The sequence below is a fragment of the Myroides sp. NP-2 genome (genome assembly GCF_014145665.1).
Taxonomy (GTDB): domain Bacteria; phylum Bacteroidota; class Bacteroidia; order Flavobacteriales; family Flavobacteriaceae; genus Flavobacterium.
The window spans coordinates 57,672-115,342 of the sequence record NZ_JACHTD010000005.1; the positions used below are offsets into that span (position 1 = coordinate 57,672).

A 57,671-nucleotide genomic window follows, 5' to 3' on the forward strand; every position below is an offset into this window, starting at 1 on the left:
AAGCTCGACTTGTTTAAAATTAAAACGTTGAATATTGGGCTTATCGGAAATCTAGTAACGCGTTTTGGTATCGGTGGTATGCCGCTGATGATTCCTCTGCTCTTGCAACTTGGCTTTGGCTACTCTGCTTTTTACGCAGGGTTAATGATGATTCCTCAAGCTTTATCTAACTTGATATCGAGGAATTTTGTCGTGCCCATTGTCAAGCGCTTTGGCTACAAAAAGACGTTGGTATTCAACACCATTGCCACGGGAATCCTCATCAGCCTATTTTTCTTTGTCAATGAACATACGCCTTTTTTCATTATCATCCTCTTGATGATCTGCAACGGAGCCTTTAATGCGGTACAATTCACCTCTATGAATACCATCTCCTTGGCAGATCTAGATCACACTACCTCTAGTGATGCCAATAGCTTACTTTCTGTAACACAGCAATTAGCCATCAGTTTGGGTATTTCCATCTCAGCTATGTTCTTGCAACTCTTCCGAAATAGTGCTCTTGATACCCCTGAGCATCCAACAGCCGTATTCAATTATACGTTTTTGGTCATGGGCGCATTAACGATCTTATCGAGTGTTGTATTTATGAAACTCAATAAAAATGACGGGGCAAGTTTATCGGGACCCCAAGAATGAACTGGGTCAAAAAATAAACCTCAAGCCAAGGGCTTGAGGTTTCAGCAAATTAATATAAAACAACATAACTAATTAGTTATAAGGATTGCATCAGAAGCATAGAAGGCGCGTGATTTAACCAGATACTTCTCGTTTCAACCAACTTCTTCCAACTGTCTAAAGTGATGAGCATCAAATCAAATTCTTCAATAAATTCCTTAGATACCACCTTACTGCTTACAATGCGAATATGATTGGGCTTGTATTGTTCAATTAGCCTTATGTTTTCTTTAAATTCAGTGTGGTTCTCCAACTCCCCTGTAGCATCTAAAATGGACACTTGCACTTCATTATTGCGAATCATTTTTTGTGCATAGGACAACAATTTTAAATCTCCTTTGCTAAAAATAGGCAAGAATACGTGATCCATTTTTTCAAAATCTTTGTTGATTAAGATTCCCAATGGCACTTTAGTTCGGTTCATGATCTGTTGCGTACGGGCGTTAAACCACGAATTTTCAAACAATTTCTCCCGTCCTGTTACCTTGTTCAACAACACATCGGGATTTATTATTCGCGTGGTAAACCCCAAAATATTTCCGAGTACTGAACCGCGGTATATCGAATATCCCATTTCAATCAACAGTAAATCACAGGTTTCTTGATGTACCAGGTTTACCACATCACTTTCAATGTCGTTGGACACTTTGTAATACGTTTGTACTTCTTGGTCCATTTCGGTGGACTGCTCTTGTACCGCCTCAAAGATGTCTTCCTCGTAATCTTGGGTATTAAACGAGTTGAGTTCCTCACTATCAATCATATGCATCGCAGTAATACGTGTATCTGCACTAGATTTTCCCGTGAAGGCATTGGCTAGCTTCATCAATGGCGCCAAACTCAACTTATTTTCAAAGAACAAAAACACTTGGTATTTTCCTATCACCACGCCTTTGTGTTGAGGCTCATCGCCTAATGGTCCAAACACTTTGGCAATTAGATCCAAAAGAGGACCTGTCATAAAGGTGGTTGCTAGTGCCATAATGACCATCATAGCAAATACTTCGCCAGTCATTACGCCTAAGTCAAACCCTATATTTAGCACAATCAGCTCCATTAAACCACGGGTATTCATCAAGGCGCCAATGGTCAAACTATCCCGCCAATTTATGCCGACAAACTTTGCCGTGATCGCGCTACCGACAAACTTTCCTACAGTGGCAACTAAAATGATTAAACCAGTAATTTTCCACAAATACGGTTCGTTGAGCAATCCAATCTCTGTGCGCAATCCTGTATAGACGAAGAATAAGGGCAAGAATAGTACAACAGCAACATCTTCTACTTTTTCGATAAATATGGTTCTAAATTTCATATTATCAGGCATGATGGCTCCCGTCATAAAAGCACCGAATAAAGCGTGAATCCCAATTACTTCTGTACAATAAGCAGAAATAATTAAAGTCAGCAAAAAGATAGCTACGGTTCCCTTGGTCAGTATTTTACTACTTCCTTGATATTTTGCAATGCGCGCCAAGAAAGGACGAACGAGCTTAAGCATCACAATTACGTATATAATAGCCAGTCCGATGATATAAAGTGAACTTACAAAACTACCTGCTTGTACAATCGCAATGACAGCGGCCAAAATACACCAAGCAGTAATATCATCTGCTGCAGCACAGGTAATAACAATCGTGCCTATTTTGGTCTTTTGTAGGCCTCGTTCTTGTACAATACGCGCCAGTACGGGAAAGGCGGTAATACTCATGGAGATACCTAGAAATAAGCCAAAGGAGAGAAAGTCTATACCGTCAGGAGCAAAAGATTCGAAAATGTAGTAGGCTAAAGCCATTCCCAAGGCAAAGGGGATGACAATACTTGCGTGACTAATTAAAACTGCATCATGCGCTTTGTTTTTGAGTATTTTGAGGTCTAGTTCCATTCCGATGACAAACATGAAGAGAATTAAACCGATCTGGCTTAAAAAGCTCAAATTACCCAACGACTGAACGGGGAACATCACCTCGGAAAACTCCGGAAAATACGTTCCTACTAGAGAGGGTCCTAAGGCAATACCAGCGATAATTTCACCAATCACAGCTGGTTGTCCAATTTTTTTACAAATCCATCCAAAAATACGCGCCACCAATACAATGGTCACAATTTGTGCTAAAAGTAAGGCTAACGGGCTTTCAAGGTTGTGAACTAAGGTTTTTATAAAGTTTTCCCAGGCTGTACTTTCGGAAACAATCGCTTTTGTACCTACTTCTAATTTTGATCCTTGGGTGACAACCCAATAAATTAGTGCCGTACATCCACCGATAATAGCGACATAAAGGAGGGAATTCCTATATTTTGACATAATGGTTGAGGTTTATTATTTCGAAGACAAAAGTCTACATAGTATAAACATCAAACCTCTCTACTGGGTTGAAAACAAGCTTTCTTGTAATGAAACGCTAAATTCTTGTAATGAAATTAAATCTTGTCCAAGAAATCGGTCTTAAAGGTCACCCCTAAGGTGAGTTCGAGCGGTTTTCCTTGCTCGGTTAAAAGCTGGGTGGTAATGAGATCATGCCCAAAGAAACGCACAATTTTAAGGGCAATAATTTCGCGTTTATTAATGCGACAAAACTTGGCTGCGGGTAAAACTTCCACCAGTTTATCCAGGGATATATTCTTTGCAATTAGCTGTTGATCTCCCTCGAGAAAGATCTCCTTATCACGTCCATCACTTTCACAGGTCTTGATATAAAGAATATCCTCAAATTGCAAGATAGCCTTACCCTTGTTAGAATTAATCGTTAAAGACGCATTGAATTCCACAGGTTTCAACTGACGCATAGCCTTTTGTACTGCACGCTGTAGACGCTCCTTCTTAATGGGCTTGGCGATATAGTCAATGGCGTCTACCTCAAAGGCTTCCAAGGCATATTCCTTATAAGCAGTGACAAAAATCACCCCTTTATTGGTCAATAGTTGAGCCACACTTAACCCGTCCATCCCCGGCATATTAATATCGAGAATAGCCACATCAAAATCTAAAGTAGGAGCTTCTTCTACAAAAGAAACAGGATCATCAAACACTTTAACAACCTCTATCTCAGCAATTTGCTCACATAGCATCTTTAAGTATTTCAGTCCTAATAACTCATCATCTAAGAGTATACATTTTAGTTTTGAATTCATTCAAATTAATTTTTAGATGCATAGAATGCACTTGGTCATCTTCTGATTTTTCTAATTTATAGTATGGACCATATATCAAATGTAGGCGTTCGCGCAAGGCGGAAAGTCCATACCCTCCTTTTTCTTTTCGCAGTGATCCTTTGGAGGATTTCTTATTGGAAACCACTAAATCAAACTGCCCTTTTTTTAATTTAAACAAAATGGAAATAAAAGCATCATTTCCTGTTAAATCTGCGTGTTTAAATGCGTTTTCAATAAGTTCGACACAAATTAATGGGGCAACTAAATCTTCGGTATACAGCACTTCTACTTCGCCTATATTTGAGCGAACATCCAAACGAAACAACGGATTGAGCTTAATCTTGTTGATGTCAATCAAACGCATTGCAAATTCGTGCTCTTCTTTGAGTGTAACGAGTTTGCGCTGGCTATCGTATAAGATATAATCCAAAACTCCCGCCATCTTATCCAGGGCGTAATACGTTTGATAAGCATGGGATTGAATGGAATTTAAAATGTTCTTAAACAAGTGTGGATCCAATCTCGATTCCAAATTTTCTAATTGTAAATACCTCAATTTGGTGTCAAATAATTCTTTTTCCTTCTCAAAAGCAACGCGTTGTTTGTTGTAATTGAGTAAAAAATACAACAGAATGCCAATCACGGCTAACAGGAGAACAATGATGAATAGATACAAATATTCCATAACCTTGTTTTAGTAGAGCTTTCGGTTTTTAGGTGCTTTCAGCTTTGGCCTTCCTTCACAGTTGGTAGGTTTACCTACACTTTGATTGAACAAAAGGAGAATCAACAGGTGGCTATCCCTTTCGTTTAACAACAAACAAATGTACGGCTTTATTGGTAAATTACGCTCTTATCTCAGGAGTAAAAAAGGATCAATGCTATAGTAGAGAACAGGATGATAAACAAGAACCGTACAGCTATATCAGGACGAGACAAAGTATCAGACCAGATTTCTAAGTAGTGAGTCCATAGTGAGTCCATAATGCGTCCATAGTGTGTCTATTAAAACAAGGCTTTTTAATAGATACACTATGGACGCAGCATACATGGACTACGCTGTTATATAAAAGAAAACGAAGAGCAAGGTTAGGGCAACCTCCTTGATTACAACCCGTGAACAGGCTTTTATACCAAACAAAGAGGGTGCCCTTTTGGGACACCCTCTTTTTCGGAAGTACACTGTTGTACTTTATACGTATATTGGTTTAAAAATCAATTTTAGCGATCTTAAACTCGTCTCCTCTTTTAATTAGTTTGAATTTTTCAACTGTAGTCTTTTTTTCGTATTGAACGTCATATTCAAATTCAAATTCTTTAATTTTTTCTTTTTTGTTCTCCTCCGTCATATCTCCTTCTTTAAAAACAGCTTTTACTATGTGTCCTAGCTCGCCTTCACGTTGTTTCAACTTTGTAAAAAACGCTTCTTCTGTTGTCGTTTTAAAGAAATCCTCATCTAAATATTGCTTCAAATCATCATACTTTTCTTCTCCTAAATTATAATAGTACCATCCTATTAATGTCTTTCCTGCATTCTCATCCCCCAAAGCCCTACTGTTTTTTGTTTCTTTACAACTAACAAATAAGAAAATGCTACAAATAATCACAATTAAGTTTCTCATAAAATATGGTTTATAGTTAATCAATCCTTTTTCACTTCTTCCTCATCTAAAGAAAGCACTTTAAAGTTAAGAAAAATTTATGATTTTAACAAAATAAAAAACACTATTTATTAGAAACTTTTCTTCTGAAAGTAATAGGTGTATACCCAAGTTAAGGTAAAGGTTGGAATAATATCTATTCCTGGAGCAAGTTCCTCAATAAAATTGACGATAGCCCCTACTTTTCCGATTTTTCCTGGGTACATTTTCGCTAGAATAAAAGCGGAGATGGGCGCCCAAATCAGGTCCGTAAATTCACCTATTCCCGGCAACAAATAACTCGCCATTCCAAGGAGGTCAAGGAATAAACCTGTAATAAGTTGTCTTCTTTTGATTTGACTAGCGCGCACTTGTTCTTCTTGGGTCATGTAGTGTATTATTTGAGTTTGGCTGAGTACTTCTGTTCAAATTTATCAACCTTTGGTTTTACAACCAGCTGGCAATACGGATTCTCTGTCCCTTTGCGTTCAAAGTAATTCTTGTGGTAATCTTCGGCAACGTAAAAGGTTGAAGCAGGACTCACGCGGGTCACAATCGGTTGATCAAATACTTTTTCGTCCCTCAAAATTCCAATATACTCCTCTGCTGCTTGCTTTTGGGCCTCATCGAGGTAGAAAATCTCACTTCTGTATTGCGTACCTACATCCTCCCCTTGTCGGTTTAATGTGGTCGGATTATGTGTCGCAAAAAAGATCTCCAACAATTCTGTATAACTTACTTCATTGTCATTATAGGTAATTTCTATCGCCTCAGCATGTCCAGTCTCCCCCGTACACACTTGCTCATAGGTTGGGTTTTCATTTTTGCCGCCAATATATCCAGGTAATACTGCTGTGACGCCTTTTAAACGCTTAAATACGGCTTCTGTACACCAGAAACAACCGCCAGCTACTATTGCTTTTTTCATCTACTTTTTACTTTTATCTCATACATTTCAGAAGTCTAAGTTATCAATTATAGCGGGAAATCTAGGTAGATTTAAAATATTTTTCTCTTTTTAATTTTTAATTGAACAAAACATTGTTAATTTGTAGCCGATCAAAAACAACAGTATGATACGAGCGACGAATATTAGAAAATCTTATGACCAACTAGAGGTTTTAAAGGGTGTTGATCTTCACATCAAAGAAAGAGAAATCATTTCGATTGTCGGCGCTTCCGGTGCTGGAAAAACAACGCTACTTCAAATCTTAGGGACATTGGATAAACCTACTATTCAGCCCAATAGCTCGCTCTTTATCCATGATACAGATGTGTTGAAATTAAACGATAAGGAAATTTCTAAATTTAGAAACCTCAACCTGGGATTTATCTTTCAATTTCACCAATTGCTTCCAGAATTTAACGCCTTAGAAAACGTGTGTATTCCTGCCTATATCGCAGGGAAAGACAGAAAAGAAACGGAAGAAGAGGCTAAAAAATTATTGGACTATTTGGGCGTGTCTCCACGTGCTCATCACTACCCATCCGAACTCTCGGGTGGAGAACAACAACGCGTCGCCGTGGCCCGAGCGTTGATCAACAAACCCAAAGTGATTTTTGCTGATGAACCTTCTGGAAATTTAGATACCAAAACAGCCGAAAACCTACACAATCTCTTCTTTCAACTCAGGGATGAGTTTAATCAAACTTTTGTAATCGTGACCCACAACGAGGAATTAGCTGATATGGCTGACCGCAAATTGGTCATGACTGATGGGGTAATCAACCCGTAAGACGCTATATTAGCCGTCTTTTTTCAACAGCTTGTATTTTCTTTATGTATTCCGCCGCTTTTAGCCTGACGGAGTCTGTGGTGTTTATTTTGGCTACAGTAGTATTTGATCACTTCATTCTGCAAACTATAGTTATTCCTGCCAATAATTCCCTAGCTTTGTCTTTATGAATCAAACAGAGCTCAAAGAATTTTTAGACGAAAAGGTAGTGTTGTACAACAATCCCTCTTTTATTGTGGATGATCCTGTACAAATTCCTCATTTATACACCCAAAAAGAAGATATCGAGATTGCTGGTTTCTTAAGTGCAACCATCGCTTGGGGCAATCGCAAGATGATCATCAAAAATGCGCATAAAATGATGGAACTCATGGGCAATTCTCCCTATGATTTCGTCATGAATCACAATGAAGATCATTTAGACGCTTTAGAAGGCTTTGTACACCGCACTTTTAACAGTACGGATTTCGTTACTTTTATCCAGGCTTTGCAACACATTTACCTCAACCACGGAGGCTTAGAAGCTGTATTTAGTGATTCGTCTTTCCCCCTACAAGAGCGTATCTCGAAGTTTAAAACGATATTCTTTGAAATTCAACACCAATCGCGTACCCAAAAACACCTTTCAGATCCGTTAAAAGGTTCAGCTGCAAAGCGAATAAATATGTACTTGAGGTGGATGGTACGCCAAGACAATGCAGGTGTTGATTTTGGGTTATGGAAAGGCATATCTCCTAGTGAGTTATCTTGTCCACTCGATGTACATTCAGGCAATATGGCGCGTAAACTAGGGATCCTAAAACGCACCCAAAACGATGCCAAAGCACTTTTAGAATTGGATACCGCTTTGCGTGAATTGGATCCTATTGATCCCGTGAAATACGATTTTGCGCTGTTTGGATTGGGGGCGATTGAGAAATTTTAAAAGGGTGATGGGAAATCGTAGCGTAGCGTAGATTCATCGAACACCAAAACAAAATATAAACTAGGTGAGATACACCGAAGCGTAGCGTAGGTTCATCGAACACCAAAACAAAATATAAACTAGGTGAGATACACCGCATAGATTTTGTTGCTCTTTGCTCGTCGCTCGTTGTAAAGCACAATTATCTTACAAATGAAGAGATTTAACAAATCGTAACGAAGTGAAAATCGTAACGAAGTGAAAATCGTAGCGTAGCGTAGATTCATCGAACACCAAAAAAAAATATAAGCTCGGTGAGATATATTCATCGAACACCAAAACAAAATATAAACTAGGTGAGATAAATGAATTTCTCCAAGCGAGTTATTCTATTATGCACTACTATAAAAGCGGTTTAAACTGTTTATTGTATTCAAAATATTTTTATTTCATTAATGCTACAAAAAAACATCTATGATTAGTATTTTTCATATATTTATAGTATGATATATAAAATATTAACCACCCTGATATTACTTATTCATTCATGTAATTATGCTCAAAATTACGACTTATCGAGCTTTGTTAAGCCAGGAAGTCCCCTATATATCGGTAATTATGCAAAAAATAGTAGAACCCATATCTCTTACCAAGGATCTTTAAAAGGAGAAATGTTTTATAACGACCAACTAATTAAACTTGATTCTTTTTATATTCGAAACAATATCCTTAGTGATAAAATAACCAATATAGAATATAGCTTGCGCAGTGCTAAATTAAAGCAATTATCATTTTCTAATACAGAAGGTCATAAACTAAAACTTTTTAGAATATTTCCTAAAAAAGAGAGTATGTATAGAGAATTATGGCATGATGACAATATTATTATTTATGATAATTACTTAGTTTTCGATACCTCTATAATTGATAAATATAATATAGTAGTTTATTATAAAGGGAAATATTATAATATACCTAAAAATAAAAAAAGAAGACAAAGAGTAATTGAAAATACATTTAATGATTTTGATGTAAAAAGCACCATCGAAAATTGGTGTTTAAAAAATATGTAGTAGTATTTTTCGTCTTGAAAATTCTATACAAATGTTTATCTTAAATAGGAGTTGCCTCAAAAACGATAACTCCTATTTTTATATCAACTAATTCCTTATCCTATTTTTGATAATCACTTCCTCTATTTCTTGTATGGTGAAATTCAATCAAATAAAAAAATGTAACAACAATTTACCATCTTTTTTATACAGTTCTATATGTACCTGAGGTGGATGGTGAGAAACGACAATGCTGGTGTTGATTTCGGATTATGGAAAGGCGTATCTCCTAGTGAACTCTCTTGTCCATTAGATGTACATTCAGGTAATATGGCGCGTAAACTGGGCATTTTAAAACGCACACAAAACGATGCCAAAGCACTTTTGGAATTGGATACGGCTTTGCGTGAATTGGATCCTGTTGATCCCGTGAAATACGATTTTGCGCTGTTTGGATTGGGGGCGATTGAGAAGTTTTGATTTTTTAGTTAAGGGAAATGGGTTATGAAGTTATGGGTTTGGGGGAACTTTCTAAATAAAACAATCTAACAAAAAAAAAACTTCTTAATACACCAACTGCACCCAACCCGAAAGCGTTTCTCCCTTAGTCGTTACAATCTGATAAAAATACGTTCCACTAGGCAATAGTGTAGTACTCGAATTTGTTTGTCCAAACCACTCATTCTGGTAGTTTTTCTTCTCATATACTTTCATCCCGTAGCGATTGAAAATCTGAAGAGAAACTCCTCCAAAATGGCTGATATCAAAGGTGTCATTTAATCCATCACCCTGAGGGGAAATACCTTTAGGAATTAAGCAAAGGTTTCTATTGTCAATTTCTATCGTATTTGTGATGATACAACCTGAAGTATTGGTCATGCATACCGTTACTTTATTTTGATTCTCATACAATAGATTCGCATATTTCGACAACTGAATCGTTGGAGACGATTCTTCAATTGCTATATCATTTATTTGCCATTGAAATTGGTTCGTCAAGTCAGGATTTACTACTTCTACATAAAGTTCATTTTTAGCACAATAAGAATTTAGTACTGGAATATCCTCCTGTTTAACTTCTACGGTAACTGAAGCTGGTACAGCACAATCATGCCCTACTGGGGTAAAGGTATACGTCGTTGTTTGCTGGTTGTCAATAGCAGGCGTCCACACACCACTAATACCATTGTTAGACTCTTCTGGTAAAACCAACGCACTTCCTTCACAGATAAAAGAAGGAAGGGTAAACTCAGGTGTTAGTATATCGACTACTTCTATCGTAATAGAAGTTTCTAACGCACAAGAACCAGTTTCAGGTGTAAAGGTATAGGTTGTTGTCTTTTTGTTATTTATTTCAGGTGACCAAGTACCTGCTATTCCATTTTCTGAAATACGTGGTAAAGTGATGGTTGTTCCGTTACATACTGTTGTTTCTAGATTAAAAATAGGCTCTATATGAGGTTCTATTATCTCAACGGTTAAGGTTACAGGGTTAACATCAGGATTATCAGGTGTAAAAGTATACGTAGTGGTTTCTTGGTTATTAACTGCAGGCGACCAACGACCTGTATGACCATTTTCTGATTGTTCTGGTAAAATAAAAGTACTTCCCTTGCAAAACGGTCCAAATATTTCAAAAGTAGGAGGAGAAATATTTTCTATTGAAACATCATCAATAAAATAATAGGCGAATAAACCACCGCCTAAAGGATTAAAAACTTCAATCAGAGTTTCTGAACCAGAGAAAAAATTACCAATTATAAAATACTTTAAATCCGAAATTTGAGGAGTAAATTCTAATTCAATCAAATGCCAGTTTTCCTTGTCTGTAATTACCTGTGTATAATTTGCATCTGTATCACCTCTAGAAATACTTTCACTTCTTTCACTATATGATTCACTAAAGAATTTTATACCAATATTATTGGATGCTATTTCAGATAAATCTGCTAATAAAACATAAAACCTTACTCTATATGTATTACCTTCAACCAAAGACGCACTTAACTGACCTTCAATACTTTCTGTTGCGGGAAAAATATCAGGATCACCTATCATATAAGACGAAAAACCAGTCATAGCATTACCCGTTCTAGGCATTTGATACCTATTAGTTAAAACTGAATAATTGGGGTTTGAATTGCAGTATTCTGGTAAACTTGTATGAAAAATATCAGATGTTGGATTTGGGCATTTCCAAAAATTAATAGCACTTTCAAACTCTTGAGAAGAAGAATAAGTATCACAACTTAATGCTTCCTCATTCACATCTTCAAAACTAGGGTTCAATACTAAATTTTGCTGCCCATACAAAGTATGGATATAAAAACTAAAGAAAACGACGACGCAAGAAAAATATCTCATAGGTTCCTGGTTTAATAGATAAGCTATAAATATATGTTAATTTTAACAAAAAATAAAATCTGTTTTATAATATTCTTTCTAGCTCTTTGTTCGTTGCTCTTTGTTCGTTGCTCTTTGTTCGTTGCTCTTTGTTCGTTGCTCGTTGTTCGTTGCTCGTTGCTCGTTGCTCGTTGCTCGTTGCTCGTTGCTCGTTGCTCGTTGCTCGTTGCTCGTTGCTCGTTGTTCGTTGTTCGTTGTAAAGCATAATTATCTTACAAATGAAGAAAATAAACAAACCGTGCGAACCGCGCAAAAAACAAATCGTAGCGTAGCGTAGATTCATCGAACACCAAAACCAATATAAACTAGGTGAGATAAACCGCGCGAACCGCGCAAAAAACAAATCGTAACGAAGTGAAAATCGTAACGAAGTGTAGATTCATCGAACACCAAAACAAAATATAAACGAGGTGAGATAAACCGCACAAATTTCTTTGCTCGTCGCTCGTTGCTCGTTGTTCGTTGTAAAGCACAATTATCTTACAAATGAAGAGATTTAACAAACCGCACAAAAAACAAATCGTAACGAAGTGTAGATTCATCGAACACCAAAACAAAATATAAACTAGGTGAGATACACCGCACAGATTTTGTTGCTCTTTGTTCGTTGCTCTTTGTTCGTTGCTCGTTGTAAAGCACAATTATCTTACAAATGAAGAGATTTAACAAATCGTAACGAAGTGTAGATTCATCGAACACCAAAACAAAATATAAACTAGGTGAGATAAACCGCGCAAATCGTAGCGTAGCGTAGATTCATCGAACACCAAAACCAATATAAACTAGGTGAGATAAACCGCGCGAACCGCGCAAAAAACAAATCGTAGCGTAGCGAAAATCGTAACGAAGTGAAAATCGTAACGAAGTGTAGATTCATCGAACACCAAAAAAAAATATAAAATAGGTGAGATATATTCATCGAACACCAAAACAAATATAAACGAGGTGAGATAAACCGCACAAATTTCTTTGCTCGTCGCTCGTCGCTCGTTGTTCGTTGTTCGTTGTTCGTTGTAAAGCACAATTATCTTACAAATGAAGAGATTTAACAAACCGCACAAAAAACAAACCGTGCGAATAACAAAGCGCGACCTACTCAAAGTAAGTCGCGCTTTGTTTTTTATCTCCATTCATAACACGGTTAATCATACCCTATCGTTTGATAGTCTAAAGGAATTTTACCAAAGTAAATTGCCTTAACGATTCCGTCCGACACTCCTATTTTTGGCACGTAGATTTGTTTCGCTCCACTGGACTTCATGGCGAAGGCATAGATGCGCAGGGCGGGGATAATCACATCTGCGCGATCTGGATTCAATCCCAGTAGTGCAATGCGCTCGTCATAGGTCATTTCGGAAAGTCGCGTTAACTGCTGATTTAGGTACATATAGCTCAAGGGCTTGTCTTGGCTCTTACCCGACATTTTAAAGGCTTTATTGATGTTCCCTCCAGATCCGATAACAATCAAGTCGTTCAAGTCTTTGGTTTCTTGTTTTACCCAGGATTGGATGTCGTTCCACACACTTTTTGACACCATATCGTTTAACAGTCGAACGGTTCCATTGCGGAAGGATTTGGACGCCGTGGGTTCTCCTTCTTTAAAGATGGTAAACTCCGAACTCCCCCCTCCTACGTCGACAAACATCACATTTTTCGTTTGGTTGATGTAGTTTTTTAGATCCGTTGAGGCGATGATCATCGCTTCTTTTTCTCCGTCTATGATATTAATTTTAATTTTAGATGCTGCAAAAACGGCTTCAGCCACTTCTTGTCCATTGTCTGCTTCGCGCATTGCACTGGTAGCACACGCCATAAAACGTTCGACTTTGTTCACGCGCATTAACAAATAAAAGGCTTGCATCGCTTCAATCATCCTCTGTTTGGAGGCCACACTGATCTCGCCTTCTGTAAAGACATCTTGCCCCAAGCGGATGGGAACGCGAATCAATGAACTCTTATTAAAAACAGGATCTTTACCCTTAGCCTCCACTATATTCATAATCAACAAACGCATGGCGTTGGACCCAATATCTATGGCCGCATATTTCTTTATCTTTAACATATTATCCTTTAAGTTTGTTCATGTAATAACGATACATCTCTCGTTGTGATTGGAAGTCCGCTTCTCCTTTTCGCTCACGGTACTTATTAGTTAGATCGCCAGATTGTATACGCGTTTTCACATTGCCCTTCCACCCTATCTCAAAGGTTTCGATCAATTCTTTTTTAATGTTTTCATCGTAAATAGGACAAGTTACTTCCACGCGTTCATCTAAATTACGCGTCATAAAATCTGCAGATGAAATATACACTTCGGGATTGTTGTTGTTGCCAAAAATATAAATACGCGAATGCTCTAAAAAGCGATCCACTACGCTAATTGCCTCAATATTTTCACTCATTCCAGGAATACCGGGAACTAAACAGCAAATACCGCGAATAATCAGCTGTATTTTTACCCCAACATTACTGGCTTCGTATAAGCGATCTACCATCCTCAAATCGGATAGGCTATTCATTTTCAAACGGATTGATGCAGGTAGCCCATTTTTGGCATTTCGAATCTCGCGATCTATTAATTTATTGAATCCCGATCGGGTGTAGTGGGGCGATACCAAAAGGTGTTTGTATTTGTGTACGCGGTAATTCACCTGTAGAAACTCAAATACTTTTGACACATCTTTTAGGATTTGATTGTGGGAGGTCAACAAGGTTACATCGGTGTATATTTTCGCTGAGCTTTCGTTAAAGTTTCCAGTGGAAACGAATCCGTAGCGTTTAATCTTTTTGTTTTCCAGGCGTTCAATCACGCATATTTTACTGTGTACTTTAAGTCCTTTTACTCCAAAAATAAGCTGAACGCCTTCGGATTGCATTAATTCGGAATAGTAAATATTACTCGCCTCGTCAAAACGCGCTTGCAGCTCAATTTGCGCGATTACCTTTTTCCCATTTTTAACTGCATTGATCAGCGAGCTAATAATTTGGGAGTTTTTCGCTAAGCGATATAGGGTAATCTTAATCGACAACACTTGTGGGTCTAAAGCAGCTTCGCGCAATAAACGCACCAGGTAAGAGAATGATTGGTAGGGTGTATAGATGAGGTAATCTCGTTTTTGAAGCTGTTGAATAATACTGTCTTCCATATCTAAGCCTACCACTGCTGCAGGAACTTGCTTGGGATAAGTCAAATCCAATCGCCCCAAAGTAGGAAAACTCATATAATCGCGTCGATTGTGGTAACGCCCCCCTGGGATGATGCTGTCGTTCATCTCAATCTCCACATTTTCCAATAGATAGTCCAATAAATCTTGATCCATCTCTTGGTCGTAGACAAAGCGAACAATCTCCCCTTCTTTACGGTCTCTTACGCCACTAGATATTTTTTCAACAAAAGATTTGTGCAAATCGGTATCTACCCCTAATTCAGCATCACGGGTAATCTTAATCATAAAGGCTTTCTCGGCTTTATAATCGAAAATACTAAAAATTGACGCTAAGTTATCGCGTATAATATCGTCGATCATGATGATGTATTTTTTATCATCATCTGAAGGTAGTTCGACAAATCGATTGACAATATTGGGAATTTCGATAATGGCGTATCGCGTTCCCTTTTCCCGTTTATTTGCTTTACTTCTTTTGCTGCGCAATTCCTCGTCCACCTCTAGTTTAACGGCCAAATACCCATGTGTGTCGCGCAACAGTGGGAAAGGTGCCAAATCACTGAGGATAACCGTCACTAAATCGTGGGAAAGTGTATGTAAAAAATAATCTTTGACAAAGGCTTTTTGCTTGTCATTGATTGTTTTTTCGTTGAGGATAAATATTTTTTCCGCTTCCAGTTGTTTTTCTATTTCAGCTAGAATGCGCAAACTTTCGCTTTGCAACACAATCACGCGGTTGGTGATTTGCGTCAGCAAGTCTTTCACTACTACTCCACTTCCCAAGCGGCGGTTGCTTTGACCAGTTAACACCATACGGCGAATTGTAGCATAGCGCACTCTGAAAAACTCATCTAAATTATTGGAAAAAATACCAATAAAACGGAGGCGTTCGAGTAAGGGAACAGTTACGTCTCCTGCTTCTTGTAGAACTCTTTCATTAAAAGCTAACCAGCTTTTCTCACGATCAACGTAAAAATATTTAGGTGTTACAGTAGTTGTATTCATTATTTATTTTAAATCTCTTGGAAAAACTTTACTAATTACAGTTCCGTTCTTAATCGCTTTCCAATCCTCTTGGGGGAAGTCCATGACAACTACGCCTGAGGTCGGTACATTATCAATCGAAACCATACCAAATTTATTAACAAAATCTGTGATAGCATCATTATGACCAAAAATAATCAGTGTATTGTGTGTATTTTCACATTTTTTTATCGTTCGCGCCAATTTCTTGACATCGAAAGTATAAATATCTTCTTTTTCAATGACATAAGCGGGGTTGATATCTAGGTTTTGACAAAAAATTGCAGCGGTTTGTTGGGCGCGTTTTGCAGTACTAGTCCAAACGATAAAACGATCAGGCAAAAGGGAGCTGATCGCATGGGAAACCAAAAGAGCATCTTGAACCCCTCTATCTTTAGAGATGGGTCTATTTTTATCTTCTGTAATCGTATCCCAACACGACTTAGCATGTCTAATTAAAATAAGCGTTTTCATAACTAATTATTTTTTTTACTATTTTAATTAACAAAATAGTGATTATTTTATTTTATTTTTTCATAGTTATTATTAAATCTAAGAAAAAAAATTAGAAAAAAATATATTTTAAGCTATAAAATAAAAACTTTACTTTTGAAGCTTACACTTTAAGCTAATACAATGAAAAAATTCTCTATTGAATTCAAATGGGCAGCTGTGGCAACCTTAGCAGCATTGATTTGGATGTTTATAGGAAAGTCAATGGGATTTCACACAGAAAAGGTGCGTTATGAAGTGCTTCTTGAAATGCTATTTAGTTTTTTACTCTTCATTTTTTACTGGTTGGGCATTCGCCAAAAAAAGAAAGAGTATTACAACAATGTCATCCAATGGCAACAAGCCTTTCTTACGGGATTGGTTATGTGCGTGATGATTACGCTTTTCTTCCCTATCGTTCAGTTCATTACTTTCAATCAAGTGAGTCCACATTTTATGGAGACACTAGCACAAGCGCTGATCAACGAGGCGAATATGGCACCAGAGGAAGCCTATCAAAATGCTTCTTTTGACTTATTTTTAAGAAATGGAGTGATGAATAATCTCTCATTTGGTATTATCTTTACTACTATTATTTCTTACTTTTTAAAAACAAAGAATTACGACCAAGTAAAAGCCGCAGCACACAAGCCAGAGATGGTTAAAGTGAAAAAGCAAAAGGGCAAAACAAAACGAAAATAATTCTAATACAAACACAACTATGGATATCCGAAACATACCACAAATAAAAAATACGGCGGCTGATAATTTCTTTTTATTAGCGGGACCATGTGCCATTGAGAGTGAAGAAATGGCGATGCGCATTGCGGAACACATCATCAAAGTAACGGATAAATTGCAGATTCCCTATGTATTCAAAGGGTCTTTCAAAAAAGCAAATCGTTCGAGAATTGACAGTTTTACGGGGATTGGCGATGAAAAAGCGCTAAAAATACTCGCCAAAGTAGGAAAAGAATTTGGTGTGCCAACTGTAACAGACATTCACGAATCGTCGGATGCTGCTCTAGCAGCGGAATATGTAGACATTTTACAAATCCCCGCATTTTTAGTTCGCCAGACGGATTTAGTGGTGGCAGCAGCCCAAACAGGTAAGGTGGTTAACTTGAAGAAAGGCCAATTCATGAGCCCTGAAAGTATGAAACACGCGGTACAAAAAGTATTGGACTGTCAAAATGAAAATGTTATGGTTACCGATCGAGGCACTATGTTTGGTTACCAAGATATGATTGTTGACTACCGCGGTATTCCAACGATGAAGCAGTTTGCCTCAACGGTTTTAGACATTACGCATTCCCTACAACAACCCAACCAATCAAGTGGGGTTACAGGAGGGCGTCCTGACTTAATCGAAACGGTAGCCAAAGCAGGTATTGCCGTTGGTGTTGATGGAATTTTCTTAGAGACACACTTCAATCCAGCTGAAGCAAAAAGTGATGGGGCGAATATGTTGCACTTAGATCACTTTGAAAATTTAATGACAAAATTAGTAGCTATTAGACAAACGGTTCGCCAGTTCTAAAGTTTATCATATGAAAAGAGGATGCCCCAAGCATCCTCTTTTTATTTGGTATTAGGTTATTTCGTTTTCTTTGGCATAGGCAAGTATGCGCGTATTCTTTATGGGATTCGCGGTCATAGGTGTACCCCAGGCCGTTTTGATACAAGTAACCGATGGTATTCCAAGCATTTGCATAGTCTTGTTGTACTGCTTGTTCCAAGTAATACCGTTGCTTTGTATGTTGTTGACACTGTGCTATAGATTGAAACAAATAGATTTACTCCACGATTTTAACATCTAAGGCAATCTAAGACACGGATTGCCGAGGGATCGGTTGACGCTTCATGCTCTGCTAAAAAAGACATTAACTATTCAACCATTAGTCTGAAAATGCATCAACAATACAAATAAGCAGCTTCTACACAATAGGATACACATATAAAACACTTTACATTTACTACTCCTAACTTCAAGTTTTATCCAAAAAAATATGGCCCGTGTGGTAGGTGGTGGTATTGGAAACAACCACAACGCTACTTGAAGCGTAGGACACCTAAACCTGGCGGGCTTTTTTAATTCTAAATTCAAGTATTATGAACCCCAAAAACTCACACCAATTCCTTACAACTTCCAATCTTCCATATCCCTATGAGTCAACTAATAGTCCTTGCAGTGAAGTAGACCAACACAATTTAGCACTTCTCGCCGCTCTTTATGAGGTAAACGCCGATTTTGCTTCTTATGCCAAAAGCATAAATGAACTTTTTTACTACTACGTACAGCATTGTTCTTCTCAAGGTGATGACTTTTTTTTAACGCCCACAGATGTACACAGCGTATTGGATGTAGTCAATCTACTTCAACAACTGAAAGAGCCAGTTCCTCAAGTGTTACATGAAGAATAACACTCCAATCTCTTACATGTAAAAAAAGGATAAGGGAGAACATTTTTCTCCCTTATCCTCTTTTTATTTGGTATTAAATTATTTCATTTTCTTTGGCATAAGCAAGTATGCGCGTATACTTTATAGGATCTTTATACTGAGGATGCTCGTTATAATAGTATAAGAGGCGCTCTACGGCATAAAAATAGCTGGAGTGTTCCAATGCTTGCTCATAGTGCTGAATGGCTTTCTCTTCGCTTAATTTTACGCCATAGCCATAATCGTATAAAATACCGTAATAAATGTGAATATAAGGTTCTGTTCTATTGCGCTTCAAATACCGTAACACTTGTTCAAATTCTCTTCTTTGGTAGTGAATTTCCACCAAGTTTTGAGCATAAGCACCATAGTAGTGTTCTGCTGCACTATAGTAGGATACGGCCTTGTCAAAATCTTGCGCTACATCTTGTCCGTAGAAGTACAGATCACCGAGATTCATATTTGCCCAAATACAACCTAAGGCCACGGCTTTTTCATAAGCCGCTAACATCGCCTCGCGGTCATAGGTGTACCCCAGGCCATTTTGATACAAGTAACCGATGGTATTCCACGCATTTGCATAGTCTTGTTGTGCTGCCTGTTCCAAGTAATATACCCCTTGATCCACATCCGTCCACAGCTGCTGATCCTCTGTTAAGAGTAATCCCAACTCATACTGCATACGCGCATCGCCACGTTTTGCACCCAGGGTAAAATACTTCATCGCCTCCGACCAATCTGCCTGATCTCGTGCATCGCATCCTCTTTTGTATAGGGTGTCTACATCGAAATACGCTTCATAGTCATCGCCCATACGCTGGATCCAAGCTTGGTAAAAGGCAATAAAAACACTCAAATCTTTTCCCCTTAGGTTATAGCGCTGCTCATATAATTGCCCCATTTGTTCGTCGGAAACGGCTATGCAATTCCAATTGTCATCCACATAGTACAGCTGGTTTTGTGCAAATAGACATATTTGTTGGGTATAGCGATCAATAGGTGCTGAAATATGGGTGTAGCATTCACTTAAAAACCCCGTTTCATAGTTGTAATAGCGCATGCCTTGTTTTTCGATTACTTGAACAAAAGGATGATTCAGGTGTTCGATTTTGACAAAGGCATTGGATCGTTCTATCAACCATAAATCCTGTGCGGCATGGTATAAACCACAGCTTTGTTCGCTGTGAACAACATAGGTATCTGGGCTATAATTGCACAGGTATTTTGCGTGAATCTTACTGATTGAAAGGTCGTGCAAGCGTTGCTGATGCTCTTGGCAATCCCATAGCATCCATTGCTTATTAACTTTATAGGCAAACGTGTTGTAGTTGGTAAAATTCAAAAGCTGATCCACCTCTTCTACGACAACCTTCCCCTTCGGATCAAGGATACTTATTTTCTTTTGGTACTTATTGGGTTTAACCCAAAAATATCCCCTAGACAATTCTTCTAAGGCCTCTTCTGGGTATTCGCCTATCCATTGCCCATCAAGTGTATAGTATTTTCGCTTGGCGGTATGTTGCTGTGCAGTATAGAATTTATGCGGATAATCCAACACAAAAGGAAAGGCACTTGGTTCGCTTATGATGTATTTTCCCGTATAGTCCATCAATTGGTACTGTCCTTGTTGGAGGACATTGTAAAAACCGCTAAACACTTGTTCTATTTCATCGTATGCTGGCGGTATTCCCCACTGCAGGGTATCGAGATTGATTAAGCCCATTTTATCGGCGATACAGGCAATTCCCACTGTGGTTTGGTGGATGCTATACGCATCAAAGGCATCGTCATAAATCAACGGAAAGAGTAATTCACCTTGTTCATTGATATAAGAAAACTTCCCTCCTTGCTCCACCACGGCTAAGTTGACTTCGCTAAAATCGTATATAGCATCGTATATAGCGGGAAGCAATACAGTACCATCAGTTGCTTTAAGTCCCCACTTTTCAGCTTCTTCAAAGCGAATTGTGCGGGTTGGTCTGCGGATGTCTTCTTCCCAATACCCCAAGCCATACTTCACCCAATCCTGTTGGAGTGCTTCCAAAAAAGAGGTGTAACCAGAAGATTGAATGAACTCGTCGAGCAAGTGGATATCGCCTTGTTCGATCGCTTGCTGGTACAACAGCCATTTTTCATGGATTTCTGCCATCCACTCTTTGGCTTGCTCTTTGGGCGACTCTTCATTCATCGTGTACACATCACTAGCATCCAAATAAAACGTATCATAGGGCAATTCGTAGAGAAATTCAAACATTTGTGTGACCGCTGTTGTAAAATCGGCGACCTCTTCCAGTTGATAGGTTTCCGTCAATAGATCGTAGAAATCACTCAGTCGAAGGAGTCCCTCCTCTTTATCAAAATAGAGGGCTTCGCCCTTTGCCCGTGGATTGGCAGATAGCAAAGGAAGGAGTAGATCTGGAATAACATAATTCCACTCTCCGAGATAGCCCTCAAACATGTGTTGAGTCTGACTGTCTAGGTTGTAGAGGTAAATGCGATGTGCCATACTTTATTTTATCCAAAAATAAAACGATGAAGAGTCAAAAAAAATAATTTTTATATAAATCACTAAAAATAGCTAGTGACGAATATCACTGTGGGTGTGCAGTCGCTTATTTGAGCTTGATTTCTTTGATTAAGGCATTCATGGGAATCGCCTTCACTTCTTTATCTTGTAACAAGAAGATATATTCAGTTGTTTTACCGATTAAAATTCCGCGAATTTGAGCGTTATCCGCATAGGTAATTCCAATGTTTGGTGCAAGTAGGATGTTTTTTTTGTAGTATTTAGCATAGATATCCGCCGCTAAAAATAGGTACAAAACAAAGAGAAGCACTCCCAACGTGTATTTTTGTCCAGCATACCATTTATGCTGATTGACATTGAACACGAACTTCGAATAAGAAGTAGGGTATTTTTTTTGCCAAAATAAATCAATTTGATAAACTAAAAGAGTGATGAACAAGGTTCCTAAGGTAAATAATGCAATTGTAAAATCGCCAAAAGGCGCGATTAAGAAATCGAACAAACCTGCAAAATCAAAGATATTGATATCAAAGAGGATAAATTTCTTGTAATTAAACAGCATACCTATAGCAACTGCTACTAAATAAGCGATCGTTAAAAGCGTTTGCATATTTTTGCATAAACGCTTGACAACTGAATTGGAAGTTAGGTTATTCATGCGATAGGGTTCCGAAATAAACGGGTTAAAGTTGCACTCTGTTCCAGCGCTAAAATACACAAAAAAACCTAGGCTTTAAATAGAAGTAAAATACACATAAAAAAAAACGAGCAAGTACTACTTTCGCATACCCACTCGTTTTTATCTTTATTTGAAATTAACAATAACTTTTACTTATTCTTTTACTGCGTTTTCAACCTCATCAATCATCATTTTGATTGATTTTAATCCACCTCCTGATAAGTACCATGTTTCTGGATTTAAGAAGATGATTTTATCGTTTTTGTAGGCATTTGTTTGTTGAACTAAAGCATTGGCAAATTCCTCTTTGCTCATAGTTGCTCTTTTAATTGCAGCACCTCTATCGATAACGAAGATGTAATCAGGGTTTAATTCTTTGATCAACTCATTAGAAATCACTTGTCCGTGTGTAGCAGCTTCGATTTTCTCGTCTGCTGGTTTTAATCCGAATACGTCGTGAATAATTCCGAATCGCGATCCTTTTCCGTAAGAACTCATACGTCCTTCATTGGTTAAGATAATCAATCCTTTTTTGTCAGATTTTTCTGTGATAGCCTTAATTTTAGCAATACGTGCATCAATGTCTTTCAACTCTGCTTCTACTTGCTCTTCTTTGCCGAATAATTGACCAATAATACGTTGATTTTTCTTGAATGAATTCAGGTAGTCTTTAGCGTCTACATCTAGGTTAATCGTCGGTGCGATTTTTGTAAATTCGTCATACATAGCTGCTGTACGTCCAGCAATGATAATCAACTCCGTATCAGCGGCATTCACTTTTTCTGCATTAGGTTCTTTGATTCCTCCTACATTTTCATAGGCTCCATCACTATATTTTGCTAAATAAGCAGGTAAGTTTGCCCCAGGAACTCCTTTTACGGGAATGCCCAACTCGTCAAATGTATCCAACATACCATAGCTCAAAACTACGGGGTTCTTCGGATTTACCTTTACTTCAGACGTCCCTGATAAGTGATCTACTGTCACTACTGCTGTAGATTCTGACGCTGAACTTTTTTCTTCATTTTTTGTCTCTTTACAAGAAACAAACAAAAAAACAGATGCTGCAAGGCAGCTTACCATAAATTTACTCATAACGATGGTTTTTATAATTATTTAAAATAGACACAAACCTTGTGGTCTCCGTTATCGATAATTTTCATATCGATATCGAAAACATCTTTCATTTTCTCCTCTGTTATAACTTCGTTTGTTGGCCCGAAATAGAGGATTTGATGATTTTTCACTGCGGCGATATAATCGGCATAGGCTGCCGCATAGTTGATATCGTGCACGACAATGACAATTGTTTTTTGGAATTTATCCGCTAATTCGCGTAGGGTTTTCATAATTTCGACAGAGTGTTTCATGTCCAAATTATTCAAGGGTTCATCCAACAAAATGTACTCCGTATCCTGTGCTAGAACCATAGCGAGAAAGGCGCGTTGACGTTGGCCGCCACTCAACTCATCAATAAACTGATCTTCAATGTCTTTCAAGCCCATAAAGGCAATGCTTTCCTCAATTTTTTGATGATCTTCTTTTTTGAGTCTACCCTTAGAGTGGGGAAAGCGCCCAAAAGAGACTAATTCCTTAATAATCAAACGAATATTAGGGCTATTACTTTGTTTTAAGATCGCCAATCGCTTGGCAAAATCTTCATTGGTATAGCTTAATACTTCTTTGTTCAGCAGGTTTATTTCTCCCTTATCTCGAGAAACTAAACGGCTGATAATCGATAGCAATGTACTTTTACCCGTACCATTTCCCCCAATAAAACAAGAGATCTTACCCTTGGGAAAACTCACACACACCTGATTTAAAATCAGTTTCTCTCCATATGATTTTGATACTTGATTAACTTGAATCATACTTTATTACTTTTTAACAGCAAATAAATAAAATACACCCCTCCTACGGAGTTGATGATAATACTTACTGTTGTTGTCAGATTAAACAAATGTTCTACCAAATATTGCGCTCCAATAACTGTTACTGATGTCAACAAACAACAGGTCAACACAACTAAGGCATGGTTGTTTTTCTTCACCAATTCGTAGGTTAAATTGGCTACTAACAAGCCTAAAAAGGTAATAGGACCTACCAATGCGGTGGAAACAGCGACCATAATTGAAATAAAAATCAGGTTGGCACGCACTACTTTGTGGTAGTTTACTCCTAAGCTAATGGCGTGATCTCTTCCGAGACTAATAACATCTAGCTGCTTGAAATAGCGAATACCAAAGAGCATAGTTGCGATGAGGATCACAGCAGATAAGCCCAAAATATTTAAATTAATACGTTCAAAAGAGGCAAACATGGCGTTTTGAATGATACTAAATTCATTGGGATCAATGAGTAACATGATAAAAGAAGAGGCACTCTTAAACAACGTACCAATTAATAGACCTACTAGCAACAAAGTATATAGTCCTTTACTTTCTCTTTTAAACACGGCAAAGTACATCACAAGGGCGAATAACATCATCAGCCCTACAGACAGAACAAAATTCCATTCAGACCCCAAAACTTTAAAGGTTCGATCGCCATACCAAAAGACAATAAGCGATTGCAATAGCAAATAGAAGGAATCAAATCCCATAATGGAAGGAGTGAGAATCCTATTTGCTGTAATGGTTTGGAAAATCACAGAGGAATAGCCTATACCAAAGGAGACCAAGAGCATAGCCAACACCTTATAGCCGCGTCTTGGCAACACGTAGTCTAACTTTGTTCCTGTAAACGTAAACATATAAATGGCGATGCAGAACAGCAAAGCGATAAGTAGCATGGTAACTAATTTATTCTTAGGCATGTTTTGTCTTTTTTAGGATTAGATATAAGAACACAACACCCCCAACAATACTCACGGTTAGTCCGATTGGCACTTCGTAAGGAGCAATTAAGGAACGGCTGATCAAATCGCAAACCAACAAAAAGATAGCACCAACCAAAGCAGTATAGCTAATTGTTTTGCGCAGGTTATCCCCAAAAATCAAACTGACAATATTGGGTACTATTAAACCTAAAAAGGGAATTACCCCAGCTGTTAAGACCACGACAGTTGATGTAATCGAAACAAAAACCAAACCTAAGTACATGATTCGCTTGGGGTTTAGTCCTAAACTAGTCGCAGCATCCTCCCCTAGTCCAACAATCGTAAACTTATTAGCATAGAGGTAACACAGAATCACCACTAACACCCCCAGGTATAAAATTTCGTAATTCCCTTTTAAGATGGAGGAGAAATCTCCCATCAGCCAACCGTCCATGTTCTGTACGAGGTTGTAGCGAAAGGCAAAAAACGTTGCTATAGCGCTGAGTATATTTCCAAAGACAATTCCAATGAGTGGAATAAAGATTACATTTTGCACTTTTATTTTACTGGCTAAGCGCAAAAAAACAATACTCGCCAACAAGGCAATGGTAAAAGATAGCAGCGTCTTAACTACAATCCCTCCATTGGGGAAGAGAATCATACTAAAGAGAATTCCCATTTTACAAGCATCGAGCGTTCCCATAGTCGTGGGAGACACAAATTTATTCAGGGAGATTTGCTGAACAATCAATCCCGAAATACTCATGCCCACTCCTGCGATGAGTACGGCAATAGTACGTGGTATGCGACTGACAACAATAACAAGTAATTCATCTTGCGACAATCGATGTAAATCGAGAATCGAAATATCTTTTACTCCAACGAAAATGGATAAAAAAATGAGCACTAGCAGTATAAGAACTAAGGTAATTCTTATCATAAAAACCGTTATTTTTATTTAGAACAATATCAAATAAGGACAAATATATAAAACTAGTGGCAGTAGAAAAAAATAATTTCGCTTTTCTACCATGAAAAACAGCAGTTTAGATTTTCATATATTCAACAGGTTCACGAATAAATCAGAAACCCTTAACTATTCTGACTAAATACATCGAAAACCGAAACACCCCCCTTGGTTTGCAACGAATCTCGTAAATTACATAAAATTGACTTTTTGCCAAAAGAGGCTTGTTATGCACTTTTTGATATTTATGTACAGCCTAAAAGGGAGGATAAGAATAAAACAGTACTTACCTTCAAACTGAATTATACCTATGCACCCTCAAGAGCTATGCTAAAATACAGCCTCCTAGTTCCATTACACCTCCAGTGTAAGGCATAGAGCCTATTTATTTACTAAAAAATACGTCAAATTCTAAAATTTCAAATAACATAGGTTTTTATTTTTGTTAAATTATCTTTACAATCATCTCGTGTTTTGGTTTACTTTTACGGCTGATAAAAAAATCAACGATGACACATTCACTTAAACTAGCGGGATTAGCAAGCTTATTTTTATTTTTGGGCAGTTGTAGCTCAGATGACAGTACCCCTACTCCGCCCCAAGGAGACAACAATCAATATTTTATTTCAAAAATTGATTATGTCGTCTATGACACGACTACAATCTCCAATGGAAGTAGTACAACAACTGAAAGTAGTCCTGTTTTTGATCGAACAGTACATTTTTTCTATGACAAAACTTATCAATTGGATTCTATAACAAGAGATTCTAAGTATTTTAGTAACGGTATTTTTGTGGCTAACTTTCATCATGTGTACACGCATAAACTCGATGCGTTAAATCGCCTAGAACGCTTAGATATTGAATCAAAACAACAAGCAGGAAAGACAACCTATACCTTCACTTACGAACAGGACCTCCTCATGCGTTTTTCTATTTTAAGGGGCAGTGAGATAGCGTTAACCTACAACAGTAAAAAACAGTTTACTCAAGGTAAAGTTCTCTTAGCAACAGATCAACCAAATAGTATTGAACCGCATACCATTCAGTATGCCTATGGCCATAACAATCAGCTAACACAGTTACTCTATCAAAAAGATAGAGCCAATTTCACCTATGATGAAAGTAAGAATCCATTTGGTCATCTTCCATTTGACTTTACGACGTTGTTATTTGATCCTTTGACTTATATTCCTTTGACCTATTCGTTTGAAAATAATATAACAACGATGAGATTCACTGGGTCTTCTCTCGCTAATTACAGCATTGAATACAGCTATAACAAAGGGAATTACCCTGAAAAAGCAACGGTTTACAAAGGGGCCAAAACAAAGGCAAATCGCTATATGGTCATTGATTACAACTATCATATTGTTCCTAAGAACTAAAAAATACAAAGCCGCGCGATCTAGACTATAGTAATAGCAATAAAAAAAGTAGATAGCGAAATAATACATTTTAGTTTTAAAATAAACAAGCCCAATCTAGTATAGATTGGGTTTTGTCGTTTACATCTAAACTTTATCTCGATTATTCCTAAACCCGTATCATTTGGGAAATAAAAATGTCAGTTGTAATTCATCTAGAATTAATTAAAAATATAACATATTAATAAATTTTTAATTAATATATAAATAATTTTAACTATAATTAAAATTATTTATCTTTGTACTTTTAATATTTTTATTTATGAATAAAGCAGTCAAAACTATTGCAGTAGCGAGTTTTTTTTTCGCCTTTGTTGGATGTAGTTCCGATGATAATAGCAAAACCCCAGAAGGTCCAAGCTTTGAAGATAAACAGCTAATTTCTCATGTGAAATCCACTTATTATTGGACAGATGAAGAATACTACGAAGATGGCACTACCCAAGTCATTAGTGGAAAGGATTACCAAATTGATTTTAATTTTTCTTATGATGACCATCTTGCCCTATCTGCCTTAACTTATAAAGTGACCTACTACAAAGGTGATGAGATACTAAAAGTAACAGATGGTGAATTTAGTTTTAAACTAAACGCAGAAAATCAACTGCAAACCCTAGAAATCACAGGTGATCCAATGTATGCAGGCACTTATCTTTTCACTTATGCAAATGATATATTGACTAAGCTCGAGTTTAAGGATAACGATCAAAATTTTACACAAAATTTTACATACAATGCTGAAAATCAATTTATAAAATCCGATATACAAGCATTTAATCTAAATTTAGATTACACCTATAATGCTCAAAAACAAATAAGTAAAATTCAAAGCAATAGAAATGAATTGCCAGAGCAAATTGAATATGACACACAAAACAATCCATTCAAAGACTTACCTTTTGATTTAACAAGTGTACTCTTTGAAGGAATCAACTATATTCCATTGACTTATACATTTCCAAATAATATCAAAGGGTTTAAAACGCCTTATTTTGATACGTATCAACTAGAATATAAATATGATGAAAACAATAATCCACTCAAAGCTACGGTCTATTATATAAGCGATAACCAGCCAAAAGAATTGGATTATGAAATAGACTATAGCTATATTACTAAAAAAGTAGAGATAGTGAAATAATACATTTTAGTTTTAAAATAAACAAGCCCAATCTAGTATAGATTGGGTTTTGTCGTTTACATCTAAACTTTATCTCGATTATCCCTAAACCCTTTCCTTTTTTTTCCTTTATCTTTGTATAAATTGATGCGAAAAGATATGCTAAAAAGATGGTTGAGTTACCTTACTCCTATTCCCGTGCGAAAAGTTCGTTCGAAAATCAATACGAAGTTAGAAGTAACTTGGCTTAAAGGGCAGCTGGTGTTGGATACCAAAAACACCAATTACTCCTATGGGCAATTAGAACAAGTGTTTAAGAAAGGCTTCAAATTCATTGGTTATCAAAAGATCAAGGGGATGAATCGCGTGCTGAACCTCGGTTTAGGTGCTGGTAGTACCGTCCATTTATTGCGTGATGAGATTAATTTTAAGGGAACAATTACTAGTATTGAACTCGATGAAGCCATTTTATTCGTGGCAAAAAAGTATTTTAATCTCGATCGTTACAAGGAGAAGCACCACATTATTCAACGCGATGCTTTTGAATATGTGTTATCGTGTAAAGAGGCATTCGATTTGATCGTCATTGATATTTTTCAAGACAGTCATATGCCTTCTTTTCTGTTTGAACACTATTTTGTTCATCACTTGCAACAGCTGTTAACAGTTAATGGTTTTATTATTTTTAATACTATTGTACTTTCTGCCGAAGATGAAGAGCGAAACGAAAAGTACAAGCAACTCTTTGACCCCCTTCAATTTTCAGTTCGATCCATGCCTTCGAGTATAGTACACAATAGCATGATCACCATCAAGCGAATTGCTTAATACTACAGCATAAAAAAACCAACGGAAGTCCGTTGGTTTTTTATTTTCTACTGTTTTTATTTTAATAATTGATTTGCAACCAACCTGTTTGTTGAACGCCGTGAGAGATCACAATATAATAATACGTTCCTGAAGGAAGGGTTTGACCTGATTTATCTTTGCCGATAAATTGATCTTTATATCCTTGACCATGGGAATAGACTTCCACGCCATGGCGATTGAAAATCTGAATTTTTGACACCCCATACTTCGAGAGGTCTAAAGCGTCGTTAATACCATCGCCATTAGGGGAGAATCCCTTGGGCAAGGGACAGGCTTCATAGGTGATTGAAAAACTACTTTCATCTGTACAATACACCGCTTCTGACCCTCTTTTTGCATAGATATACACCGTCATCGGCAATAGAATTTCTAGACCTTCATGCAATTCAACTCCACCTCCATGGGGTTGGGTATAGTATTTATTTCCGGCAGACAAAGGAGGAAGTACAAAGTTTTCACAGGAGATCACCACATCATCCAACACGTCTGCCTGAATAGGCTCGTGCACCTCCACGGTAAAACTGCTTTGGTTGTCACAATGCTGTTCTCCTTTTTTGTAGATATACAGGGTAGATGTCCCATAAATGGCAAAGCGATCTCCCCCCTGGTAGGTTTCTCCTTGTCCATTGGGTTGCGTAAAGTAGCCCTCCCCTTCTTTGAGAGCTGGTAAGGTATAGCTTGTACAAACCTCAACATCTTTTAATTGCGTCACTTCTATTAAAGGTAAACGCACCACTAAGAAACTACTAACACGCGAACATCCTGTTGTTTTATTCACCACTTCTACATAAATGCGACGAGTGGATAAAATATCAATTTCATCGTCTAGAAGGTCCATTAAATCCTCATCTCCGTAGTAATGCACGGCATATTGTTCGCTTGCTTGGGCACCTAAATTGGCTAAAATTATTTGTCTAGGTTCGGCAATATCGACGGCAATAGGACGATTGGCATTTTCGTTAGTGCTGCAAACATATTGATCGGCTAATGGGGGAATTTCAAATTCTTCTTTTAAGAAATTAAACACGCGCTCAACGGTAAATTCTTCTCCGTCACATGTTTGGTACCTTGCCTTTGCCGTATAATTTACAGATGCAGAAATCTCTACGTCAATTTCTTCCTCAGACGAAAAGAAAACCCCGTCTTTATACCATTTAAAATCAACCGTTGATTGCCCGTTAGGAACAAAGCGCCAAGCTTCATTCGAGGCATTCCAGTTTCCTGTATTTCTATTTACACCTCCATCTTCTCCGGGGTAATGTGCTTTTGTTCCGTCTTCGTTTTGGATGCCAATTAATCCATTACTTTGGTTGTGATTAGAACCAAAATCTCGTGCAACGGGTCGATTTTTCACGTGAACTTCAATGATATTTGTTCCTTCGTATAAGACGATTTGAGAGGTTTGGGTGGAGCCTTCCACATCGTGTGGATTGTGGTGTACGCCAAACAAGCCCAAGTGATAGATGTTAAACACCAAAGCACGACAGGGAAATGTACCTAAAACCTGGTAATTCACGGCATAATCCTCGGGGGAATAATTGGGATCTAAATCCTGCATTACACCAAAAATGGCATTGACAAAAGGAGGCTCATTGGTTCTCGCTTGATAAGGGATGGCTTGAGAAAAGCTCCAAGGGCTATGTGTTTCAGGCGAATAACGTCCACCTTCTACCTCTCCCGCAACACTAAAGGTAATCGCTCCATTGGTTGTGATTAACACTTTGTCGTATCGGTTGCCAAAGAAACAAAAATCAAAGCCTAAATTAATGGTATTAGACCAATAATCATCTCGTGTGAGGTCAATCATATCCCCTCCGTAGAAAGGAAAAGGAGGATTGTAGTCGATGGCCTCTACTTTATACGTATCCGTTGTTTTAATATCAAAATAACGCGCTTCGAGTTTTCGCTGTACAGGACCTGGTTCACAGATGCTATAGTTATTGGTTTCAGAAGGAGGTATTCCCTCTATTCCCCCTTGTAAGTCCGCACACATATCAGGTACAAAATAGGAGTATTTTGTCGGTCCGATCCAAATAGTTTTGGTTTCCCCATTTTCATCCGAACAAATGGTGCGCACATAGTAAACAAAATACTGACCTGAAGTCACATTTTCCAATAAAAGCGTAGGCTCGCCCTCCACTACAATTCCCGTTGCATCAGCTGCGGGTTCGGGGGCTCCTTGAGCGGTAACAAACACTTCCCATTTGTTTTCCCCTCTTTGAGCTTCCCAAGACAGGCGTATATTAGAAGTATAGCGAATTAATTCCGCTTGGGGTTTGATTGGACTCAAACATGTAGAAACGCTCACATTGAAATTGTCGATGGCTGCAGGGGGTTGTTCTCCTAAAGCTCCATTGTTGACCCACTCAAAAACAAGGCGAATCACTTCTCCTTGGTGGGCACTAACATTTAGAACTGCTGTTGCCCTATTCCATTGATTTGATCCAGCATAAAACGGTTTACCAACTACGATATGTTCATCGGATAACGTTAGAGGAGTCCTTCCATCTGGGTGAGTTGTAAGGGGTACTTTCAACAGTCTAAAGTAATCTTTTGGATTATTTCTTGTAATCTCTCCCATGGATTTCCAATCGTATTCGATGGTCAATTCATCGGCATCATCAGGAATTAATATATCGCGATAAGCATGAGAAACCGAGGCCTGACCAACATCGTAGCTATTTTGTACTCCCCTATCATACGAGATGTACATTGATTGGTTACTTTGAAAACCTGTAGCTCGCCCCATTTCCCATTTATTTTTGGACGCAATCGTAGTGGTCCATTTATTATCGCCTTGAAAATCATCCAACAAAGGTAATTCTCCAGGAATCTGGGCAGTTACAAAATCAGCTACATCCGACCAAAAACCGTGTTCAGTTGCACTACAAGCTGAGCGAACCCACACATAGTAGCGGGTATTCGGGCTTAAATTGGTAAGGACAAACGGATTCGAAACTCCAGCATGTGTTGGCACAGCGTTATCTGCGGGTCTTGTATTTGTCGTAGATAGAAAAATATCGTAGTTCGACACAGCAGGTGCATTTGTCCACGAAAGTTCCGCTGTAGTCTGCGTAATAGCTGTAGTGACCAAAGCACTTGGTCGAAGGCAGTTTTGCACTTTTACCGACAAATTATCAATTGCTGCCGGTGGTTGTTCTCCCCTACTCGTGTCATTTTGCCATTCAAAAACCAAGCGCATGGGTTGATTCGCAAAATTACTTACAGCGGCGTATAAACTCGTACGCGTAAAAGAAGAAGACAAGTAAAAGGCATTAGAGTCAAGTTGAATTCCCCTACTTGCAACCTCCGTAATTCTCCTCCTTTCTGTTGGAATATAGTTGGTTGGAACCAGCCATACTTTGAAGTAATCTTTGTCTGATTCTCCTCTGTTTTTCCAATCAAACTCGACCAAAATTTCTTGACCTCCCTCGGGGATAAAAATATCTTTATACGCGTGAGAGGTCTGTTTTATATTCAGCGTATATTGATAGTTATCCTCTCCATTGCTGATGTGCAACGCCTTGTTTCTGCCCTCATGAGGGGCAGATCCAATCGTCCATTGATTGGTTGTATCATTGCCAAATTCAAAAAGGGGTTGGCCCTCAAAGTCTTCTTCATAAGGCAAAGGTGTAACCACCATAGGCGCCCTAAAAGCGACCGGTCCTACCCAATCAGAATACAGCTCTTCTCCAGTGTCATTGGCTTGACATATAGCTCGAACAAAAACTTCATAGGCTGTAGATACCGCCAGATTGGGCATCGTATAATTGGGTGCTTGTACGCGAACGCCATTTGTTGTAGGTGTGCCTACTTGAGGCGTACGCACAACAACCTCCCATTGACTTTCCTCCCCTTCAGGCGTCCAACTCACTTCATTTGACATAACCGCTAGATCAATCGGTTTAGGACACAGCGGTATATCTTCAACTGTTACCTGACTCAAAACCAACGCCCAGCCGTTATTCTGCGTTCGCGGTACATGCCATGCAATCGTTGCATCACCGGTAATACCAACGCCATTAGCGTCAACTAAATCCACTACATTTTCAACAAATTGCGTATTGGAATAGGCAGTAGTAGGAACTAAAATTTGAGAAAAATTGTTTATTTCTGGACCATCTAAAGAGAGTAAAACCCTAAAATCATTGGGCATACTTTCAGATTGTACGCGATAAGTATAGCGCAAACGCTGATTTCCGGTCAGCCTAATCGTCGGTGTCATCAGCCAATCGTCGTTATTTCCTCTTGTTCCATTGGTTGTAATCAGGGCTACTTCGATGGGATTGTTGGTTTCAGTAATCTCGTCATAGATAAAATCCGTACCAAATTTCCAAAGACGGAAATCGTTGTTGTTGTTGACAATAGTCCAACAATCTCTTGTGGTGGATACCCTGGCAAAATTTTCGACAAAAGGGAGGTCGGCAATGGTTCGGCAAGCCACTGCATCTATTTTTAGGTTGCGCACAGCCGCAGGTTTTCGAGGCCATCCTGTAGCCTCATTAGTCCATTCAAAGACCAATTTCACTTCTTGTCCCGCCAACGAACTGACATCTACGGTTCTTACTTCATGGCGTAAAAGCGGATTTTCTACATAGGCCGCATTGTTGAGGTTAACCCCACCACTCGTTGAAGCGGTAATCGCTTGATTGGCAATAGGAACATAGGTTGAAGGTACTATCCATACCCGCATATAGTCCAATGGAATCGATTCTAAAGTCACCCAATTGGTGTTGGCATACCCTTCGCTAATCCAATCGAAGCTAACCGTTACTTCTTGGATGTTTGACGGTAATTGCACCGCTTTATACGCGTGAGAGACAACCGCTTCGCCTTGAGCATAGGTAAAACTACCTTCGGTATCACTCACATACAACCCTTGGGATGCTTCTCCAGCCGCTAAAAATGCAGCCGGAAACCCCGCATGCCACTTATTTAGTGTAGCATTGACAAACGTCCATCCCGCTGCATTATTGGAAAAGTCGTCATGTAAGATCACATGATCATTGGTTCCATCATTTTCTTCCTCTGCATAAAGCCTCCACTCGCTGGCCTTAGCCTCGTGATATAGCCCATACATGGTTGCCGATAAAGTCACGGTTGGCACTGCTAATAGGATAGCCCATGCCCATTTGTTTAACCGCCTTAGATTAATCATAAAATATCAAGTTAATTTTAACGAGTCTAAATTAATCTAATTTTAAAAAATCAAAATTACTTGCCATTGCCTAAATCCAAACAAGAAGCAAACAAAAAAAGCAAAACAATTATTTTTACTCAGTTTAAATAAATATTAATTACTACTTTCCCCTATCTACCTACAAAAATTGAAGTTATGTTAAATCTTATTATTTAACATTTACGAGTATCCACCTGGGCTTGCTCTAAGCGATGGGGATTAATTTTAAAGCAGATAAAAACGGAATACCACCATAATATTTAGTATTTTTAGCGAGATTTTAGATTTTAATTCAAGAGAAATGATCGAAGTTAAGCAAGCGATTACAAGAAAGGAGATGAAGGAGTTTGTCCAATTTCCCTTTACCCTATACAAAGACAACCCATACTGGGTTCCCTCCATAATTAAAGAAGAAGTAAAGAGTTTTGATGCGTCCAACGATATATTCAAAACGGTTGACGTTCGCTTTTTCCTTGCCTATAAGAATCAGAAGGTAGTTGGGCGAATTGCCTGTTGCATCAACTGGACGGAGGTCAAGGATTTACACAAGCCAAAAGTGAGGTTTGGTTGGTTTGACTTTGTCGATGATCTAGCGGTTACCAAAGCCTTATTAGCTAAGGTAGAGGAATTTGGAAAAGCGAACAATATGGAGTATATGGAAGGACCGATGGGATTTTCCAATATGGACAAAGCGGGCATGCTGACCAAGGGATTCGATCGTTTGGCTACTATGATTGGGTTATACAATTACGAATACTATCCACAACACCTCCACAGCCTAGGTTTTAAACCAGAAGCAGAGTGGTTGGAGTACAGTTTGGACATCAAGAGCTTTGATGAAGAAAAGATCACCAAAATGTCTGCCATAGTACAACAGCGCTTCCGCGTAAAGCCACTGCAATTTAAAACTACTAAGGAACTAATGCCTTATGTCGATGAGATGTTCGCCTTATTGAACAAGACCTATGCCGATTTACAGAGTTTTGTTCCGATAGAGCCCTTTCAGATTGAGCACTACAAAAAGAAGTATTTGCAATTCATTCATCCAGACTTTATTTCCTGTGTGATGGATGAAAACGACAAGATGATTGCCTTTGCCATTACGATGCCCTCATTTTCAAAGGCATTCCAAAAAACCAAAGGCAAGTTATTTCCCTTTGGGTTCATCCATTTATTGCAAGCGATGAAGCACAACAACCGAGCGGAATACTATTTAATTGGCGTAGATCCAGAATATAGAAACAAAGGCGTTACTGCGCTTATCTTTGAAGAGATATACGCTTGTTTTGTCAAACATAAAATCAAGCATGTGGAAACCAATCCCCTATTAGTTGAAAACACCAAGATTCAGCAATTGTGGAAACATTTAAACCCAGAAATTCACAAAGAGCGAAAAACGTATCGCAAAGATATTTAGCCAGAAGCCAATCGGCGGTAAGCCTATAAAAAGCAAGTGTTGACCTTGTTTTTTATAGGCTTATTTTTTTGCATAATTCTCAATTTAATCGAAATAAAAATCAGATTAATTCTAAAAAATTTGCAACAAAGCCTATATTTTTGTACTTTTATGGTTTAAACATTTTATTTTACAATTTTCAACTATTGTAATTGGTATGCTAGGGTTTATCTACCCACTCGAATGATATTTACTTTTTTTTTGGGAGTAAGTACAATACATCGGCATTTCATTCTGCTGATTCTTTATAATTTATTCGGTTTTTACCTTAGTATCCTTACCTAGTTGTAAAAACTCACATTATGATTCAAATAGAGAAAAAGAATTCAGACAGTCCCGTCAGTCAAGAACAAGTAGAACAATACGCAAACTTCTTATTTGAGCATCTCGAGCAATACGGAGATGCAAAGGAAGACATTGTCAAAGCCATTGATTATGCGCTAGGCAGAAACAACAAACCAGGAGGGGTGATTGTCATTGCAAAAGAAGAGCAGCAAATCGTTGGTATGACCGTGGTATTAAATACCTTGATGGAAGGATTTATCCCTGAACATATTTTAGTCTATATTGCGACAGACCAAGCCCAAAGAGGAAAGGGCATTGGCGGAAAAATAATCGATTACCTCAAAACGGTACTCACCGGTTCTATTGCCTTACACGTTGATTTTAACAATCCTGCCCAACATTTATACGAGCGCAAAGGATTTGAGAAGAAGTATATAGAAATGAGATTAAACAACAAATAATGGCTTGTATTACCTTAAATAAGACAAAATTAAAACACAATTTTGACCTGCTGCAAACCCTTTTTGACACAGAGGGAATTACTTGGGCTGTTGTGGGTAAATTGCTTTGCGGTAACTCGCTGTTTTTGAAAGAAGTCTTGGAATTAAAGCCCAAGCAAATCTGTGATTCACGCGTTTCGAATTTAAAGAGCATCAAGTTGATCGATCCCAACATTGAAACGATCTATATTAAACCAGCACCCAACGGCAGTATTGACGAGATTGTCGAGTATGCAGATATCAGTTTCAACACCGAATTGGAAACGATTAAGCTCTTGTCTCAAGAGGCAGTCAAACAGCAAAAATTACACAAGATCATCATTATGGTGGAGCTGGGCGAGCTGAGAGAAGGCGTTTTACGCGAGGATCTAATCTCGTTTTACGAAAAGGTCTTCAGCTTGCCAAACATCGAAATTATAGGCTTAGGAACAAACCTAACCTGTATGTATGGGATTCTCCCCAACAATGATAAATTAATTCAGCTGAGTTTGTACAAAGAAGTGCTAGAACTGAGGTTCAACAAAAAACTCCCTTTTATTTCGGGAGGTGCCTCTGTAACTATTCCCTTAATCACCAACGGTCAATTGCCGAAAGCCATCAATCACTTTCGCATTGGCGAAACCTTGTTTATGGGAACAAATGCGTATGACGGCAGTCAATATGAAGCCTATGAACAACATATTTTTAAGTTGCATGCCGAAATCATCGAACTACACGAAAAACCCATGATGCCCAGTGGAGAAACAGGAATCAATATGACAGGTGAAAAAATTGAGTTTGACCCCGCTTGGGAACACGTGACCAAATTTAGAGCCATTATTGATTTAGGCTTATTGGATATCGACATGGAACATTTCTTTCCCGTTAATCCCAACCATCAACTGGTGGGGTCTAGTTCAGATATGATGGTCATTGATTTAGATTCCAACCCTGAGCAACTCAAAGTGGGTGATACCATCTCCTTTCACATGGATTATATGGGTATTTTGCGCTTGATGAATTCAGACTACGTAGAGAAAAAAGTAATTCAATAAAAAAAGGAGAAGCCTGTGCTTCTCCTTTTCTATTTTTATAGGTCACTCAAAAAAAGTTTCTCCAAATCTAGTGGGGCAACATAGGTACCGTTTTGGTATACACGCATATTTCCTCCTGATATTTCGTCTATTAATATTATTTCATTCGTAGCTTTATCTCTACCGAACTCCAATTTAATATCATATAGCTCTAAGTTCTTTTTCGCCAGTTCTTCTTTGACCATCAAACAAATTGTTTTAGTCAGCGCTTTCAACGTGCTATACTCTTGGTGAGATAAGATTCCCAACATAGCTAAAGCGTCTTCAGAAATGACAGGATCTCCTTTTTCGTCGTCTTTAAGGGTAATTTCCACAAAGCTATCCAACGCTTGCCCTTCTGTGCAATAACCGTTATATCTTCTGAAAAAACTACCTACTGCACGGTATCTACAGATTACTTCTAATCCTTTTCCGAAAGGAACAGCTTCTTTTACGATCATCGAAACATCGTCCAAATCAGCAGAAACATAATGCGTAGGAATTTGTTTAGCATTTGCCAATTCAAAGAAATACTTTGTCATTTTTAGACCACTTCTACCAGCGCCTTCAATGGTAAGACCTACTGTGTTTGCTCCTGGATCAAAAACACCGTCTGTTCCGGTTACATCGTCTTTAAACTTTAAAAGCACTTGATGATTTGCTAAGCTGTAAACATCTTTTGTTTTTCCTTGATACTTTAATTCCATAATGTGTTGTTATTTAGGCCCCAAAAATAAGAAAAACTCCGACATGATCGCCCTTTTTAGCCACCTAAATAAAGGATGTATCAAAAAAAAACTGACGACAAGCATCAGTTTTTTCGTATTACAATAGCAAGAAATCACATCTTCTAAAATCTTTTCCTGTTCCCACTGTACCCTCTCGGGTTGTAGCACTTTGAGAAAGGGCTACGACATCTTTGACTAATCGATTAGGGCTAATGCCGTTTTCAATTAAAAAGTCTATCACGCGTTGTGCTCTTCGATCGCCCATCCATGCATTGTATTTTCCGTTGGTTCTCGTTTCAACATAGGAGCGTATTACCACTGTTTTTGAAGTATTTACATTCATATACTTCAACAACTGATACGCAACTGCGCGATTTTCATCTGTAAAATATGAACTATTAAAATCGTATTGGATGTAAAACGGCAACAGCTCTTTAGCAGTAGAAGCCGATGCTTGGGCTTGTTTTCCCCCTGCGTCTTTGGATTGTTTTGTATACCCTAAGGCCTTGGTCAGTGTAAAGTTAATTTCTAAATCGTCCAGTATATTGCTAACCACAACCTCTGCAGAATTATATCCTTCAGCTGTACCCACAATCTTGTGTACGTTCTCAACACTTTTACTATTAATATCAAATGCTCCCTCTTGATCGACCATCATTTCGATAATCTTTTGCTCTTTATCATTGTAAAAGGCTACTCTTGCATCTGCTAGTACTTGATTTGTTTCCTTATTATAGAATTTTCCATGAATACTTTGGGCATAAAATTGTTGGGTACCCAACAGAGACAACCCCAAAGCTAAGAAATACACATTTTTCATATCACTCATTATTTTTTACTAATTTTGACGCTCTTATCCTCTTATGTCAGCTTTTAACATAAACAACTCAAATATAATTAAAAAAAGAATACATTTCTTTTTTATTTTTGATTATTAGACCGTCCCTACTCCTTCCAAGGTCAATCAATTTAATAAATAATCGCATTATCCCCCTTTTTTTATCTGGGAGAATAGCGTAACCTTATGCCAACAAAAAGAGTGTTTTTTTTAAAATTTCGCTAGGGTGTATTTTGTTTTTAAAACAGCTACTCGCCTAGTAATGGCCGTCGCTTGACTTTTTTAGCATAAATAAGTCTTCTTTATATATTTATCATATTTTTCGGTTATCCAAAAATCATTATAGATAAAAAATCAATTATTTTTAAAATAAAAACAATTTTAAAAATAATAATTCAAAAACAAACAATATTCTATTCGTTTTTTTTAACTATTCTCAGCAACTTTTACCATATCTTTAATTACTTTTTAAGAAAATAAATTAGTTCAACTAAAGAAGGTTATCTAAATTTGTTCGTGAATATGCTACAGCATAAGGAAATATGCGGGATTGGAGCAGAATACATCCAATTGCGACAGCCTTTTGCAGTAGTCCTAAAATTGAACGATATAAAGTTATATACTTTATCTACGTTATATGTTGTTTCCTATGCAAAAGCCCAACGAGAGTCGTTGGGCTTTTGTTCTATTTGACCTAGTTAAAACCAGCGTTTCCATTTGAAATATCCTATCATCGCGACCACGAGGATCAACATTCCCAGCAGCGTAATAAAATAGCCATCTTCTGTTTTGAGTTCAGGCATATTTTCGAAGTTCATTCCATAGACACCAACAATAAAGGTCAGTGGAATAAAGATCACGGATACGATGGTCAAAACCTTCATAATCTCATTCATTCGATTGCTTTGAGAGGAGAAGTAATAATTTGTTGCACTATCGAGCTTGTTGAGGTTGTACTCAATTTGATCTAAAATCTCAACGCTTTTATATTGGAGGCGATCGTAAAAAAGCAAGCTCTCTTTACTAATAATGGTGTGGTGGTTTGTTTTTTTATCGTGCAAGGTTCTCACGTTATTGAGGATTTCTCGCATGGGCATTACCGCACGTTTGATGTCGTTGAGCTCTTGGGTATATTCTTCGATTCCAATCAAAATGTCTTTGTGGTACTTGTTTCGGGCGTCTAACAAAATTTGTTCTACGTTGTCTTCAACCACATCCAAGGTAATAAAGAAGCTATCCATTAGGGAATCGATCAACAAATACAACAAATAGCCGGTATCGCGTTTGCGCACTTGGCCGATTTTTCCGCGTATGCGCTCTCGTATAATATGGAAAAATTCACCTCTTTTCTCTTGAAAGGACAAAAGCAGATTGGGTTGCAAAATAAAACTTATCTGTTCAATGTCTACGCTTTTTTGAAGCTCTTGGTAGGGCAATAGCGCTTTTAGACTAAAAAACAGGGTATCATCTAAATCTTCTACTCGCGTTCTGCGACCAAAGTTTAGAATTTCGGCCATGATATAGGATTGTATCTGAAAAAACGCTCCAATTTCTCTCAAAAGCTCAATATCGTGTAAACCGTGTAGATTAAACCATTTAATAGCTTCCGGGCTTGAATTTTTCAACACCTCTTCTATTTCCTTTAAACTGAGATCATTATACTCTTCAAAGTGATCTTCCGTATAAATAAACAGCTGCATGGAAATTGGCACATCGGGAAAAGAGCCAGAATATTCCAAAGTATTTGGCTGAAGTTTTCTTATTTTACTATATTTAACTCGTCTCACATTAGTAAATTTGTTTAAATATATAACATTTTTAAACCGTACTTTTATAGCAATCAAAAAAAATAAGTAAACACCATGAGAATTTTAATAAAAAACATAAAAGAATTACTTCAAACCAGAGCGGAACACGTAGAGCTGATTGCAGGGGAAGCGATGAAAGTGTTACCTAAAATAGAGGATGCTTTTTTATTAATTGAAGGCGAATACATTTTGGATTACGGCCAGATGGAAGCTTGTCCAGCAGTGGATGAATCCAATACCCAAGTAATTGATGCCCAAGGTTGTGTAGTTTTACCTACTTGGGTGGATAGCCATACCCATTTGGTCTATGCGGGCAATAGAACCTTAGAATTTGTCGATCGCATAAACGGATTGAGTTATGAAGAGATCTTCAATCGTGGAGGTGGTATTCTCAATTCGGCCAAAAAACTACAAGAAACAAGCGAGGAAGAACTATACGAACAATCAAAATACCGTGTAGAGGAAGTAATTGCTCAAGGAACGGGAGCGGTAGAAATAAAATCGGGTTATGGCTTAACGGTTGAATCAGAACTCAAAATGTTGCGTGTGATCAAGCGATTAAAAGAGCAGTATCCGATTGCAATCAAGGCTACATTCCTAGGCGCACATGCTTTCCCAAGCGAATACAAAGACAACCACAAAGGTTATATTGATTTGATTGTCAACGAAATGATTCCAGCTATAGCAAAAGAAAATCTAGCGGAATACATCGATGCTTTTTTAGAGACGGGTTATTTTTCTGTAGAAGAAACAACGCGTATTATGGAAGCGGGCAAACAATATGGTTTACGCGCGAAGATTCACGTGAATCAATTTACTGCGATTGACGGTATTGCTGCCTGTGTAAAACACGACGCCCTTTCGGTCGATCACTTGGAGATTGTCACGGATGCTGATATTGAGGTTTTAAAAAATAGCGGTACAATGCCTGTAGCCTTGCCTACTTGTTCGTTTTTCATTTCTATTCCCTACACCCCTGCTAGAAAAATGCTAGATGCGGGATTGCCTTTAGCGTTGGCCTCAGACTCCAACCCGGGTACAACTCCTTCAGGCAATATGAACTTTGTAGTGGCAACAGCATGTATTAAAATGAAGCTTACCCCAGAAGAGGCGATCAATGCGGCAACGATTAACGGAGCCTATGCGATGGGAGTGGGAGCAACACATGGCAGTATTACCAAGGGTAAAAAAGCCAGCGTGATCATTAGCAAACCGCTGCATTCTTTTTACGAAATACCGTATGCTTTTGGCAGTAACCCCATTGGAACGGTTATCTTAAATGGTCAAATTCAACCTTATAAAAATTAACACACAAGTACACCAAAAAACACTGGGACATGACAGAAGCTAAGCTTACATTTTTCACAAGAGATCGCCTCCTTGCCTTGACGAGTTTAAGAAATGGTGAGATCAAATTAGGAGAACGCATTCACCTGATTCAAAATACATCAGATTGGGAGAAGGAACTCGCGCAAAACGAAAGTAAATACGTAGTGTTGGGAATTCCGGAAGACATCGGTGTAAAAGCGAATTTTGGTCGTCCTGGAGCTGCAACGGCTTGGGACAAATTCATTGCTACCTTTTTAAATATTCAGCACAATCGCTTCAACAAAGGGTATTGGGTTACCGTTTTGGGTCATCTTGACTTTGGCGCTGAGATGGAAGAAGCCCAACACTTGGATCCCGCAAATAAAGCAGATCGCAAGCGCTTATTCGAATTGGTTCAGCTTCTGGATAAGGAAGTCTCTCATTTGATTGCGAAGATTGTAAAAGCAAATAAAATTCCCATTGTCATTGGCGGCGGACACAACAATGCCTATGGAAATATCAAGGGAACTGCCTTGGCCAAAGGAAAAGCCATCAACGCCATCAACTTTGACGCACACACTGATTTTAGACCGCTAGAAGGCAGACACAGTGGCAACGGTTTTTCCTATGCTTTTGAAGAGGGATTCCTGAAGAACTACTTCATTTTTGGCCTACACGAAAACTATACCTCTAAAGGTATTTTTAGCGCGATTAAGCTGCATGCCGATCGCGTGAAATACAATACATACGAACAAATAAACATCAGAAAAGACAAATCGTTTAGCAATGAATTGCTACTTGCTAAAAAACACATTGACAGTGGTTTTTACGGTATTGAGATCGACCTGGATGCGATTCCACAAATTGCCAGTAGTGCGATTACCCCTACGGGGTTCTCCGCAGAGCGAACTCGACAATTTCTGCATTTCTTTGCCGAATCGTCCAATGTGGCTTACTTACACATTTGCGAAGGAGCACCTACGCTTGATTATCCAACCAATAATCACCTCGTGGGCAAATTAATAGCGTATCTGGTTTCTGATTTTATGAAATCAAATTCAAATAACAATAAGTAGTGAATATATTATTAGTTGAAGACGACAAGCGAATTAGCGAATTCATAGTCAAAGGATTAGAAGAAAAAGGGATGCATGTACAATTGGCTTCATCGGGAGAGGAGGCCCGAAAGTACATACTTAATGGAGATTGGGATCTAATTCTCATGGACATTATGCTACCCGATATAGACGGGATTCAACTGACGAAGATGATTCGCTTTAAAAAGGATTATACACCTATCCTCATGCTTAGTGCATTGAGTGATACAACAGATAAAATAGACGCATTAGATGGGGGGGCGGATGACTATTTGACCAAGCCTTTTCACTTTAGTGAATTGCTCTCCCGAATCAATGCGTTGACGAGGCGAACCAAGTTCAACTACGAGAACAAAACGAAGTATTACCTCTGTGGGGATTTGCAGCTAGATCCGGAGAAACACGTAGTCACCCAAGCAGGGAAAATTATTGATTTATCCCCTAAAGAGTACAAGCTCTTGCTGTATCTCTTGGAAAACAAAGGACGCGTAATTTCGAGAACCCAGATTTTAGAACAAGTTTGGGGCATTCAATACGATACCAATACCAATGTAGTAGATGTTTATATCTCCTATATTCGAAATAAAATTGACGAGACCAAAGGCAAGTTAATTCACACCATCAAAGGGACAGGTTATATGCTTCAAGAATAGTTTTTTTTGTTATTTTGCTCTTTGCTCTCTGTTCTTTGCTCTCTGTTCTTTGCTCTTTGTTCTTTGCTCTTTGTTCTTTGCTCTTTGTTCTTTGCTCTTTGTTCTTTGTCTTGTTTTTTTCAATTCGTCAAGCTTTAGCGTAAGCAAACCTCACGAAGAGCAAAGCACAAACCTCACAAATTACAACTTCTGAAAGTTTTTCCATCCGGCTTTGCCGTATTGTTCGATTACTAAGTCCAAAAGGGTTAAGGCCGTCATCGCTTCAACAATAGGCACGGCTCTTGGCAACACACAGGCGTCGTGGCGTCCTCTTCCTTGAACGGTTACAACTTCGTGCTTGGCGTTGATGGATTGTTGGTCTTTCATAATAGTTGCCGTTGGTTTAAAGGCGACGTTAAAGTAGATATCCATTCCATTGCTAATACCGCCGACAATCCCCCCTGCGTGATTGGTTTGTGTGGTTCCATCTGGCAAAATCAAATCGTTGTGTTGACTTCCTCTAGTTGTAGTGCCTGCAAATCCACTGCCGAACTCCACTCCTTTTACAGCATTGATACTCAACATAGCTTGAGCTAAAAGAGCGTCTAATTTATCAAATACAGGCGCACCTAATCCAACGGGTACCTGTTGAACAACGCAGCTAATGACACCTCCAATAGAATCGCCTTCCTTCTTTACTTGTCGGATTAACTCCTCCATAGCTTGTGCAACTTGTGGGTCTGGGCAGCGCACAGCATTGGACTCAATCGCTTGAAAATCTAGAGCTGTATATGGTTTTTCCACGCGAATATCCCCTACTGCTGACACATAGGCGGTAATCTTTACTCGTCCTAAGATCTGTTTGGCAATTGCACCACCCACCACGCGACATGCAGTTTCTCGAGCGGAACTTCTCCCCCCTCCTCTATAGTCGCGAATCTCATACTTCTTATCGTACACATAATCGGCATGACTAGGTCGATAGGCCGCTTTGATATGGTCGTAGTCCTGCGATTTTGAATTAGTATTGGCTAGAGTGAAACCAATAGGCGTACCCGTTGTTTTTCCTTCAAAAATACCCGATAAAAACTTCACTTCATCGGCTTCTTTGCGTTGGGTTACCAAGGTAGATTGTCCGGGTTTTCTCCTATCCAACTCCTGTTGAATAGCTTGCATATCCAAAACCACACCCGAAGGACATCCATCGATGATGCCTCCTAATGCCTCTCCATGGGATTCCCCAAAGGTTGTTAAGCTAAAGTATTTGCCAAAGGTATTTCCACTCATAGTCTCGCTGTTTCATTTGATTGCAAAAACAAAGATAGTTCAATCCAATCGTTTCTGCTTTTTATTTGGTTAAAATCAGTCGTTGTCGTTCTACATAATCTGCAATAAGTGGTACATATTGCTCAAATAAAGGTAAGCGATGGGAATCCTCTATATACATTATCTCACTATTGATGCATTGATACGGATTTAACACCTGTAAGTTTAAGGTTTCATCTTGCTTTCCAATCAGAAGAAAGGCATCTTCTGGAGCGGAAATATCAAGTAAGCTATTTTTCAAATTGGCTGTAAAGACTAACGCTTTGTTCAGTCGATGTTCATAGTTCAACAAAGGGCTCAACAAAACAAGAATAGTTTGAAGCCCGAGTGCCTTGCGTTTTTCCTTCCATTGATACGCAAAATTAGCCCCTGTTGAATCACCGATAAGAAGTAGCGGTTCTTCTGGTCCAACTGTCTGCTGTCCTTGATTCAGCCAGGTATTGAAATCAGTATCAGGTGTCCATTCTAAACAACTCGCTTGATAGGTAATGAATTGCTTTTCTAACAATATATACTTTCTTGATTCCTTATTTGAACCGTAACCATGAATATAAATAAGCTGCATGATATTCTATTTTTCAATTATTTTAACCGAATCTATTCCTACAAATTCTCGGTAGTAAATTTTAATCAGCCACATGAACAAAGAAAACAAGATAGGACCAAAAATAATACCGATAAATCCGAAAATATTCACTCCGACAACGACGCCAAAGATGGTAATTAACGGATGGACATCAGCCATTTTCTTTTGCAGTAAAAATCGGATTAAATTATCTGAAGTCCCCACAACCACAAGGCAGTAGATTCCCAAGCCAATGGCACTTCCTTGCTGTCCGTTGGCCAACATCATCAATACCAAGGGAATGTATATAATCGCTGCCCCGACAACGGGTAGTAAAGAGGCAAAAGCCGTAAGGATGAAAAACACAAAGGCGTCTTCTACCCCGAATATCAAATAGCCAACAAAAGCTACAATTCCCTGAATAATAGCCGTTAACGGCACTCCCACACTATTAGAAACCACCAGGCGCTTCATATCCACCTTCATTTCGTCTATATTGCTCGCCTTCATCGGCAGGTATTCAGTTACCCAATGTTGTATCAGTTTGTATTCTTTCAGCAAAAAGTACAGCATTAAGTAGGCAACTGCAATTTCGACAACGCTATTCACTGACGTATTGACGATAGTCTGAAAAGCCTCTGTTCCAATTTCAGTTGCTTTGCTAATTGTATTTTCGTTAAAAATATCAATGTTGTAATTCTCTCTTAGGCTGCGAACCGTAGATTCAATCCCCTCTTGAATCTTGTCTTTGTCTTGCAGGACGACAAGTACTTTTTTGGTTAGGGTTTGCACTAATAGATACAAAGGGGCTAGCACGAGTAAACTGCTGCCCAACATCAAAACCACAATAGACAAGCTTTGGTTCCAGCCTTTTTTTTGCGTCATCCATCGATAGGGTGACAATAGCAAGACAAATAAGCACAAGGCTCCCAAAAAACCGGGGAGAAAGAACACCAAGTTACTCGCTAAGAGATAAAAGACAAAACAGATTAAAAGTAAAAATCCTATTTGTATTAAAATAGAATTGGGAATCAAGCGTTTTGGGTCAGCTGCCATAAAGAAGTAATTTAAACGTACCCTTAAATTTATAAAAAAAATACATAGGTCGTCCTCCCTGTGCAAGAAACATTTTGTCTCCTTAAATAATAGCTGTCTCACTTTGTTGTTTTTACTTTTTTTTAACTATATTCACATTTCTATAACATTTAAAAAAAACACAATGAGCAAACGATTTTTAGCCCCTTATTTTTTAATCTGCGGCTTACTTTTAGGATTTACAGCTTGTTCTTCAGACGATAGCGAGGATCCAATAGTAGAGGACAACAACAGAACTGTAGAGCCTGGAGAGGAAGAAGAAACAATCAAAGAAGGGACCTTCAATTTCAAAACCTTTAAAGATGTCAAAGTAGGTTTTGGCGATGGTTTATCCCAAAGCGCAGAGGGAACATTTAGTTTTCCTACGGATATTGAAAAAGTAAAAACGATTAAAATGTACGTACAAAATCCATGTCCGAATAAAGAATGTGATGAATGGGATCGCTTTGCCAATATCTATGTAAAGAACAAATCCACGAATGAGTGGTACGAAATTGGTCGTTTTATCACGCCATATTGGGTTGGATCGGAAAAATTGGAAAGAGGATGGGAATTTGATGTTACAGATTTCAAGTCCCTATTAACAGGAGATGCAGAAATAAAGATATATACAGAAACATGGTTAGCTAAGGGACGTGTATACAGCGTTGATTTTGATTTCATCTATGGAAAGACAGCTTACAAATACAGTGCTGTAACCCCTTTATACCAATACAACCAATCGTCTATAGATGGAGTTCCTTATGGAACGGCGACAACGACAGACCTATCGAGAGAAATTGCGTTTCCTAAAAACGTGGATTTAGCTTATTTTAGAACGACCATTTCAGGTTGGGGACATGCGACACCCAATGATGCAGGTGGAAGAGCTTGTGCAGAGTGGTGTTATAGAACCCATCACATACAACTGGATGGCACCAATGCTTTCGAACATTATATGGGGCCGATTGGATGTGCAGATAACCCAATCAACAATCAAGCACCAGGAAACTGGAAACCAGATCGCGCAGGTTGGTGTCCAGGCATGGTGGTTACTCCTTATATCAATCAGCTATCCGGTGATGTAAAAAACAAAACCGTGAAATTCAACTATGCACTAGAACCATGGACGGCCAATAATCCAGAAAACAAAGCCTACTATGCCATTTCTACGTATATTGTTGTGCACAGTAATACGCCGATTTCGGCAGCAATTGTTAATTAGTGAATGGTGAGTAGTGAGTAGTGAGTGGTGAGTAGTGAGTGGTGAGTAGTGAGTGGTGAGTAGTGAGTGGTGAGTAGTGAGTAGTGAGTAGTGAGTAGTGAATAGTGAGTAGTGAATGGTGAGTAGTGAATAGTGAGTGGTGACTACCACTTACCACTTACCACTTACCACTTACCACTTACCACTTACCACTTACCACTTACCACTTACCACTTACCACTTACCACTTACCTCTTACCTCTTACCTCTTACCTCTTACTACTTACCTCTTACTACTTACCTCTTACTACTTACCACTTACCACCATTCACCAATCTACAGTTAAATTCCAGCAATCACGCGCAATTCTTCCATCATACGAGCGGCTAAGCCGTCAGCTTCTTCTTGAGTAGGAGCTTCCGTATAGATGCGAATAATCGGTTCTGTATTTGATTTTCTCAGATGTACCCAACTCGTTGGAAAGTCTATTTTCACCCCATCGATAGTGGTAACCTCTTGATTTTTATAGTTTTCAGCAATTAGTTCTAAAATCATATCGACATTTAGTTTAGGTGTCAATTCGATTTTATTTTTGCTCATATAGTACTGCGGATAGGTTGCTCTCAATTCTGCCACCGTAAGCGTTTGATTCGCTAAATGAGTTAAGAAGAGCGCTACTCCAACTAAGGCATCGCGTCCATAGTGAATTTCAGGATAAATAATTCCTCCATTTCCTTCACCGCCAATTACAGCATTTGTCGCTTTCATCAGTTCTACGACATTCACCTCACCTACTGCTGCTGCTTGATAGTTTCCTCCTCTATTTAGGGTTACATCTCTCAAGGCACGAGAAGACGACAAATTAGAAACGGTGTTACCTGGAGTTTTACTCAATACGTAATCCGCTACGGCAACCAGGGTATATTCTTCCCCGAACATTTCACCGTCATTTGAGATAAACGCCAAGCGATCTACATCGGGATCCACGACAATACCTAAATCTGCTTTTTCTTCTTTTACTAAAGCGCAAATATCGTGTAAGTGTTCTTTTAATGGCTCTGGGTTGTGTGGAAAATGCCCCGTTGGATCACAATACAGTTCCACTACTTCTACACCTAATTTTCTCAATAAAGCGGGTATAATCACACCCCCTGAGGAGTTTACACCATCGACAACAACCTTAAACTGGCGTTTCTTAATTGCTTCTACATCGACTAATTTTAGTTTTAAAATTTCCTCAATGTGAATATCCATATAGTCTGATTTAGGGGTAATCGTTCCTAAACGGTCCACTTCCGCAAAAATAAAAGCGTCTTTTTCTGCTATTTCTAAGATTTCTTCCCCTTCAGCGCCACTTAAAAACTCCCCTTTTGCGTTGAGTAATTTTAAGGCATTCCACTGTTTTGGATTATGAGAAGCTGTTAAAATGATTCCCCCGTCTGCTTGTTCCATAGGAACGGCAATTTCTACAGTTGGCGTGGTCGACAATCCTAAGTCAACGACATCAATACCCAATCCTACCAAAGTGTAAACCACTAAGTTATGGATCATAGGCCCTGATATACGAGCATCGCGTCCAATTACTACTTTTACTTGTTCTTTTGCTGCTTGGTTTTTAATGAATGTCCCATAAGCCGAAGCGAATTTGACAGCATCTACTGGTGTTAGATTAAATCCTACTTTTCCTCCAATCGTACCTCTTATCCCAGAAATTGATTTGATCAATGTCATAGTTTGTTTTTTTAATTCTTCTACAACAAATATAAAACAATTCAATTGCTTATACTTTGAAATACTAAACTAAAAAAGCGTAAATTTGAAGGTAAAGCACAAAAATGAATTTTTTAGCACATGTATACTTATCGGGGGCGGATCAGGAGAAAGCGATTGGCAATTTCATAGCAGATAGCGTTCGGGGCAAACAGTACGTAGACTATCCAAAGGGCATTCAACACGGCATACTCTTGCATCGTGAAATAGATACCTTTACCGATACGCATGCCATTTGGCGTCAGAATAAGAAACTGCTCGTTCCGACCTACAACCACTATGCTGCTGTCATCATTGATATGTATTACGATCATTTTCTCGCCAAGAATTGGTTAGATTATCACGAGGTTCCCCTTGAGGAGTACGCGGCTAGGTTTTATGCGCTATTAGAAGATAACGTTGCTCTTTTACCCGCTAAAGTTCAAAATTTCTTGCCGATTATGATTCGGGAGAATTGGTTTACTTGTTATGAAACCGTCGATGGTTTGGGGTATATCCTTCAACAAATGGACCGCAGGACTAAGGGGATTTCGAAAATGTCCAGGGCTACGACAGAACTCCTTTTGTACTACGACATCATGGAGGCAGACTTTATTCGATTTTTCAAAGAATTAGAAGCCCATGTTTCATTCATTCAAGATTCACCACGTTTTACTGCTATTTAACCGCTTTTTAGCACAAAAAAATATTTAAAACCACCCCTATTTGTATGACTATTTAGGCTATTTTTGCAAGATGAAAATTTGGAGTAAAAAACGTATTGCGTTCTATTTTAAGCAAACCTTTCGGTATGCAGAAGGTATTTTATTTTTTTTAAAGTCGGTCCTTTCAGATCGCCAATTTTTGTATTTATCTTGTGTTTTGGTAGGTGCGTCCAGTGCCCTTGCCGTAACGGTATTGAAGTCCTTTGCCCATGCGGTTTTCCAATTTGCCACCTATATTGACAACATTTCTCATTTGCCCTATACCAATAGTATATTGCCCATTATTGGGATTTTACTCACGGTATTTGTGGTGCGCAAATTTTTAAATGGCAGCATTGAAAAAGGGACATACCAAATTATGATTGCCGTTGCCAAGCGCTCGGGAATCATGCCCAAAAAGCAGATGTACTCCCAAATCGTTACCAGTTCCTTAACGGTAGGTATGGGAGGATCATTGGGATTAGAATCTCCCATTGCTATTACTGGGGCGGCCTTTGGGTCTAATTTTGCACAAAACTACAAGCTCAGCTATAAAGACCGCATTCTACTCCTAGGCTGTGGGGTTGCCGCGGGTATATCTGCGGCTTTTAATGCACCCATTGCCGGTGTGCTCTTCGCCATTGAAATTGTCTTAGCAGATATTACTGTTTCTGCTTTTATTCCGATTATGATTGCTTCCGCAACGGGAACCATTGTTACGGACCTCATTATCAAAGAAGACATCCTACTTTCCTTCAAAAAACAACTCGTTTTCGACACCTTCAATACAGGTTATTACGTGGTGTTGGGAATATTGGCAGGTTTTTTCTGTGTTTATCACGCCCGTATGTTTAGACGAACAGAAGCCTATATCTCCAAATTCACCAATCACGTCTATAAACGGGCCTTGATTGGGGCAACGATGTTAGCCGTTTTAATCTTTCTATTCCCCACTCTATTTGGAGAAGGATACGAAAGCATCAAAATACTCGCTGGAGATCACCCAGAAACCATCCTCAACAATACACTGTTGCGAAATTTTTCAACCAATGAATGGGTGTTATTGCTCTTCGTAGCCGGTGCAGCTTTAGTAAAAACCTTTGCCGTGGGATTAACCATGGGAAGTGGTGGTAATGGAGGTAATTTTGCCCCTTCCCTCTTTGTGGGTTCCTACCTCGGCTTTACCTTGGCCAAATTCTTCTCTCTCCTTGGAGTAAAAGATATCCCCATTCACAATTTTACCGTTGTCGGTATGGCAGGGGTGATCAGTGGATTGTTTCACGCACCGCTGACGGGAATTTTCTTAATTGCAGAAATAACAGGAGGATACGGACTAATGGTTCCCCTGCTCATTGTGTCATCCATTAGCTTTGCCATTGCCAAAAACATGGAGAAATATTCCATGGACATTAAATCCATTGCCGAAACAGGCATGGTTTTCACCTCAGACAAGGATTCCAATATTTTATCGACCATTAATGTACACGACTTTATTCGCAACGACATTCACTTACTAAAATCCACACAGACCACTCAGGATGCTGTGACCATTTTTACTCAAACCCAACAGGAGTTTATTCCGGTAATTAAGGAGGATCAAACCCTAGTAGGAGTGATTAACCTCAATCACGTTCGTCCCGTTGTATTTAGTTCGTTTCAGACCAAATATACCCCCCTTTCCGACCTGATTGAAGAAGCAATCACGGTGTCTTATGCCGATAGTACCAAGCATATGGTTCAGCTGTTTGACTTGAAAAAAGCGGATTTTTTATTGGTACAACAAGATCAGCAATACGTGGGCTATATCCTGAAATCGGATATTTTAGAAGCCTATAGAAACAATCTAAAATCACTGTCGATCAATTAGGCAGAAGCACTAGCAGAAGACTAAGACAAAAAGGCAGTGGAAATTCCCATACGATCAAACGCAAAAGCAACGGTTGGGGACTAAATAATAAAGTGCTTCTGCGCGATTCGTAAAGGTTATAAGGTTGTATGACTTACAGTACATACGAAGAAGTTCGAATACTTACCTTTTTTATGAGGTAGTAAAATAATAGAGAGTGCCTTTAGAAGGGCACTCTCTGGTATCATAGTATCTTTGTATCTGTTACTTTCCCATTTGAAATAGAACAACAAAACAACAAAACCAAATTCCTTACAAGTAGCCGCTCAAAAGAAATCTTAAAATAAATCTATTTCAAAACAAACACACAAAGAACTATTCATTCTTTATGAGAACTAGAACCTAGCTCTCACACTTTCTTAAACCAGAGATACTGATTAATTTAGTGAATCGCTCTAGCCTCCCCTTCTTTTTTAACAATTATTATCCCAAAAAGATACCCTTTATTCTCAATGAGTATATTTATACTACTAATAAATCTATATTTTGTCACATTTAGTGGAAATATATACTAAAATAACGTTAAGCTATTTGTGCGTTCTATGCTTTTTATTACATTAGCTTTCCCAAAAGGAAGTAACTTTCATTAAAGAAACCAAAGATGTCTACCCTTATACATTTGGAAAACATTCAACATACGCTAAACAGCATTAACGGAAAATGGCGTATTCCGCTTTTAACGGTGCTCTTTCAACAAGATCGCGCTCGTTATTCTACCTTGCAACAACAGCTACCTAAAATTGGCAGTAAAATGCTGACCAGTGAACTAAAGGCGTTAGAGCAACTACACCTCATAGAGCGCATCATTACGGAAACACCAGTACTTATTGAGTATAAATTGAGTGAGAAGGGGCGGTCTTTGCTCCCCGTACTAGAGGCACTGGCGCAATGGGGAGAGCGCGAAAGGCCGAGAAAGGCGGCGAAATTAACCCAACAAAACAAACACGAGATCAATCATTTCTTAACTATAAGCATCTAAATCGACATGAATTTTATTCAAGAATTAGTATATAAAAACGAAAGTACCACTGCTTTTTTAGATAAAAAGAGGATGGAAAACTTCACTGATACGCTTTTTCACTTTTTGTTTCAATTAGAAGACAAGCGTTATCACTCCGAGCAGGCGATTAATATCAGGCTCAATACGCTAAAGAATGAATTGGTTTCCATTCTGTTTAGCATCAACAATAACGAAGAGCGATCGCTTCAGATTGCCGGTGATTTTTTTGATGCACTACCCTCGATTTACGCTTTGTTAAATACAGATGCGACGGCCATATTAGAAAATGACCCTGCAGCTACTTGTTTACAAGAGGTTCACATTGCCTATCCGGGATTTTATGCGATTGCTATTTATCGCTTTGCCCATCAATTACAGCAGCAGCAGGTGCGCCTATTACCGCGTATTTGGACGGAATATGCCCACAACAAAACGGGTATAGACATTCACCCTGCGGCGAGCATTGGTTCGCATTTTTGCATTGACCACGGAACAGGTATCGTAATTGGTGAAACCTGTATCATCGGCACCAATGTAAAGATATACCAAGGCGTAACTTTAGGCGCTATTTCTGTATCAAAAGACAAGGCGAATACACGTCGTCATCCTTATATTGAGGACAATGTTGTGATTTATTCCGGAGCAACTGTATTGGGTGGAGACACGATTATCGGTCACGATTCCGTGATTGGAGGAAATGTGTGGTTAACCAAAAGCGTAGCCCCCCACTCTATCATTTACAGCAAGAGTAAAGTCTATTCAAAATTCACGGAAAACTATCCAGAACCTATCAATTTTATTATATAACAGCCAAAAAAAAACGAATATGAAAGCAACGACAATTTTAGAAACAATCGGACGTACGCCTCATGTAAAGATCAACAAACTCTTTCCCTCCACGCATAAGGTATGGATCAAATTAGAAAAGCAAAATCCAGGCGGAAGTTTAAAAGATCGCATTGCCTTGGCGATGATTGAAGATGCGGAGGCCCAAGGCATCATCAATAAAAACACAACCATTATAGAGCCTACGTCTGGGAATACAGGTGTTGGATTAGCGATGGTATGTGCTGTAAAAGGCTACCAATTAATTTTGGTTATGCCAGAATCTATGAGTATTGAAAGGCGAAAATTGATGGCGGCATATGGGGCTAAATTCGTTCTTACGCCAAGAGAATTAGGAACCGCAGGTTCGGTTGCTAAGGCGACGGAATTGGCAGAGCAGATGGACAATGCATGGGTGCCCCAACAGTTCAACAATCACTCTAATCCGGAGATCCACCGCAAAACAACGGCCATGGAAATCATCAATGACTTTCCAGAGGGGATTGATTATTTGATCACCGGTGTAGGTACAGGGGGACATATTACGGGTGTTGCCGAAGTATTGAAAGAAAAGTTTCCCCACCTAAAAGTGTATGCCGTAGAGCCGAAGAACTCCCCTGTTTTAAGTGGCGGACAACCAGGTCCTCACCCTTTGCAGGGCATTGGTGCAGGTTTTGTACCCAAGGTAGTTAACACGGCTATTTTTGATGGAGTTATTACCATTGACAAAGAGGAGGCGTTTGACTATACGAATCGCATTGCTAAAGAAGAGGGAATTTTAGCAGGAATCTCAACGGGAACCTCTCTAGCTGCCATTGCAAAGCAACTACCGCAAATTGAGGAAGGCGCAACCATCCTTACCTTTAATTATGACACAGGAGAACGCTACTGGTCTGTCGACGATTTATTTGACGAAAAGGCAGCGGAATACAAAGAATAAACCCAGCAGAAAAAAACCTTTCACTTCGTTTGAAAGGTTTTTTTTTGTTGGTTTTGACCTTCTTTTATAGAAGAGCGGCTAATCTAATTTTATGTTGTATTTTTGTATCTTAATAAATAGTAAAACTAGATTATGTTAAAAAGAACTTTTCTTCTTGCAGGACTACTTGTTATAGCCTCGTGCAAAACAATTCCATCAAGTCAAGTTACTTCAACAAACAGCCCGTTACATCAAATCGAAGTAAACGGAAAATTATACGCTGCGGTTTTCCAACAAAATGCAGCGGAGTATCAAGCATTAGCAGCCCAGGCCTTTAATATTGCTACCTTGCGCCTTGATGAGCGCTTAGCACAACCTACAGACAAGCCGCTAGCCATTGTTACCGATATAGACGAAACCTTTTTAGACAACTCCCCTTATGCTGTGGAAATGGCGCGTCAGGGCAAAATATTTAGCGAAGAAACCTGGAATGAATGGACCTCAAAAGGAGAAGCTTTACCCCTATTAGGCAGTTTGGCGTTTTTCAACTACGCCGCATCAAAGGGAATTGAGGTTTACTACATCACCAATCGCACCCAAAATGACAAAGCAGGTACGTTGAAAAACTTAAAGCGATACAACTACCCTTTTGCCGATGAGCAACACCTCATTGTACGCACAACAGAATCTAGCAAAGAAACAAGACGCCAAAAATTAAGCGAAACGCATGAAATTGTGTTGCTGTTAGGTGATAATCTATCTGATTTCTCTACGGCATTTGACAAGAAAACACAAGAAGAGCGCTTGCAAAATGTAAAAAATAACCAAGCTTTGTTTGGCAAAAAATTCATTATTTTACCCAATACAGGCTATGGCGATTGGGAATCGGCTTTGTTTGAGTACAAGCGCGATTTGACAACAGAACAAAAAGACGACCTTTACAACCAAAGTGTAAAGGGCTTTTAATCCAACAAAAAATAAATTTATAACTCGACAAAATGAAAAAATTAGTAGCTATTTGCGCTTTTTTAGCACTTCCGTTTGCTATCGCTAGTTGTTCAAGTGATGATAATGTAATCCGCAAAAAGAGTGATTATGAAGGCACTTGGGTAACGGATAGTTTATCGTACACGATTCCAAATGGGCCTACGATGAAGCATAAGTTTAAGGATATGCCAGGGGGGGATGATGCCATCACCCAAGACATTATGATTTTAACAGAAGACAAGGCAACACTAGTTGAAACTACGAAAAAAGGAGTAGATCAACCAGCGGTTCAAGGGGTGATCAAAGATCAAGTGATTACGTTTAACAGCGATGATCCTAGACATACACCGAGAACCATCGTTCGTACCACAGACGCAAAATTAACGGTTGTATACGACATTGCCATGAGAGGTGATAATCTACCTGTTACGGTTACTTACCTTAGAAAAAACTAACAAAAAAGCCTTCAGTAGAAGGCTTTTTTTTGTATTGCTAGGCGGGTATACCTTGATAAGAAGCAGAAGGAATATCTATCCCCTACCTCCTATCAGATCCTTATAGTTCATGTGGGTCGTAAGCCTCAATAAGGCGAAAAAAATCAACAAAAGAAATAGAGGTAGCCGTACAAATTTGCTGAATGGTCGACAGGGGAATATCGTAGGATAGCGTTCCTTGGCTCAAGGCTACTTTTTTCATTTTTCGAGCTACGCTCTCATCAATTAAATACTTTTTTGCAAAAGTGCGCTGAGATTTTTCCTTTAGCATCCATTCTTTATAGATAAAAACGCATATTTTAACACTAATATTCTCCATATCCCAAATGAGTTAATTTTTTAAAAAAATGCGTTCGATAGCACGCACTTTTAAATTCTTTTTTTATCTTTGATATATCAAACACAAGATTCTCACCTTGATAAGTGGTAAGGAATCTCTTTCATATCTATTCTAGTCAACTATACGCTACAATCCTTAGACGAAAAATAGACCAACGATTGAGATGAATTTGTGGTTGTTGATCAAATGCATTTTAATTAAGCAATGGCTTTACTTCCTGTGTTTTGTTAACTTGTTTTTGTAAGGGTAAAAAAGAGATGCACATTTCTTTTTTACTGTTGAGTAAGGGAGTCACTCCCTTATTGGTCTCAATAAAAAATGGAATGAACCGTGACTAAACCACGGGGTAAAGCATTGTGTTTTGTTTAATAGAATTCGCATGCTAAAAATAAAACCTTTCTTGTTTTATTCCAAAGAAAAGTAGTAGTAAACTGTTTTTCTATGTTGAGGCATAGTAAGTGATAGTTCAGCGAACAAACTGAACTATCCACTGCAATCCAATCACAGTATCCACTATTGTGATTACCATATATCTTGACCTATGTCTCCCTTTGGGTCATTACAATAGCACTAATCAAAGAAGATTAGTCTAGTTAT

The 57,671-nt window shown here is 38.5% G+C and carries 51 protein-coding genes and 1 pseudogene (1 of these 52 only partly in view); 26 read left to right on the forward strand and 26 right to left on the reverse strand.

All coding sequences use genetic code 11. The features are described from left to right. Nucleotides 1-639, forward strand: partial view of a multidrug transporter subunit MdtD gene (gene mdtD / locus H4K35_RS06585; protein WP_182626594.1) — the final stretch only. It extends 771 nt beyond the left edge of the window; 639 of the gene's 1,410 nt are visible here — the last part of the coding sequence; its start codon lies off the left edge, out of view; its stop codon occupies nt 637-639. 76 nt (nt 640-715) lie between these two features. Here mdtD and H4K35_RS06590 read toward each other — a convergent pair whose 3' ends face one another. From H4K35_RS06590 to msrA, 6 genes are all read right to left on the reverse strand, one after another. Next, nucleotides 716-2,983, reverse strand: coding sequence for a cation:proton antiporter (locus H4K35_RS06590; RefSeq protein ID WP_182626595.1), 2,268 nt, complete (start codon nt 2,981-2,983; stop codon nt 716-718). Between the two features lie 116 nt (nt 2,984-3,099). Further along, nucleotides 3,100-3,810: a LytTR family DNA-binding domain-containing protein gene (locus tag H4K35_RS06595; RefSeq protein WP_182626596.1), complete on the reverse strand. Its 711-nt coding sequence runs from the start codon at nt 3,808-3,810 to the stop codon at nt 3,100-3,102. Next, nucleotides 3,776-4,516: a sensor histidine kinase gene (locus H4K35_RS06600; RefSeq protein WP_182626597.1), complete on the reverse strand. Its 741-nt coding sequence runs from the start codon at nt 4,514-4,516 to the stop codon at nt 3,776-3,778. The genes H4K35_RS06595 and H4K35_RS06600 overlap by 35 nt, the downstream gene beginning before the upstream one ends. A 523-nt stretch (nt 4,517-5,039) precedes the next feature. Beyond that, on the reverse strand, nt 5,040-5,453 hold the full coding sequence (locus H4K35_RS06605; protein ID WP_182626598.1) for a hypothetical protein: 414 nt from the start codon (nt 5,451-5,453) through the stop codon (nt 5,040-5,042). Nucleotides 5,454-5,563: 110 nt separating this feature from the next. Continuing rightward, on the reverse strand, nt 5,564-5,860 hold the full coding sequence (locus H4K35_RS06610) for a hypothetical protein (protein ID WP_182626599.1): 297 nt from the start codon (nt 5,858-5,860) through the stop codon (nt 5,564-5,566). A gap of 8 nt (nt 5,861-5,868) precedes the next feature. Beyond that, nucleotides 5,869-6,399: a peptide-methionine (S)-S-oxide reductase MsrA gene (gene msrA / locus H4K35_RS06615; RefSeq protein ID WP_182626600.1), complete on the reverse strand. Its 531-nt coding sequence runs from the start codon at nt 6,397-6,399 to the stop codon at nt 5,869-5,871. 145 nt (nt 6,400-6,544) lie between these two features. Between msrA and H4K35_RS06620 the strand changes: the two genes are divergently transcribed. From H4K35_RS06620 to H4K35_RS06635, 4 genes and pseudogenes are all read left to right on the forward strand, one after another. After that, nucleotides 6,545-7,207 carry an ABC transporter ATP-binding protein gene (locus tag H4K35_RS06620; protein ID WP_182626601.1) on the forward strand — a complete coding sequence of 221 codons (663 nt, stop codon included), beginning with the start codon at nt 6,545-6,547 and terminating at the stop codon, nt 7,205-7,207. 166 nt (nt 7,208-7,373) lie between these two features. Then, the gene (locus H4K35_RS06625; RefSeq protein WP_182626602.1) at nt 7,374-8,132 is read left to right on the forward strand and encodes a TIGR02757 family protein; all 759 of its coding nucleotides are present in this window, start codon (nt 7,374-7,376) and stop codon (nt 8,130-8,132) included. Nucleotides 8,133-8,614: 482 nt separating this feature from the next. Further along, entirely contained in the window at nt 8,615-9,184 is a 570-nt protein-coding gene (locus H4K35_RS06630) for a hypothetical protein (RefSeq protein WP_182626603.1), read from the forward strand. Nucleotides 9,185-9,382: 198 nt separating this feature from the next. Continuing rightward, nucleotides 9,383-9,643: pseudogene (locus tag H4K35_RS06635) on the forward strand (DUF2400 family protein); the annotation flags it as partial. An 84-nt stretch (nt 9,644-9,727) separates the two neighbouring features. Here H4K35_RS06635 and H4K35_RS06640 read toward each other — a convergent pair. The 5 genes from H4K35_RS06640 to H4K35_RS06660 form a co-directional block, all read right to left on the reverse strand. Continuing rightward, nucleotides 9,728-11,527 (reverse strand): gliding motility-associated C-terminal domain-containing protein, encoded by a 1,800-nt coding sequence (locus tag H4K35_RS06640; RefSeq protein ID WP_182626604.1) that lies wholly within the window; start codon nt 11,525-11,527, stop codon nt 9,728-9,730. Between the two features lie 64 nt (nt 11,528-11,591). Beyond that, nucleotides 11,592-11,771, reverse strand: coding sequence for a hypothetical protein (locus tag H4K35_RS06645; protein ID WP_182626605.1), 180 nt, complete (start codon nt 11,769-11,771; stop codon nt 11,592-11,594). Between the two features lie 936 nt (nt 11,772-12,707). Continuing rightward, nucleotides 12,708-13,628, reverse strand: coding sequence for a Ppx/GppA phosphatase family protein (locus H4K35_RS06650; protein WP_182626606.1), 921 nt, complete (start codon nt 13,626-13,628; stop codon nt 12,708-12,710). 1 nt (nt 13,629) lies between these two features. Continuing rightward, entirely contained in the window at nt 13,630-15,738 is a 2,109-nt protein-coding gene (gene ppk1 / locus H4K35_RS06655; protein WP_182626607.1) for a polyphosphate kinase 1, read from the reverse strand. Nucleotides 15,739-15,741: 3 nt separating this feature from the next. Further along, complete coding sequence (locus tag H4K35_RS06660) at nt 15,742-16,230, reverse strand: histidine phosphatase family protein (protein WP_182626608.1); 489 nt, start codon at nt 16,228-16,230, stop codon at nt 15,742-15,744. 162 nt (nt 16,231-16,392) lie between these two features. Here H4K35_RS06660 and H4K35_RS06665 point away from each other — a divergent pair, with 162 nt between their 5' ends. The 4 genes from H4K35_RS06665 (at nt 16,393) to H4K35_RS06680 (ending at nt 18,672) form a co-directional block, all read left to right on the forward strand. Next, on the forward strand, nt 16,393-16,950 hold the full coding sequence (locus tag H4K35_RS06665) for a DUF4199 domain-containing protein (RefSeq protein WP_182626609.1): 558 nt from the start codon (nt 16,393-16,395) through the stop codon (nt 16,948-16,950). Between the two features lie 19 nt (nt 16,951-16,969). Then, nucleotides 16,970-17,788 carry a 3-deoxy-8-phosphooctulonate synthase gene (kdsA, locus tag H4K35_RS06670; RefSeq protein ID WP_182626610.1) on the forward strand — a complete coding sequence of 273 codons (819 nt, stop codon included), beginning with the start codon at nt 16,970-16,972 and terminating at the stop codon, nt 17,786-17,788. Nucleotides 17,789-17,809: 21 nt separating this feature from the next. Then, nucleotides 17,810-18,028 (forward strand): hypothetical protein, encoded by a 219-nt coding sequence (locus tag H4K35_RS06675; protein WP_182626611.1) that lies wholly within the window; start codon nt 17,810-17,812, stop codon nt 18,026-18,028. A gap of 332 nt (nt 18,029-18,360) precedes the next feature. Then, nucleotides 18,361-18,672 carry a hypothetical protein gene (locus tag H4K35_RS06680; RefSeq protein WP_182626612.1) on the forward strand — a complete coding sequence of 104 codons (312 nt, stop codon included), beginning with the start codon at nt 18,361-18,363 and terminating at the stop codon, nt 18,670-18,672. A gap of 73 nt (nt 18,673-18,745) precedes the next feature. Here the strand turns inward: H4K35_RS06680 and H4K35_RS06685 are convergent, their stop codons facing one another. The 6 genes from H4K35_RS06685 to H4K35_RS06710 form a co-directional block, all read right to left on the reverse strand. Further along, entirely contained in the window at nt 18,746-21,196 is a 2,451-nt protein-coding gene (locus H4K35_RS06685; RefSeq protein ID WP_182626613.1) for an SEL1-like repeat protein, read from the reverse strand. A 106-nt stretch (nt 21,197-21,302) separates the two neighbouring features. Further along, a complete protein-coding gene (locus tag H4K35_RS06690) occupies nt 21,303-21,827 on the reverse strand; it encodes a hypothetical protein (protein ID WP_255492384.1) in 525 nt (174 codons plus the stop codon). 222 nt (nt 21,828-22,049) lie between these two features. Beyond that, nucleotides 22,050-22,991: a siderophore ABC transporter substrate-binding protein gene (locus H4K35_RS06695; protein WP_182626615.1), complete on the reverse strand. Its 942-nt coding sequence runs from the start codon at nt 22,989-22,991 to the stop codon at nt 22,050-22,052. Nucleotides 22,992-23,008: 17 nt separating this feature from the next. Further along, on the reverse strand, nt 23,009-23,767 hold the full coding sequence (locus H4K35_RS06700) for an ABC transporter ATP-binding protein (protein WP_182626616.1): 759 nt from the start codon (nt 23,765-23,767) through the stop codon (nt 23,009-23,011). After that, entirely contained in the window at nt 23,764-24,711 is a 948-nt protein-coding gene (locus tag H4K35_RS06705) for an iron chelate uptake ABC transporter family permease subunit (RefSeq protein WP_182626617.1), read from the reverse strand. The genes H4K35_RS06700 and H4K35_RS06705 overlap by 4 nt, the downstream gene beginning before the upstream one ends. After that, on the reverse strand, nt 24,704-25,654 hold the full coding sequence (locus H4K35_RS06710) for an ABC transporter permease (protein ID WP_182626618.1): 951 nt from the start codon (nt 25,652-25,654) through the stop codon (nt 24,704-24,706). Before H4K35_RS06710 ends, H4K35_RS06705 begins: the two co-directional genes overlap by 8 nt. Before the next feature lie 536 nt (nt 25,655-26,190). Here H4K35_RS06710 and H4K35_RS06715 point away from each other — a divergent pair. The 3 genes from H4K35_RS06715 (at nt 26,191) to H4K35_RS06725 (ending at nt 29,056) form a co-directional block, all read left to right on the forward strand. Further along, entirely contained in the window at nt 26,191-27,069 is an 879-nt protein-coding gene (locus tag H4K35_RS06715) for a hypothetical protein (protein WP_182626619.1), read from the forward strand. Between the two features lie 301 nt (nt 27,070-27,370). Continuing rightward, on the forward strand, nt 27,371-28,249 hold the full coding sequence (locus H4K35_RS06720) for a hypothetical protein (protein ID WP_182626620.1): 879 nt from the start codon (nt 27,371-27,373) through the stop codon (nt 28,247-28,249). A 126-nt stretch (nt 28,250-28,375) separates the two neighbouring features. Further along, nucleotides 28,376-29,056: a spermidine synthase gene (locus H4K35_RS06725; protein ID WP_255492385.1), complete on the forward strand. Its 681-nt coding sequence runs from the start codon at nt 28,376-28,378 to the stop codon at nt 29,054-29,056. A gap of 61 nt (nt 29,057-29,117) precedes the next feature. On the opposite strand, the gene H4K35_RS06730 is transcribed toward H4K35_RS06725, so the two are convergent. Beyond that, on the reverse strand, nt 29,118-34,256 hold the full coding sequence (locus H4K35_RS06730; RefSeq protein ID WP_182626621.1) for a choice-of-anchor J domain-containing protein: 5,139 nt from the start codon (nt 34,254-34,256) through the stop codon (nt 29,118-29,120). Nucleotides 34,257-34,578: 322 nt separating this feature from the next. Between H4K35_RS06730 and H4K35_RS06735 the strand changes: the two genes are divergently transcribed. The 3 genes from H4K35_RS06735 (at nt 34,579) to H4K35_RS06745 (ending at nt 37,552) form a co-directional block, all read left to right on the forward strand. Further along, nucleotides 34,579-35,694 (forward strand): GNAT family N-acetyltransferase, encoded by a 1,116-nt coding sequence (locus H4K35_RS06735; protein WP_182626622.1) that lies wholly within the window; start codon nt 34,579-34,581, stop codon nt 35,692-35,694. Nucleotides 35,695-36,035: 341 nt separating this feature from the next. Next, a complete protein-coding gene (locus H4K35_RS06740) occupies nt 36,036-36,479 on the forward strand; it encodes a GNAT family N-acetyltransferase (protein WP_182626623.1) in 444 nt (147 codons plus the stop codon). Then, nucleotides 36,479-37,552 carry an alanine racemase gene (locus tag H4K35_RS06745; protein ID WP_182626624.1) on the forward strand — a complete coding sequence of 358 codons (1,074 nt, stop codon included), beginning with the start codon at nt 36,479-36,481 and terminating at the stop codon, nt 37,550-37,552. Before H4K35_RS06740 ends, H4K35_RS06745 begins: the two co-directional genes overlap by 1 nt. A gap of 35 nt (nt 37,553-37,587) precedes the next feature. Here the strand turns inward: H4K35_RS06745 and H4K35_RS06750 are convergent, their stop codons facing one another. The 3 genes from H4K35_RS06750 to corA form a co-directional block, all read right to left on the reverse strand. Beyond that, a complete protein-coding gene (locus tag H4K35_RS06750; RefSeq protein WP_182626625.1) occupies nt 37,588-38,277 on the reverse strand; it encodes a phosphoribosylaminoimidazolesuccinocarboxamide synthase in 690 nt (229 codons plus the stop codon). Between the two features lie 118 nt (nt 38,278-38,395). Further along, nucleotides 38,396-39,127 carry an OmpA family protein gene (locus H4K35_RS06755; protein WP_255492386.1) on the reverse strand — a complete coding sequence of 244 codons (732 nt, stop codon included), beginning with the start codon at nt 39,125-39,127 and terminating at the stop codon, nt 38,396-38,398. Between the two features lie 707 nt (nt 39,128-39,834). After that, the gene (gene corA, locus H4K35_RS06760) at nt 39,835-40,923 is read right to left on the reverse strand and encodes a magnesium/cobalt transporter CorA (RefSeq protein ID WP_182626626.1); all 1,089 of its coding nucleotides are present in this window, start codon (nt 40,921-40,923) and stop codon (nt 39,835-39,837) included. A 75-nt stretch (nt 40,924-40,998) separates the two neighbouring features. Between corA and hutI the strand changes: the two genes are divergently transcribed. From hutI to H4K35_RS06775, 3 genes are read left to right on the forward strand one after another with little or no spacing between them, the layout of a single operon-like run. Then, the gene (hutI, locus tag H4K35_RS06765; RefSeq protein WP_182626627.1) at nt 40,999-42,252 is read left to right on the forward strand and encodes an imidazolonepropionase; all 1,254 of its coding nucleotides are present in this window, start codon (nt 40,999-41,001) and stop codon (nt 42,250-42,252) included. Between the two features lie 29 nt (nt 42,253-42,281). After that, on the forward strand, nt 42,282-43,328 hold the full coding sequence (locus tag H4K35_RS06770; RefSeq protein ID WP_182626628.1) for a formimidoylglutamase: 1,047 nt from the start codon (nt 42,282-42,284) through the stop codon (nt 43,326-43,328). Beyond that, entirely contained in the window at nt 43,328-44,002 is a 675-nt protein-coding gene (locus tag H4K35_RS06775; RefSeq protein ID WP_182626629.1) for a response regulator transcription factor, read from the forward strand. The genes H4K35_RS06770 and H4K35_RS06775 overlap by 1 nt, the downstream gene beginning before the upstream one ends. A 180-nt stretch (nt 44,003-44,182) precedes the next feature. Here H4K35_RS06775 and aroC read toward each other — a convergent pair whose 3' ends face one another. The 3 genes from aroC to H4K35_RS06790 form a co-directional block, all read right to left on the reverse strand. Continuing rightward, a complete protein-coding gene (gene aroC, locus H4K35_RS06780) occupies nt 44,183-45,268 on the reverse strand; it encodes a chorismate synthase (protein WP_182626630.1) in 1,086 nt (361 codons plus the stop codon). A 61-nt stretch (nt 45,269-45,329) separates the two neighbouring features. Then, on the reverse strand, nt 45,330-45,872 hold the full coding sequence (locus H4K35_RS06785; protein WP_182626631.1) for a hypothetical protein: 543 nt from the start codon (nt 45,870-45,872) through the stop codon (nt 45,330-45,332). 6 nt (nt 45,873-45,878) lie between these two features. Next, a complete protein-coding gene (locus tag H4K35_RS06790) occupies nt 45,879-46,928 on the reverse strand; it encodes an AI-2E family transporter (RefSeq protein ID WP_182626632.1) in 1,050 nt (349 codons plus the stop codon). 163 nt (nt 46,929-47,091) lie between these two features. On the opposite strand from H4K35_RS06790, the gene H4K35_RS06795 reads away from it, so the two are divergent. Further along, nucleotides 47,092-48,171 (forward strand): peptide-N-glycosidase F-related protein, encoded by a 1,080-nt coding sequence (locus tag H4K35_RS06795; protein ID WP_182626633.1) that lies wholly within the window; start codon nt 47,092-47,094, stop codon nt 48,169-48,171. Nucleotides 48,172-48,492: 321 nt separating this feature from the next. Here H4K35_RS06795 and glmM read toward each other — a convergent pair whose 3' ends face one another. Continuing rightward, a complete protein-coding gene (gene glmM, locus H4K35_RS06800; RefSeq protein WP_182626634.1) occupies nt 48,493-49,881 on the reverse strand; it encodes a phosphoglucosamine mutase in 1,389 nt (462 codons plus the stop codon). Between the two features lie 104 nt (nt 49,882-49,985). Between glmM and H4K35_RS06805 the strand changes: the two genes are divergently transcribed. The 7 genes from H4K35_RS06805 (at nt 49,986) to H4K35_RS06835 (ending at nt 56,695) form a co-directional block, all read left to right on the forward strand. Then, on the forward strand, nt 49,986-50,585 hold the full coding sequence (locus H4K35_RS06805) for an ACP phosphodiesterase (protein WP_182626635.1): 600 nt from the start codon (nt 49,986-49,988) through the stop codon (nt 50,583-50,585). Nucleotides 50,586-50,655: 70 nt separating this feature from the next. After that, nucleotides 50,656-52,470, forward strand: coding sequence for a chloride channel protein (locus H4K35_RS06810; RefSeq protein WP_182626636.1), 1,815 nt, complete (start codon nt 50,656-50,658; stop codon nt 52,468-52,470). A gap of 640 nt (nt 52,471-53,110) precedes the next feature. Then, the gene (locus tag H4K35_RS06815; protein WP_182626637.1) at nt 53,111-53,488 is read left to right on the forward strand and encodes a helix-turn-helix domain-containing protein; all 378 of its coding nucleotides are present in this window, start codon (nt 53,111-53,113) and stop codon (nt 53,486-53,488) included. After that, nucleotides 53,489-54,316 (forward strand): serine O-acetyltransferase, encoded by an 828-nt coding sequence (locus tag H4K35_RS06820; protein ID WP_182626711.1) that lies wholly within the window; start codon nt 53,489-53,491, stop codon nt 54,314-54,316. 19 nt (nt 54,317-54,335) lie between these two features. Then, a complete protein-coding gene (gene cysK / locus H4K35_RS06825) occupies nt 54,336-55,274 on the forward strand; it encodes a cysteine synthase A (protein WP_182626638.1) in 939 nt (312 codons plus the stop codon). Between the two features lie 132 nt (nt 55,275-55,406). Further along, complete coding sequence (locus H4K35_RS06830; protein ID WP_182626639.1) at nt 55,407-56,219, forward strand: 5'-nucleotidase, lipoprotein e(P4) family; 813 nt, start codon at nt 55,407-55,409, stop codon at nt 56,217-56,219. A gap of 32 nt (nt 56,220-56,251) precedes the next feature. Then, entirely contained in the window at nt 56,252-56,695 is a 444-nt protein-coding gene (locus H4K35_RS06835; RefSeq protein WP_182626640.1) for a hypothetical protein, read from the forward strand. Between the two features lie 100 nt (nt 56,696-56,795). Here H4K35_RS06835 and H4K35_RS06840 read toward each other — a convergent pair whose 3' ends face one another. Next, the gene (locus tag H4K35_RS06840; protein WP_182626641.1) at nt 56,796-57,053 is read right to left on the reverse strand and encodes a transcriptional regulator; all 258 of its coding nucleotides are present in this window, start codon (nt 57,051-57,053) and stop codon (nt 56,796-56,798) included. Nucleotides 57,054-57,671 lie beyond the last annotated feature (618 nt).

Bases quoted from the DNA above. Each gene is read 5' to 3' on its own strand.
- H4K35_RS06590 (WP_182626595.1), bottom strand. From the start codon at position 2,983: ATGTCAAAATATAGGAATTCCCTCCTTTATGTCGCTATTATCGGTGGA.
- H4K35_RS06595 (WP_182626596.1), bottom strand. From the start codon at position 3,810: ATGAATTCAAAACTAAAATGTATACTCTTAGATGATGAGTTATTAGGA.
- H4K35_RS06600 (WP_182626597.1), bottom strand. From the start codon at position 4,516: ATGGAATATTTGTATCTATTCATCATTGTTCTCCTGTTAGCCGTGATT.
- H4K35_RS06605 (WP_182626598.1), bottom strand. From the start codon at position 5,453: ATGAGAAACTTAATTGTGATTATTTGTAGCATTTTCTTATTTGTTAGT.
- H4K35_RS06610 (WP_182626599.1), bottom strand. From the start codon at position 5,860: ATGACCCAAGAAGAACAAGTGCGCGCTAGTCAAATCAAAAGAAGACAA.
- msrA (WP_182626600.1), bottom strand. From the start codon at position 6,399: ATGAAAAAAGCAATAGTAGCTGGCGGTTGTTTCTGGTGTACAGAAGCC.
- H4K35_RS06620 (WP_182626601.1), top strand. From the start codon at position 6,545: ATGATACGAGCGACGAATATTAGAAAATCTTATGACCAACTAGAGGTT.
- H4K35_RS06625 (WP_182626602.1), top strand. From the start codon at position 7,374: ATGAATCAAACAGAGCTCAAAGAATTTTTAGACGAAAAGGTAGTGTTG.
- H4K35_RS06630 (WP_182626603.1), top strand. From the start codon at position 8,615: ATGATATATAAAATATTAACCACCCTGATATTACTTATTCATTCATGT.
- H4K35_RS06640 (WP_182626604.1), bottom strand. From the start codon at position 11,527: ATGAGATATTTTTCTTGCGTCGTCGTTTTCTTTAGTTTTTATATCCAT.
- H4K35_RS06645 (WP_182626605.1), bottom strand. From the start codon at position 11,771: ATGCTTTACAACGAACAACGAACAACGAGCAACGAGCAACGAGCAACG.
- H4K35_RS06650 (WP_182626606.1), bottom strand. From the start codon at position 13,628: ATGTTAAAGATAAAGAAATATGCGGCCATAGATATTGGGTCCAACGCC.
- ppk1 (WP_182626607.1), bottom strand. From the start codon at position 15,738: ATGAATACAACTACTGTAACACCTAAATATTTTTACGTTGATCGTGAG.
- H4K35_RS06660 (WP_182626608.1), bottom strand. From the start codon at position 16,230: ATGAAAACGCTTATTTTAATTAGACATGCTAAGTCGTGTTGGGATACG.
- H4K35_RS06665 (WP_182626609.1), top strand. From the start codon at position 16,393: ATGAAAAAATTCTCTATTGAATTCAAATGGGCAGCTGTGGCAACCTTA.
- kdsA (WP_182626610.1), top strand. From the start codon at position 16,970: ATGGATATCCGAAACATACCACAAATAAAAAATACGGCGGCTGATAAT.
- H4K35_RS06675 (WP_182626611.1), top strand. From the start codon at position 17,810: ATGCCCCAAGCATCCTCTTTTTATTTGGTATTAGGTTATTTCGTTTTC.
- H4K35_RS06680 (WP_182626612.1), top strand. From the start codon at position 18,361: ATGAACCCCAAAAACTCACACCAATTCCTTACAACTTCCAATCTTCCA.
- H4K35_RS06685 (WP_182626613.1), bottom strand. From the start codon at position 21,196: ATGGCACATCGCATTTACCTCTACAACCTAGACAGTCAGACTCAACAC.
- H4K35_RS06690 (WP_255492384.1), bottom strand. From the start codon at position 21,827: ATGCAAACGCTTTTAACGATCGCTTATTTAGTAGCAGTTGCTATAGGT.
- H4K35_RS06695 (WP_182626615.1), bottom strand. From the start codon at position 22,991: ATGAGTAAATTTATGGTAAGCTGCCTTGCAGCATCTGTTTTTTTGTTT.
- H4K35_RS06700 (WP_182626616.1), bottom strand. From the start codon at position 23,767: ATGATTCAAGTTAATCAAGTATCAAAATCATATGGAGAGAAACTGATT.
- H4K35_RS06705 (WP_182626617.1), bottom strand. From the start codon at position 24,711: ATGCCTAAGAATAAATTAGTTACCATGCTACTTATCGCTTTGCTGTTC.
- H4K35_RS06710 (WP_182626618.1), bottom strand. From the start codon at position 25,654: ATGATAAGAATTACCTTAGTTCTTATACTGCTAGTGCTCATTTTTTTA.
- H4K35_RS06715 (WP_182626619.1), top strand. From the start codon at position 26,191: ATGACACATTCACTTAAACTAGCGGGATTAGCAAGCTTATTTTTATTT.
- H4K35_RS06720 (WP_182626620.1), top strand. From the start codon at position 27,371: ATGAATAAAGCAGTCAAAACTATTGCAGTAGCGAGTTTTTTTTTCGCC.
- H4K35_RS06725 (WP_255492385.1), top strand. From the start codon at position 28,376: ATGCGAAAAGATATGCTAAAAAGATGGTTGAGTTACCTTACTCCTATT.
- H4K35_RS06730 (WP_182626621.1), bottom strand. From the start codon at position 34,256: ATGATTAATCTAAGGCGGTTAAACAAATGGGCATGGGCTATCCTATTA.
- H4K35_RS06735 (WP_182626622.1), top strand. From the start codon at position 34,579: ATGATCGAAGTTAAGCAAGCGATTACAAGAAAGGAGATGAAGGAGTTT.
- H4K35_RS06740 (WP_182626623.1), top strand. From the start codon at position 36,036: ATGATTCAAATAGAGAAAAAGAATTCAGACAGTCCCGTCAGTCAAGAA.
- H4K35_RS06745 (WP_182626624.1), top strand. From the start codon at position 36,479: ATGGCTTGTATTACCTTAAATAAGACAAAATTAAAACACAATTTTGAC.
- H4K35_RS06750 (WP_182626625.1), bottom strand. From the start codon at position 38,277: ATGGAATTAAAGTATCAAGGAAAAACAAAAGATGTTTACAGCTTAGCA.
- H4K35_RS06755 (WP_255492386.1), bottom strand. From the start codon at position 39,127: ATGAGTGATATGAAAAATGTGTATTTCTTAGCTTTGGGGTTGTCTCTG.
- hutI (WP_182626627.1), top strand. From the start codon at position 40,999: ATGAGAATTTTAATAAAAAACATAAAAGAATTACTTCAAACCAGAGCG.
- H4K35_RS06770 (WP_182626628.1), top strand. From the start codon at position 42,282: ATGACAGAAGCTAAGCTTACATTTTTCACAAGAGATCGCCTCCTTGCC.
- aroC (WP_182626630.1), bottom strand. From the start codon at position 45,268: ATGAGTGGAAATACCTTTGGCAAATACTTTAGCTTAACAACCTTTGGG.
- H4K35_RS06785 (WP_182626631.1), bottom strand. From the start codon at position 45,872: ATGCAGCTTATTTATATTCATGGTTACGGTTCAAATAAGGAATCAAGA.
- H4K35_RS06790 (WP_182626632.1), bottom strand. From the start codon at position 46,928: ATGGCAGCTGACCCAAAACGCTTGATTCCCAATTCTATTTTAATACAA.
- H4K35_RS06795 (WP_182626633.1), top strand. From the start codon at position 47,092: ATGAGCAAACGATTTTTAGCCCCTTATTTTTTAATCTGCGGCTTACTT.
- glmM (WP_182626634.1), bottom strand. From the start codon at position 49,881: ATGACATTGATCAAATCAATTTCTGGGATAAGAGGTACGATTGGAGGA.
- H4K35_RS06805 (WP_182626635.1), top strand. From the start codon at position 49,986: ATGAATTTTTTAGCACATGTATACTTATCGGGGGCGGATCAGGAGAAA.
- H4K35_RS06810 (WP_182626636.1), top strand. From the start codon at position 50,656: ATGAAAATTTGGAGTAAAAAACGTATTGCGTTCTATTTTAAGCAAACC.
- H4K35_RS06815 (WP_182626637.1), top strand. From the start codon at position 53,111: ATGTCTACCCTTATACATTTGGAAAACATTCAACATACGCTAAACAGC.
- cysK (WP_182626638.1), top strand. From the start codon at position 54,336: ATGAAAGCAACGACAATTTTAGAAACAATCGGACGTACGCCTCATGTA.
- H4K35_RS06830 (WP_182626639.1), top strand. From the start codon at position 55,407: ATGTTAAAAAGAACTTTTCTTCTTGCAGGACTACTTGTTATAGCCTCG.
- H4K35_RS06835 (WP_182626640.1), top strand. From the start codon at position 56,252: ATGAAAAAATTAGTAGCTATTTGCGCTTTTTTAGCACTTCCGTTTGCT.
- H4K35_RS06840 (WP_182626641.1), bottom strand. From the start codon at position 57,053: ATGGAGAATATTAGTGTTAAAATATGCGTTTTTATCTATAAAGAATGG.